The organism is Streptomyces sp. NPDC012466 (assembly GCF_042955215.1).
In the GTDB taxonomy this organism is placed as follows: domain Bacteria; phylum Actinomycetota; class Actinomycetes; order Streptomycetales; family Streptomycetaceae; genus Streptomyces.
This window is the reverse complement of record NZ_JBIBEQ010000006.1, coordinates 291,615-347,004: the sequence shown is the minus strand read 5'-3', so window position 1 is coordinate 347,004 and position 55,390 is coordinate 291,615. Positions and strand designations below refer to the sequence as shown.

General features: G+C 72.8%; 54 protein-coding genes (2 of these 54 only partly in view). 29 read left to right on the top strand and 25 right to left on the bottom strand.

The genetic code is table 11. The features are described from left to right. Positions 1 to 591, bottom strand: partial view of a sugar isomerase domain-containing protein gene (locus ACFY9E_RS23640; protein WP_390987277.1) — the 5' portion only. Its footprint begins 165 nt before the window's first position; 591 of the gene's 756 nt are visible here — the first part of the coding sequence; it begins with the start codon at positions 589 to 591; its stop codon lies beyond the left edge, outside the window. Between the two features lie 270 nt (positions 592 to 861). On the opposite strand from ACFY9E_RS23640, the gene ACFY9E_RS23635 reads away from it, so the two are divergent. After that, a complete protein-coding gene (locus ACFY9E_RS23635; RefSeq protein WP_283971932.1) occupies positions 862 to 1,554 on the top strand; it encodes a metal-dependent transcriptional regulator in 693 nt (230 codons plus the stop codon). Between the two features lie 593 nt (positions 1,555 to 2,147). Next, complete coding sequence (locus ACFY9E_RS23630; RefSeq protein WP_390987275.1) at positions 2,148 to 3,047, top strand: alpha/beta fold hydrolase; 900 nt, start codon at positions 2,148 to 2,150, stop codon at positions 3,045 to 3,047. Positions 3,048 to 3,068: 21 nt separating this feature from the next. On the opposite strand, the gene ACFY9E_RS23625 is transcribed toward ACFY9E_RS23630, so the two are convergent. The 3 genes from ACFY9E_RS23625 to ACFY9E_RS23615 form a co-directional block, all read right to left on the bottom strand. Then, positions 3,069 to 4,661, bottom strand: a complete 1,593-nt coding sequence (locus ACFY9E_RS23625) for a transporter (protein ID WP_390987273.1) — start codon at positions 4,659 to 4,661, stop codon at positions 3,069 to 3,071. Continuing rightward, a complete protein-coding gene (locus ACFY9E_RS23620; protein ID WP_352118090.1) occupies positions 4,658 to 5,449 on the bottom strand; it encodes an ABC transporter ATP-binding protein in 792 nt (263 codons plus the stop codon). The genes ACFY9E_RS23625 and ACFY9E_RS23620 overlap by 4 nt, the downstream gene beginning before the upstream one ends. Before the next feature lie 111 nt (positions 5,450 to 5,560). Further along, entirely contained in the window at positions 5,561 to 6,223 is a 663-nt protein-coding gene (locus tag ACFY9E_RS23615) for a bifunctional DNA primase/polymerase (RefSeq protein WP_283972018.1), read from the bottom strand. Positions 6,224 to 6,530: 307 nt separating this feature from the next. Here ACFY9E_RS23615 and ACFY9E_RS23610 point away from each other — a divergent pair, with 307 nt between their 5' ends. Continuing rightward, positions 6,531 to 7,916 (top strand): transcriptional regulator, encoded by a 1,386-nt coding sequence (locus ACFY9E_RS23610; RefSeq protein WP_390987271.1) that lies wholly within the window; start codon positions 6,531 to 6,533, stop codon positions 7,914 to 7,916. A gap of 201 nt (positions 7,917 to 8,117) precedes the next feature. Then, positions 8,118 to 9,908: a hypothetical protein gene (locus ACFY9E_RS23605; RefSeq protein ID WP_390987269.1), complete on the top strand. Its 1,791-nt coding sequence runs from the start codon at positions 8,118 to 8,120 to the stop codon at positions 9,906 to 9,908. Between the two features lie 43 nt (positions 9,909 to 9,951). Here the strand turns inward: ACFY9E_RS23605 and ACFY9E_RS23600 are convergent, their stop codons facing one another. Beyond that, complete coding sequence (locus ACFY9E_RS23600) at positions 9,952 to 11,262, bottom strand: ABC transporter substrate-binding protein (protein WP_390987268.1); 1,311 nt, start codon at positions 11,260 to 11,262, stop codon at positions 9,952 to 9,954. A 117-nt stretch (positions 11,263 to 11,379) separates the two neighbouring features. Between ACFY9E_RS23600 and ACFY9E_RS23595 the strand changes: the two genes are divergently transcribed. Both ACFY9E_RS23595 and purU read left to right on the top strand, forming a co-directional pair. Then, positions 11,380 to 11,880 carry a hypothetical protein gene (locus tag ACFY9E_RS23595; protein WP_390987267.1) on the top strand — a complete coding sequence of 167 codons (501 nt, stop codon included), beginning with the start codon at positions 11,380 to 11,382 and terminating at the stop codon, positions 11,878 to 11,880. 70 nt (positions 11,881 to 11,950) lie between these two features. After that, positions 11,951 to 12,832: a formyltetrahydrofolate deformylase gene (purU, locus tag ACFY9E_RS23590; protein ID WP_390987266.1), complete on the top strand. Its 882-nt coding sequence runs from the start codon at positions 11,951 to 11,953 to the stop codon at positions 12,830 to 12,832. Between the two features lie 96 nt (positions 12,833 to 12,928). Here purU and ACFY9E_RS23585 read toward each other — a convergent pair whose 3' ends face one another. Together ACFY9E_RS23585 and ACFY9E_RS23580 are read right to left on the bottom strand one after the other, a co-directional pair. Continuing rightward, the gene (locus tag ACFY9E_RS23585) at positions 12,929 to 14,380 is read right to left on the bottom strand and encodes a maleylpyruvate isomerase N-terminal domain-containing protein (RefSeq protein ID WP_390987265.1); all 1,452 of its coding nucleotides are present in this window, start codon (positions 14,378 to 14,380) and stop codon (positions 12,929 to 12,931) included. Further along, complete coding sequence (locus tag ACFY9E_RS23580; protein ID WP_390987263.1) at positions 14,377 to 14,958, bottom strand: sigma-70 family RNA polymerase sigma factor; 582 nt, start codon at positions 14,956 to 14,958, stop codon at positions 14,377 to 14,379. Before ACFY9E_RS23580 ends, ACFY9E_RS23585 begins: the two co-directional genes overlap by 4 nt. Positions 14,959 to 15,321: 363 nt before the next feature. On the opposite strand from ACFY9E_RS23580, the gene ACFY9E_RS23575 reads away from it, so the two are divergent. Beyond that, entirely contained in the window at positions 15,322 to 15,702 is a 381-nt protein-coding gene (locus tag ACFY9E_RS23575; protein WP_390987262.1) for an anti-sigma factor antagonist, read from the top strand. 168 nt (positions 15,703 to 15,870) lie between these two features. Continuing rightward, entirely contained in the window at positions 15,871 to 16,383 is a 513-nt protein-coding gene (locus ACFY9E_RS23570; RefSeq protein ID WP_390987261.1) for an EF-hand domain-containing protein, read from the top strand. Between the two features lie 29 nt (positions 16,384 to 16,412). Here the strand turns inward: ACFY9E_RS23570 and ACFY9E_RS23565 are convergent, their stop codons facing one another. Further along, positions 16,413 to 17,915, bottom strand: a complete 1,503-nt coding sequence (locus tag ACFY9E_RS23565; RefSeq protein ID WP_390987260.1) for an AMP-binding protein — start codon at positions 17,913 to 17,915, stop codon at positions 16,413 to 16,415. Between the two features lie 89 nt (positions 17,916 to 18,004). Here ACFY9E_RS23565 and ACFY9E_RS23560 point away from each other — a divergent pair, with 89 nt between their 5' ends. From ACFY9E_RS23560 to ACFY9E_RS23545, 4 genes are all read left to right on the top strand, one after another. Beyond that, on the top strand, positions 18,005 to 19,213 hold the full coding sequence (locus ACFY9E_RS23560) for an amidohydrolase family protein (RefSeq protein ID WP_390987259.1): 1,209 nt from the start codon (positions 18,005 to 18,007) through the stop codon (positions 19,211 to 19,213). After that, complete coding sequence (locus ACFY9E_RS23555) at positions 19,213 to 20,346, top strand: acyl-CoA dehydrogenase family protein (protein ID WP_390987258.1); 1,134 nt, start codon at positions 19,213 to 19,215, stop codon at positions 20,344 to 20,346. Before ACFY9E_RS23560 ends, ACFY9E_RS23555 begins: the two co-directional genes overlap by 1 nt. 6 nt (positions 20,347 to 20,352) lie before the next feature. After that, a complete protein-coding gene (locus ACFY9E_RS23550) occupies positions 20,353 to 21,252 on the top strand; it encodes an acyl-CoA dehydrogenase family protein (RefSeq protein WP_390987256.1) in 900 nt (299 codons plus the stop codon). A gap of 443 nt (positions 21,253 to 21,695) precedes the next feature. Further along, the gene (locus tag ACFY9E_RS23545) at positions 21,696 to 22,175 is read left to right on the top strand and encodes an ATP-binding protein (protein WP_390987620.1); all 480 of its coding nucleotides are present in this window, start codon (positions 21,696 to 21,698) and stop codon (positions 22,173 to 22,175) included. Between the two features lie 436 nt (positions 22,176 to 22,611). Here the strand turns inward: ACFY9E_RS23545 and ACFY9E_RS23540 are convergent, their stop codons facing one another. Next, positions 22,612 to 23,538 carry a cyclase family protein gene (locus tag ACFY9E_RS23540; protein ID WP_390987255.1) on the bottom strand — a complete coding sequence of 309 codons (927 nt, stop codon included), beginning with the start codon at positions 23,536 to 23,538 and terminating at the stop codon, positions 22,612 to 22,614. 104 nt (positions 23,539 to 23,642) lie between these two features. Here ACFY9E_RS23540 and ACFY9E_RS23535 point away from each other — a divergent pair, with 104 nt between their 5' ends. From ACFY9E_RS23535 to ACFY9E_RS23525, 3 genes are all read left to right on the top strand, one after another. Further along, positions 23,643 to 24,554: an SDR family NAD(P)-dependent oxidoreductase gene (locus ACFY9E_RS23535; protein ID WP_390987253.1), complete on the top strand. Its 912-nt coding sequence runs from the start codon at positions 23,643 to 23,645 to the stop codon at positions 24,552 to 24,554. A 114-nt stretch (positions 24,555 to 24,668) separates the two neighbouring features. After that, positions 24,669 to 25,817, top strand: a complete 1,149-nt coding sequence (locus ACFY9E_RS23530) for an acyl-CoA dehydrogenase family protein (RefSeq protein WP_390987619.1) — start codon at positions 24,669 to 24,671, stop codon at positions 25,815 to 25,817. Further along, positions 25,817 to 26,866, top strand: a complete 1,050-nt coding sequence (locus ACFY9E_RS23525) for an alcohol dehydrogenase catalytic domain-containing protein (RefSeq protein ID WP_390987252.1) — start codon at positions 25,817 to 25,819, stop codon at positions 26,864 to 26,866. Before ACFY9E_RS23530 ends, ACFY9E_RS23525 begins: the two co-directional genes overlap by 1 nt. Here the strand turns inward: ACFY9E_RS23525 and ACFY9E_RS23520 are convergent. Continuing rightward, positions 26,856 to 27,869, bottom strand: coding sequence for a helix-turn-helix domain-containing protein (locus tag ACFY9E_RS23520; protein ID WP_390987251.1), 1,014 nt, complete (start codon positions 27,867 to 27,869; stop codon positions 26,856 to 26,858). The two genes, ACFY9E_RS23525 and ACFY9E_RS23520, sit on opposite strands and share 11 nt — an antisense overlap. Positions 27,870 to 27,941: 72 nt before the next feature. On the opposite strand from ACFY9E_RS23520, the gene ACFY9E_RS23515 reads away from it, so the two are divergent. Continuing rightward, positions 27,942 to 29,243 carry an MFS transporter gene (locus ACFY9E_RS23515; RefSeq protein ID WP_390987249.1) on the top strand — a complete coding sequence of 434 codons (1,302 nt, stop codon included), beginning with the start codon at positions 27,942 to 27,944 and terminating at the stop codon, positions 29,241 to 29,243. 14 nt (positions 29,244 to 29,257) lie between these two features. Here the strand turns inward: ACFY9E_RS23515 and ACFY9E_RS23510 are convergent, their stop codons facing one another. Further along, complete coding sequence (locus ACFY9E_RS23510) at positions 29,258 to 29,734, bottom strand: hypothetical protein (RefSeq protein ID WP_390987248.1); 477 nt, start codon at positions 29,732 to 29,734, stop codon at positions 29,258 to 29,260. 170 nt (positions 29,735 to 29,904) lie between these two features. On the opposite strand from ACFY9E_RS23510, the gene ACFY9E_RS23505 reads away from it, so the two are divergent. Next, positions 29,905 to 31,026, top strand: coding sequence for a methyltransferase (locus tag ACFY9E_RS23505; RefSeq protein ID WP_390987247.1), 1,122 nt, complete (start codon positions 29,905 to 29,907; stop codon positions 31,024 to 31,026). 185 nt (positions 31,027 to 31,211) lie between these two features. Here the strand turns inward: ACFY9E_RS23505 and ACFY9E_RS23500 are convergent, their stop codons facing one another. The 4 genes from ACFY9E_RS23500 to ACFY9E_RS23485 form a co-directional block, all read right to left on the bottom strand. After that, positions 31,212 to 31,823, bottom strand: a complete 612-nt coding sequence (locus ACFY9E_RS23500) for a flavin reductase (RefSeq protein ID WP_390987245.1) — start codon at positions 31,821 to 31,823, stop codon at positions 31,212 to 31,214. A 41-nt stretch (positions 31,824 to 31,864) separates the two neighbouring features. Further along, the gene (locus tag ACFY9E_RS23495; protein WP_390987243.1) at positions 31,865 to 32,656 is read right to left on the bottom strand and encodes an enoyl-CoA hydratase-related protein; all 792 of its coding nucleotides are present in this window, start codon (positions 32,654 to 32,656) and stop codon (positions 31,865 to 31,867) included. Then, on the bottom strand, positions 32,656 to 34,881 hold the full coding sequence (locus ACFY9E_RS23490; protein ID WP_390987241.1) for an acetate--CoA ligase family protein: 2,226 nt from the start codon (positions 34,879 to 34,881) through the stop codon (positions 32,656 to 32,658). The genes ACFY9E_RS23495 and ACFY9E_RS23490 overlap by 1 nt, the downstream gene beginning before the upstream one ends. A gap of 138 nt (positions 34,882 to 35,019) precedes the next feature. Beyond that, a complete protein-coding gene (locus ACFY9E_RS23485) occupies positions 35,020 to 36,225 on the bottom strand; it encodes an NAD(P)-binding domain-containing protein (RefSeq protein ID WP_390987240.1) in 1,206 nt (401 codons plus the stop codon). A 227-nt stretch (positions 36,226 to 36,452) separates the two neighbouring features. Here ACFY9E_RS23485 and ACFY9E_RS23480 point away from each other — a divergent pair, with 227 nt between their 5' ends. The 6 genes from ACFY9E_RS23480 to ACFY9E_RS23455 all read left to right on the top strand — a co-directional run bounded on the left by ACFY9E_RS23480 (position 36,453) and on the right by ACFY9E_RS23455 (position 39,813). After that, the gene (locus tag ACFY9E_RS23480; RefSeq protein ID WP_390987239.1) at positions 36,453 to 36,902 is read left to right on the top strand and encodes a DoxX family protein; all 450 of its coding nucleotides are present in this window, start codon (positions 36,453 to 36,455) and stop codon (positions 36,900 to 36,902) included. Continuing rightward, positions 36,902 to 37,345, top strand: coding sequence for an OB-fold domain-containing protein (locus ACFY9E_RS23475; RefSeq protein ID WP_390987237.1), 444 nt, complete (start codon positions 36,902 to 36,904; stop codon positions 37,343 to 37,345). The genes ACFY9E_RS23480 and ACFY9E_RS23475 overlap by 1 nt, the downstream gene beginning before the upstream one ends. A gap of 157 nt (positions 37,346 to 37,502) precedes the next feature. Further along, on the top strand, positions 37,503 to 38,126 hold the full coding sequence (locus ACFY9E_RS23470) for a GNAT family N-acetyltransferase (protein WP_390987235.1): 624 nt from the start codon (positions 37,503 to 37,505) through the stop codon (positions 38,124 to 38,126). Positions 38,127 to 38,231: 105 nt separating this feature from the next. Then, positions 38,232 to 38,444, top strand: coding sequence for a DUF4287 domain-containing protein (locus tag ACFY9E_RS23465; RefSeq protein WP_390987233.1), 213 nt, complete (start codon positions 38,232 to 38,234; stop codon positions 38,442 to 38,444). 59 nt (positions 38,445 to 38,503) lie between these two features. After that, on the top strand, positions 38,504 to 39,391 hold the full coding sequence (locus ACFY9E_RS23460; protein ID WP_390987232.1) for a GNAT family N-acetyltransferase: 888 nt from the start codon (positions 38,504 to 38,506) through the stop codon (positions 39,389 to 39,391). Between the two features lie 20 nt (positions 39,392 to 39,411). After that, positions 39,412 to 39,813: a DUF5958 family protein gene (locus ACFY9E_RS23455; protein WP_390987230.1), complete on the top strand. Its 402-nt coding sequence runs from the start codon at positions 39,412 to 39,414 to the stop codon at positions 39,811 to 39,813. Here ACFY9E_RS23455 and ACFY9E_RS23450 read toward each other — a convergent pair. From ACFY9E_RS23450 to ACFY9E_RS23435, 4 genes are all read right to left on the bottom strand, one after another. Continuing rightward, positions 39,810 to 40,436: an NAD(P)-binding domain-containing protein gene (locus ACFY9E_RS23450; protein ID WP_390987228.1), complete on the bottom strand. Its 627-nt coding sequence runs from the start codon at positions 40,434 to 40,436 to the stop codon at positions 39,810 to 39,812. The genes ACFY9E_RS23455 and ACFY9E_RS23450 overlap by 4 nt on opposite strands. A gap of 123 nt (positions 40,437 to 40,559) precedes the next feature. Next, the gene (locus tag ACFY9E_RS23445) at positions 40,560 to 41,240 is read right to left on the bottom strand and encodes a pyridoxal 5'-phosphate synthase (protein WP_390987226.1); all 681 of its coding nucleotides are present in this window, start codon (positions 41,238 to 41,240) and stop codon (positions 40,560 to 40,562) included. Positions 41,241 to 41,295: 55 nt separating this feature from the next. Then, a complete protein-coding gene (locus ACFY9E_RS23440; RefSeq protein WP_390987224.1) occupies positions 41,296 to 41,721 on the bottom strand; it encodes a pyridoxamine 5'-phosphate oxidase family protein in 426 nt (141 codons plus the stop codon). 99 nt (positions 41,722 to 41,820) lie between these two features. Next, on the bottom strand, positions 41,821 to 42,990 hold the full coding sequence (locus ACFY9E_RS23435; protein WP_390987223.1) for an acetyl-CoA acetyltransferase: 1,170 nt from the start codon (positions 42,988 to 42,990) through the stop codon (positions 41,821 to 41,823). 104 nt (positions 42,991 to 43,094) lie between these two features. On the opposite strand from ACFY9E_RS23435, the gene ACFY9E_RS23430 reads away from it, so the two are divergent. Beyond that, positions 43,095 to 44,294 (top strand): acyl-CoA dehydrogenase family protein, encoded by a 1,200-nt coding sequence (locus ACFY9E_RS23430; RefSeq protein WP_390987221.1) that lies wholly within the window; start codon positions 43,095 to 43,097, stop codon positions 44,292 to 44,294. After that, positions 44,291 to 44,794, top strand: coding sequence for a nitroreductase/quinone reductase family protein (locus tag ACFY9E_RS23425; RefSeq protein ID WP_390987220.1), 504 nt, complete (start codon positions 44,291 to 44,293; stop codon positions 44,792 to 44,794). The genes ACFY9E_RS23430 and ACFY9E_RS23425 overlap by 4 nt, the downstream gene beginning before the upstream one ends. Positions 44,795 to 44,842: 48 nt before the next feature. Here ACFY9E_RS23425 and ACFY9E_RS23420 read toward each other — a convergent pair whose 3' ends face one another. Continuing rightward, the gene (locus ACFY9E_RS23420) at positions 44,843 to 45,490 is read right to left on the bottom strand and encodes a TetR family transcriptional regulator (protein WP_390987219.1); all 648 of its coding nucleotides are present in this window, start codon (positions 45,488 to 45,490) and stop codon (positions 44,843 to 44,845) included. Between the two features lie 122 nt (positions 45,491 to 45,612). Between ACFY9E_RS23420 and ACFY9E_RS23415 the strand changes: the two genes are divergently transcribed. From ACFY9E_RS23415 to ACFY9E_RS23405, 3 genes are all read left to right on the top strand, one after another. After that, positions 45,613 to 46,335 (top strand): VOC family protein, encoded by a 723-nt coding sequence (locus tag ACFY9E_RS23415; protein ID WP_390987218.1) that lies wholly within the window; start codon positions 45,613 to 45,615, stop codon positions 46,333 to 46,335. Positions 46,336 to 46,527: 192 nt separating this feature from the next. Then, positions 46,528 to 48,906, top strand: a complete 2,379-nt coding sequence (locus tag ACFY9E_RS23410) for a PQQ-binding-like beta-propeller repeat protein (protein WP_390987216.1) — start codon at positions 46,528 to 46,530, stop codon at positions 48,904 to 48,906. A gap of 166 nt (positions 48,907 to 49,072) precedes the next feature. Then, a complete protein-coding gene (locus ACFY9E_RS23405; protein ID WP_390987214.1) occupies positions 49,073 to 49,672 on the top strand; it encodes a hypothetical protein in 600 nt (199 codons plus the stop codon). Between the two features lie 22 nt (positions 49,673 to 49,694). Here ACFY9E_RS23405 and ACFY9E_RS23400 read toward each other — a convergent pair whose 3' ends face one another. From ACFY9E_RS23400 to ACFY9E_RS23385, 4 genes are read right to left on the bottom strand one after another with little or no spacing between them, the layout of a single operon-like run. Further along, entirely contained in the window at positions 49,695 to 50,645 is a 951-nt protein-coding gene (locus ACFY9E_RS23400) for an alpha/beta fold hydrolase (protein ID WP_390987618.1), read from the bottom strand. 49 nt (positions 50,646 to 50,694) lie between these two features. Beyond that, a complete protein-coding gene (locus ACFY9E_RS23395) occupies positions 50,695 to 51,471 on the bottom strand; it encodes an enoyl-CoA hydratase-related protein (RefSeq protein ID WP_390987213.1) in 777 nt (258 codons plus the stop codon). Beyond that, positions 51,468 to 51,881: an OB-fold domain-containing protein gene (locus ACFY9E_RS23390; protein WP_390987211.1), complete on the bottom strand. Its 414-nt coding sequence runs from the start codon at positions 51,879 to 51,881 to the stop codon at positions 51,468 to 51,470. Before ACFY9E_RS23390 ends, ACFY9E_RS23395 begins: the two co-directional genes overlap by 4 nt. Before the next feature lie 9 nt (positions 51,882 to 51,890). Continuing rightward, the gene (locus ACFY9E_RS23385; protein ID WP_390987210.1) at positions 51,891 to 53,051 is read right to left on the bottom strand and encodes a lipid-transfer protein; all 1,161 of its coding nucleotides are present in this window, start codon (positions 53,049 to 53,051) and stop codon (positions 51,891 to 51,893) included. A gap of 97 nt (positions 53,052 to 53,148) precedes the next feature. On the opposite strand from ACFY9E_RS23385, the gene ACFY9E_RS23380 reads away from it, so the two are divergent. Further along, a complete protein-coding gene (locus ACFY9E_RS23380; protein ID WP_390987208.1) occupies positions 53,149 to 54,756 on the top strand; it encodes a FadD3 family acyl-CoA ligase in 1,608 nt (535 codons plus the stop codon). Here ACFY9E_RS23380 and ACFY9E_RS23375 read toward each other — a convergent pair. Beyond that, on the bottom strand, positions 54,746 to 55,390 hold the 3' portion of the coding sequence (locus tag ACFY9E_RS23375; RefSeq protein ID WP_390987207.1) for an SMP-30/gluconolactonase/LRE family protein. It continues 282 nt past the right edge of the window; the window shows 645 of its 927 coding nt (coding positions 283-927); its start codon lies off the right edge, out of view — the gene reads right to left on this strand; its stop codon occupies positions 54,746 to 54,748. The two genes, ACFY9E_RS23380 and ACFY9E_RS23375, sit on opposite strands and share 11 nt — an antisense overlap.

Below are 55,390 nucleotides of genomic sequence, written 5' to 3'. Positions count from 1 at the left end.
GACCGTGGAGGCGGGGGCGAAGGGGGCCGGGATGTCGTCGTGGGTGAGTTCGGCGTCGCCCACCGCGATCTTGGAGTCGAGGACGAGGTCGCAGTGGTCCTTGAGATACGTCCCGGAGGCGTGCCGGGACTTCGTCTGCGAGGCGTAGGCCACCGATGTCACGCCGATGACCTTGATGCCCAGGGCGCGCGCGTTCATGGCCATCTCGACGGGCAGGGCGTTGCGCCCCGACAGGGAGATGATCAGCAGGGCGTCGCCCTCGCGGAGCGGGGAGCTGTCGAGGACGGCGCTCGCGAGGCCGTCGACGCGTTCCAGGGCGGAGCCGAGCGGCGCGGGCATGACGTCGACGCCGACGACCCCCGGCACGGCGAGCAGGTTCATCAGCGCGAGGCCCCCGGCGCGGTAGACGAGGTCCTGCGCGGCGAGGGAGGAGTGCCCCGCGCCGAAGGCGAAGAGCCGGCCCCCGCTCGCGACGGTGTCGGCGAGGAGTGTCCCGGCGGCGGCGATGCTGTCGGACTCCTCGTCCCGGATCTGCCGCAGCAGGCCGATCGCGGCGTCGAGGAACTGTCCGGCCGGCGCGCGGTCGCTCATTCGGGATCCCTTCGGGCTGGCCTCGGCGCTTGTGTCGCGCATCACGGTGCGGTCTGGACCAGTGCGGTGTCAATACGGCCGTGCGGTCCGCGCGCCGAGTGCCGGGCGGGCGCCGAAGGGGAAGTCCGTACCCTTGCGCACGGCCGCGTAATCCCCGGCTTTCCCTCCGGAGGCACGGTTGTCGGTGGTATCCGGCAGAATTGGTTGCAGGGCCAGCGCACACGCCGGTGAGCCGTCCAGCCTCCGGCAGATCTCATTCGAGGGGCACGTATGTCCGGACTGATCGACACCACGGAGATGTATCTCCGCACCATCCTCGAGCTGGAGGAAGAGGGTGTGGTCCCCATGCGCGCCCGTATCGCCGAGCGGCTGGACCAGAGCGGTCCCACCGTCAGCCAGACCGTGGCGCGGATGGAGCGCGACGGACTGGTGTCCGTCGCCAGCGACCGGCACCTGGAGCTGACCGACGAGGGCCGCCGGCTGGCCACGCGTGTGATGCGCAAGCACCGTCTCGCCGAGTGCCTGCTCGTCGACGTGATCGGTCTGGAGTGGGAGCAGGTCCACGCCGAGGCGTGCCGCTGGGAGCATGTGATGAGCGAGGCCGTGGAGCGCCGCGTCCTGGAGCTGCTGCGGCACCCGACGGAGTCGCCGTACGGCAACCCGATCCCGGGGCTGGAGGAGCTCGGCGAGAAGGACGGCGCCGACCCGTTCCTGGACGAGGGCATGGTGTCGCTGGCCAGCCTCGACCCGGGCGCCGAGGGCAAGACGGTCGTGGTGCGCCGGATCGGCGAGCCGATCCAGACGGACGCGCAGCTGATGTACACGCTGCGGCGGGCGGGCGTGCAGCCCGGCTCGGTGGTGAGTGTGACCGAGTCGCCGGGCGGTGTCCTGGTCGGCAGTGGTGGCGAGGCGGCCGAGCTGGAGTCGGACGTCGCCTCCCACGTGTTCGTCGCCAAGCCCTGAGCCGCCGCGCCGCCGACGAGCCGGGGCATCGTCAACTCCCGTCGCGTGCGGGGTTCTTGTGGCGTTGGCGTGATCCGGCCCGAATCGGGGATCCAGTCCGCCGAATGGCAGCGCTCGTGCGCTTCCCGTGCGACGCTGTCGCGTGAGGCATATGACCTGAGGGGCTCTGGGCCGCGGCTCGACAGCGATGTCGCCCGGCCGGGGAGGGGGCTGGAGGATGTGCCGTGGAGCGATGGAGGGCCCCGGCGCCGTGTGGCGCCGGGGCCTGTCCTCCCCTGTGCTGACCCGGAGCCCCGAGCTCTCAGGGTCATTCCCCGCGGACCGGTTTCCCCGAGCGGCCCGCCCCCCGCTGAAGATCTCCCCTCGGCAGCGGCGATCAATCCCCGAGGGTGGTCACTCGAACGAGGGGTGTTGCCCGCGAGAACCTCGTTCTCGAATGCGCATTCGATAGTCTGCGGGCGGCGCACGGCACGCTTGTGCGGACAGGTACGGCGGCAAGCAGGGCAGAAGGAACAGCAGGCGGAACACGGTTCACAGGACCGGCCGGCTCCGAGGGGGCCGCGGTCCGCGCGAAGCTTGGGGGGTGCCAGGACATGGCGCGACGCATCGACGTGACCGGGACGGGCGGCGTACGCCTGGCGGCCTGGGAGTTCGGCGACCCGCCCAAAACCGACCCGGCGCAGGAGGGGCAGGGGGCGCACGAGGGGCACACCGCGCCGGAGGGCTCGCCCGGCGTGCTGTTACTGCACGGCCTCATGGGCCGCGCCTCGCACTGGGCGTCCACCGCCCGCTGGCTCTCCGCGCGTTACCGCGCGATCGCCCTCGACCAGCGCGGCCACGGCCGCAGTGACAAACCACCGCAGGGCTCCTTCACCCGAGACGCCTACGTGGACGACGTCGAGGCCGCTCTCGAGCAGCTCGGCCTCGCCCCGGTCGTCCTCATCGGCCACGCCATGGGCGCGCTGACCGCCTGGCAGCTCGCCGCCAAACGCCCCGACCTGGTCCGCGGGCTGATCATCTGCGACATGCGGGCCTCCGCGCTCGGCGGTGCCTCCCAGCGCGAGTGGGGCCAGTGGTTCGAGTCCTGGCCGCTGCCCTTCGCCACGCTCGCCGACGTCCGCAAGTGGTTCGGCGAGGACGACCCCTGGGTGGAGCGGCCCAACCCGGCCCGTGGCGAGTTCTACGCCGAGGTGATGGCCGAGTCCCCGGACGGCTGGCGCCCGGTCTTCGAACCGGAGCAGATGCTCCGCTCCCGCGAGACGTGGGTGTACGACGCGCACTGGGAGGAGCTGGCCCAGGTCCGCTGCCCCACCCTGGTCGTGCGCGGCCTGGACGGCGAACTGGGCCGCGCCGAGGCCCAGGAGATGGTCCGCGTCCTGCCCCGCGGCCAGTACGCGGAGGTCGCCGACGCCGGTCACCTGGTGCACTACGACCAGCCGGAGGCCTGGCGCGCCGCCATCGAGCCGTTCCTGGACTCCCTGCGCGACCACTGACACCGGCCTCCGCGGGCCGCGTCACCCCTTGCTGACCGCCGCCAGGATCTCCGGCAGCCGCCGGGCCGTCCGCGGAGCGGCCAGCTTCAGCCCCGCCGCCGCGAGCGCCGCCCCGTACGCGGTGCCGGCCGGCAGCGGCAGCCACCTCCAGTCGTCGCCGTCGGCGCTCACGTTCAGCCAGATCGTGAGCGCGATGACCGGCGCGCACAGCAGGGCGGCCGCCATCATGCCGCCGAAGATGGAGATCCAGGCGAGCCCGGTCTGCCCGGGGGCGACGTTCTTGTACCCCTCCTGCGGGATGGAGTACGGGAAGCGGGCGGAGGTCCACGCCCCGGTCGCGAGCATCGCGCCGAGCAGCGCGAAGGACAGACCCAGCGCCTCGGGCAGCCGCCGCCAGTCGCCGAGCATGGCCGTCGTCAGGACCGTCACGAGCGTGGCGTACGGCAGGGTGATCACCAGCAGGGCGTAGGCCCGGGCGCGCAGCTCGACGTAGGCGTCACGCGTCGAGGAGATCGTCATCGCGACCATCCAGAACGCCGAGGTGTCCTGCCCGAACTGGTTGTACATCTGGATGCCGAGCATCCCGGCGGCGAAGCAAGCGAAGTACACCGACCCGGTGCCCTGCCAGGCGTTGAACACCGGCACGATCAGCCCGATGGCCAGCGACGTCACCCAGGCGGCCTTGGTCTTCGGGTCGCGCCACACGTACCGCAGGCTGCGCTCCATCACCGTGCCGGTACGGCCCGGGGGCAGCAGCCGGCCCAGCCCGGTCGAGGAGCGCTCCCGGGCGGCCGACTCGGCGCTCGGCAGGGTGGATCCGTCGGGCGAGGTCATCAGCCGGGTCAGGTGCCGTGACCAGAACGCGAGCAGCGCCACCAGCGCAGCCGCGGTCAGTGCCACTTGAGCCGCGGCGAGACCGTAGGACCCCTCGCTCACCGCGTGCACGGCCCCGATCGCCGACGCGGGCGGCACCCACCGGAGCACCTCGGCCGCCGGGTCGAGTTCGCCCAGTCCCGACGCCCCGAGCCGCTGCGCGCCGAAGTTGACGATCTGTGCCCCGATGGCGATGACGAGCCCGCTGAGCACCGCGAGGTCCCGCCCCTTGCGGCTGGTCAGCAGCCGTACGTTGGCGACGGCGACGGCCCGTGCGAAGGCCACGCACACCAGCAGCGCGAGGACGACGGCGACGGCGCCGACGGCGAACGCCACCCCGCCCCGCGCCACCGCGACCACGGAACCGACCAGCAGGCACAGCGTGAACAACGGCCCGATGCCCACCAGCGAGGCCGTGAGCAGCGCCCGTACCAGCGGCCGGGGCCGCAGCGGAAGCATCACCAGCCGGGTCGGGTCGAGGGTCTCGTCACCGCTGGGGAAGAACAGCGGCATCACCGCCCACCCGAGCCCCAGCACCGCCACCGCCAGCACGGTCACCGACTCGGCGTGCGCGTGGCCGCGCAGCGCGATCAGGCCGATCAGCTGGAGCGCGGCGAACAGCAGCGCGCAGACCGCCGAGGTGATGTAGGCGGCCTTGCGCCCGCCGGACTGCCGCAGTCCGTTGCGCAGCAGTGACAGCTTCAGCCGGACGAAGACGGGGGTGATCGCGGGCGTGCTCACCGCGACCCACCGCCCAGCCAGTCCAGGTCGGACCCGGCGTCCCGGCTCTGCGCGCCGACGAGCTCAAGGAACGCCCGCTGCAGCGAGGGCGCGTCCCCGCGCACCTCGGCGAGGGTGCCGGTGGCGCGGATCCGCCCGGCGGCCATCACCGCGACCCAGTCGCACAGCGACTCGACGAGCTCCATGACGTGGGAAGAGAACACGACCGTGGCGCCCGAGGCCGTGTACCGCTCCAGGACGCCCCGGATGGTCTGGGCGGAGACGGGGTCGACGCCCTCGAACGGCTCGTCGAGGAACAGCACTTCGGGATTGTGGAGGAGAGCGGCGGCGAGCCCGATCTTCTTGCGCATGCCGGTCGAGTAGTCGACGACCAGCTTGTGCTGGGCGCCGGCGAGATCGAGGACGTCGAGGAGCTGGGTGGCCCGCTTGTCGACCTCGGCGCCGGGCAGCCCGCGCAACCGCCCGCTGTACGCCAGCAGTTCGCGCCCGGAGAGCCGCTCGAACAGCCGCAGCCCTTCCGGCAGCACCCCGATCCGCGCCTTCACCTCGACGGGGTCCCGCCACACGTCGTGCCCGACCACCTCGACCGTCCCGTGGTCGGGCCTGAGCAGCCCCGTCACCATCGACAAGGTGGTGGTCTTCCCGGCCCCGTTCGGCCCGACGAGCCCGATGAACTTGCCCGCGGGCAGCTCCAGATCGATCCCGGCCACAGCGACCTGCTGCCCGAACCGCTTCCAGAGCCCCCGCACACGCACAGCGCTGGATCCCACCGCGTCTCCCTCCGTCACCCATCACCCTACGGTGGGGCAGCAGGCCTCTCAGGGGCGCGGGGAACTGCGCGAACAACCACAACCGGCCCGCAGCCGCCCTGAATCGGCAACCACGCGGACGATCAGGCGCTACCGATCCCGACCGCACGCGTAGGCCAACGGCGAGATCAACTCCTCCGCGTCCGGCAGCCACCGATTGGCCGGCGTCGGCCGGCAGGCCCACTGCACGGCGCCGCGCGATCCGAACCGCGTGGGCGGCGCGGCCACGTACGCCCCCTCACCCAGCACGGTCAGATCCAGCGACGACACCGACCACCCCAGCTTCCGCACCAGATCGGGCACCTTCGCCGCCGCCCCCGGCAGCACGAAGAACTCCATCCGCCGATCCGGCGTGAGGGTCACCGGCCCGAGCGTCAGCTCCATCCGCTCCATCCGCGCCAGCGCGAGGAACCCCGCCGTCTCCGCCACGGAGATCGCGTCGAACGTCCGCCCCGTCGGCAGCAGGATCGACGCGGTCGGCTGCTTCTGCCACATCCGCCGCGCGACCGTCGCACTGCCCGTCGCCTGCGTCGCCCAGTCCGGACGCGCCGGGTGCGACCCGGGCGCCGGGCACGCCGCGTCACCGCAGGAGCAGCGCTGACTCCCGTCGACGGCTTCCAGCCAGGTGCCGGGGAACACGTCCCAGTGGCGCTCCTCGGCGTAGCGAACAGCGGTCTCCAGCAGCGATTCCCCGCGCTGCTTCGGGATCTGAGCGGCTTCGGTGCCGGCGATCGTCTCTTCCACGATGAACACAACTCTGGTCGTCACCAGGGGTTACGCCCACCCGCGTGCGCGGGGAGGAGCATCGCCCCGGTATCCGGGGCGCATGGGTGCATGTGCGGGGGCGCGCAGGAGGAACCGTCGTCGGAGCTGGGTAACCACGAGTGGGGCCGGCAGCAGCCGTTACCCCGGCATTCCTCACATGCCTCGCATTTTCGCCTGGTCGGCGGGGCATTGATCTTCACGGCCGGATCCTTTCGCTGGGACGTGAGGGGGCTCGGCCGCGGAAGACACGTCAACTCGGTGCGTGGGCAGGCACCGCAGCCACAGGGGGTACGCCATGGCCGCAAGGCCGCTCGTCGCCAGGCAGCCGAACGAACGGCTCCAGGCGCTCATCCAGGAAGCCGGATGCTCCAACGCCGGCCTGGCCCGCCGGGTCAACATGTGCGGTGCCGAGCACGGCCTCGACCTGCGCTACGACAAGACGTCGGTGGCGCGCTGGCTGCGCGGGCAGCAACCACGGGGCCGGGCCCCGGCGATCATCGCCGAGGCCTTGGGCCGCAAACTCGGCCGTACGGTCACGATCGACGAGATCGGCATGGCCAACGGCAAGAACCTCGCCTCGGGCGTGGGCCTGCAGTTCTCGCCGACGGTACTGGGGGCCATCGAGCAGGTCTGCGAGCTGTGGCGCAGTGACGTGGGGCGGCGCGACTTCCTGTCCGGCTCCTCCGTCGCCGCGTCCGCGCTGGTCGAACCCAGCCGCGACTGGCTGATCTCCGCGCCCGACGCGCAGGTGTCGCGCTCGGCGGGGCCACGGGTGGGGCAGTCCGACGTCCAGGCGGTGCGGGCCATGACGCAGGCGCTGGTGGATCTCGACCACCAGTACGGCAGCGGGCATGTGCGGCCGGTCGTCGTGCACTACCTCAACAGCGTCGTCTCGGGGCTGCTGGCGGGCTCGTACCGGGAGGCGGTCGGGCGGGACCTGTTCGCCGCGGTGGCCCGGCTGACGGAGCTCGCCGGGTACATGGCCGTCGACACCGGGCAACCCGGCCTGGCCCAGCGCTACTACATCCAGGCGCTGCGGCTCGCGCAGGCGGCCGGGGACCGCGGCTACGGCGGTTACGTCCTCGCGGCCTCCATGAGCCATCTCGCCGCGCAGCTCGGAAACCCGCGGGAGATCGCGCAGTTGGCGCGGGCGGCGCAGGAGGGGGCGCGGGGGCGCGTGTCACCGCGTGCGGAGTCGATGTTCCACGCGGCGGAGGCGCGCGGGCACGCCCTCATGGGCGACGTGCGCGCCGCCCAGTCCTCGGCCGGGCGCGCGGTGAGCGCCCTGGAGGCGGCCGACCCGGCCGCCGGGGACGACCCGGTGTGGATCGCGCACTTCGACGAGGCGTACCTCGCCGACGAGTTGGCCCACTGCCACCGGGACCTCGGGCAGGCCGAGGCGGCGGCCCGGTGCGCGCAGGAGTCGCTGGCCGGGCATCCCGAGACGCGGGCACGCCGCCGGGCCATCGGTTATGTGCTGTTGGCCACGGCACAGGTGCAGCAGCGCGAGATCGAAGAGGCGTGCAGCACCGGCATGAAGGCCGTGGAACTGCTGGAGGGGCTGCGGTCCAACCGGGGCGCCGAGTACCTGGAGGACTTCCAGCAGCGGCTGGAGCCGTACCGGGACGAGGCGGTGGTCAGGGAGTTCGGGGCGCGGCTCGACCTCCAGGCCGCAGCGTGAACACAAGGTCTGCGGATGCGTGAACGTGCGGGAAACGGCCGCCTCGCGGGCAGGAGGTGACATGAACGGCGGGCCGTGATCCGGTGGTGTTACCGCGCTCACAGGGCAGGAGGTCGTGCCCTGTGCTGCGTGGCACGGGGCTCTGGGGACCCGGTAGCGTGACCCGACGATTCACAAGGTCCCCCATTAGTAGGAGTCCCGGTGACGCAGAGTGGACAGGGCGAGGAGCCCTCGGCGCGCCCCGCGCGCGAAGGCATCGTGCTGCCCTCCGACGGTGGCGAGCCCCTGCTGCCGGGCATGACGGGCGGACCGGACGACGCCCCCGGCCGCAGGCCCGCCCCGCCGTCGGCGGGCGGGCCGCAGGCCTCGGCCCCCGCGGAGGGCCAGAACTGGGGCGGGCCGTGGGGCCCGGACCAGCAGCAGAGCGCGCCCCCGCCCGACCAGACCTGGCAGTCCCAGCCCCAGCAGTGGGGCACGCCGGAACCGCCCGCCTGGGACGCCCAGGCCCCGGGCGCGCTCCCCCCGGAGGGCACCCGGCCCCCGAACCCGTACGCCGGCACCCCGGCGCACCCCGACCCGTACGGCCCGGCCCAGCCGTCCGCCGGCCACACCGGCTACGACCCGTACGGCACCTCCGGCGGAAGAGCCCCCCTGCCTCCGGAGGGCTCGGGTGCGCCCGGGTACGGCTCTGCGCACGGAGCCGGCGGGGGACAGCAGCCGCAGGGAGCCTCCCCTTACGGGTATCCGCAGGGGACCGGTCTGCCGCAGGGCGCCGACCCGTACGGGGGCGGCCTGCCGCCGGCCACCGACGGGTACGGGCAGCCTGCCGGGGGAGCGCCGCAGCCGCAGGCGGGAACCGGGTACGGGACCGGTGGGGGCGCGCCCCTGCCCTCGCCCGCGGACGACGGCGCGACCCAGTACATACCGCCCGTCGCGGGGGACGCCGCCGCGGCCACGCAGTATCTGCCGCCGGTCGCGCCGGCCGCCGACGAGGGGGCGACTCAGTACATACCCCCCGTGAGACCGGGCGCGCTGCCGCCCGAGACGCCGTCCGGGGAGGACCCGGAGGCGACGCGCTTCCTCGGGACCGGGCCCCGGGCCGGGTCGGGAGCCGGGCCGCTGCCCCCCGCCTCGAATCCGGACGCCGAGGCGACGCAGTACATCGCGCCGGTGCCGGGCGAGGACAAGCAGCCGCCCGCCGAGTTCGACAACCTCTTCCGCAGTGAGCGGGGCCCCGCGAGCCCGGCCGGGGGCACCCAGCAGATGCCCCGCATCGAGCAGCCCCGACCCCAGCCCTCGTACGGCGCTCCCGAGCCTTCCCACGCTCCGCCCGCCGGAGGCCGCTCACGCGGTGGCCGCAGCGGTTCGCGCGTCCCCGTGATCGCGGCCGTCGGCATCGGCATCGCCGTCCTCGGCGTCGGCGCGGGCGCGCTGCTCGCCGGTGGCTCGGGCGGTGGGGACGACGACGGCGGTGACAAGAAGACCGTGGCCGCCTCCGCTCCCGCGACGGAGGGCTCCGCCTCGCCGTCGGCCGACCCGGCCCGGGCCCAGGCCGTCGAGCTGGACAAGCTGCTCGCCGACAGCGGCAACAGCCGCAGCACCGTGATCAACGCGGTCGGCGACGTGAGGGGCTGCGACAACCTGGCCCAGGCCGCGAAGGACCTGCGTGACGCGGCCAAGCAGCGCAGCGGTCTGGTCACCCGGCTCTCCGGCATCGAGGTCGACCGGCTGCCCGACCACGCCGCGCTGACCACCGCCCTCACCAAGGCCTGGCAGGCCTCCGCCTCGGCCGACAACCACTACGCGGCCTGGGCCGACCAGACCGCGGGCAGGAAGGGCTGCAAGAAGGGCCAGGCCCGCACCACCGACCAGACCCTGGCCGGGAACCGGGCCAGCGGCGTCGCCAGCGCCCAGAAGGCCAAGGCGGCCGGCCTGTGGAACGGGATCGCGAAGAAGTACGGCCTGACCGAGCGTCAGCCGACCCAGCTGTGACGGAGACGGCCCGGTGGGGACGTGAACCGCGGAGCGGGGACGCTCAGTAGTTCACGTCCGCGTCCTGCAGCGTCTTCGTGGTGTCGACGAAGCCCGTGCGCGCCGACACCAGCCGCCCCTCCCGCACCACCTGTACGGTCACGTTCGCGTTGACCAGGCGCGGGAAGCCCACGGCGGCGAGCTTGTCCTGGAACTGCCACTGGAGCGTCGGCGTCAGCCCGCCCGTGCCGACCTTCAGGCCGTCGTCCAGGGCCTCCGTGACCGTGTCGGCGGTCACCTCGCCGTCGCCGAGCGACTCGGCGATCTGCCGGAACACCGTGTAGGCGATCCACGTGGTCTGCACGCCGGCGTCCGCGGGGTCGATGCGGTTGTCGCCGAAGGCCTCCTCCCGGATCACCCGCTTCATCTCGTCCCAGCGCGGATCGCTCGCCACCGGGTACCAGCCGGTGATGTACGAGCCCTCGTAGGGCCCCGAGGCTCCGCCGGTCGCGTCGATCACCGTCTGGTCGACGCTGCCGAGCACGGTGGCCGTCCGCACCTCCGGGTAGTCCTCGCGGGCCCGCCGGAAGGAGTCCATGAAGGTGCCGTTGCGGTCCCCGAGCGCGGGCACCACGCATCCCTGGCCGGTTCCTCCGGTCGTCGTCGTGCGCAGGGCCCGCTCGGCCTGGTCGTCGTACGCGGTGGCGTCCTCCGCCGCCCGCTGGTCGTTCGAGGCCCGGTGCCCGCCCGCCTTCAGGCCGGAGTCGAGCAGCGGGGGCAGCTGGTCGCCCGCGATGGTGTCGGGACGGATCAGCGCGACGGGCCCGCAGTCGGCGAGCGCGCCGCCGAGGCCGGCGAGCAGCGCGGGCTGGCCGCCGTTGACGGGGTAGGACAGGGGGCTGGTGAACTCGGCGTTGGTGATGCCGTAGCCGCCGATGTAGGGGATGCCGGCGCCCTCGAGCGACGGGAAGAAGGAGTCCGCGTACTGACTGTAGGATCCGACGACCGCGACCACGTTCTCCTTGGCGGCCCGCCGGGCGCACTTCGCGGCGGCCACGCTGTCGTTGTGGTCGTTGCAGGTCAGCACGTTGAGCTTGCGGCCGTTGATCCCGCCGTTGGTGTTGATCCAGCGGGCGTAGGCATGGGCGAAGGCGGGCATGCCGGGCTTGTTGGTGGCCTTGGTGTTCTGCGGGGCCCAGGTCATGACGGTGATGGTGTCGCCCCCGGCACCCCCCGTGGTGCCGGGGACCACACCGCATCCGGCGAGGAGCGACGCGCACGCGACCGCCGTGCCCGCGGAGAGGATGCCGTTCCTGGCGTGACGGGTGAGGAGGCCGGGGAGGAATGTGCTGCGGGTGCGTCGCCTGCCGGTCATGGTTCCGCACGATTCCGTCACACGGCTAACCCATGAGTGATCTCCGGTCAACAATGGGTGACGCACCGGTGAATTGCGGGGGCCGGTGTGACCGATGTGGAGGGGAACGTACGATCGATGACCGTGCAAGCTTCGGAGAACTCTTCCCGACGTGGCCGTCGCTCATCCACCATGGGCGGCATGCCTGTCAACGACATGCCGTGGTGGCGCTGGCGCAGCAACGTGCGCTCGGCGCTGCACATGCTCTCCGATCCCGTCTTCCAGCGGGACGTCTGGCTGGCCGGTGTGGACGGCTACGGCGACGTGACCGACGCGGTGTACCGGCTGGTCGAGGACACCTGGCTGGACCACTGGTCCGCCGAGAAGTACGTCGGCACGATCTTCCGCGACTCCCAGGAGGCGGCCCTCGTCGACAGCGCGGTGCTGCGGGTGCTGCGGATCATGCACCAGGTCGGGCCGGACGCGCCGGTCGCCGCGTATCTCGAACACGAGGCGTGGCCGGAGGCGGTCCGGGCGGCCCGGGACGCGCACGTGCGGCTCGCGGCGAGCGACGGCGAGGAGCCGGACGCGCCGCCGCGCAGCCTGGAAGTACTGCGGATCATGACCAGGTCCGCCTAGCGGCCGTCGCGGCGGTCCGCCCTGCGGGACGATTGCCGGTGGTGTCGTTCCTTGTGGGAACCTGTCCTGCATGAACGAGCAGTCCACCAGCGCCGAGGTCCCGGCCGACCAGTACGTCCTCACCCTGTCCTGCCCTGACCGGAAGGGCATCGTGCACGCCGTGTCGAGCTATCTGTTCATGACCGGGTGCAACATCGAGGACAGCCAGCAGTTCGGTGACCACGACACGGGGCTGTTCTTCATGCGGGTCCACTTCTCGGCGGAGGCGCCGGTGACCGTGGAGAAGCTGCGGGCCAGCTTCGCCGCGATCGGCGACTCGTTCCAGATGGACTGGCAGATCAACCGGGCCGACCAGAAGATGCGCATCCTGCTGATGGTCAGCAAGTTCGGGCACTGCCTGAACGACCTGCTGTTCCGGGCGCGGACCGGGGCGCTGCCGGTGGAGATCGCCGGAGTGGTGTCGAACCACACGGACTTCGCCGAGCTGGTGGGCTCGTACAACATCCCCTTCCACCACATTCCGGTGACGAAGGACACGAAGGCCGAGGCCGAGGCGCAGCTGCTGGGGATCGTGCGCGACGAGGGCGTCGAGCTGGTCGTGCTGGCCCGCTACATGCAGGTCCTCTCGGACGACCTGTGCAAGGCGCTGTCCGGGCGGATCATCAACATCCACCACTCCTTCCTGCCGAGCTTCAAGGGCGCGAAGCCGTATCACCAGGCTCACGCCCGGGGCGTGAAGCTGATCGGCGCGACGGCTCACTACGTGACGGCCGACCTCGACGAGGGGCCGATCATCGAGCAGGAGGTCGAGCGGGTCGGGCACGACGTGACACCGGAAGGACTCGTCGCCATCGGGCGCGACGTGGAGTGCCAGGCGCTGGCCCGGGGTGTGAAGTGGCACGCCGAGCGGAGGATTCTGCTCAACGGGCGGCGGACCGTGGTGTTCGCCTGACGGTTCCGGTGGTCCCGTCCGTGCGGCGGGTGCGGATGGTTCGTGGCTCGTCGCGCGGTTTCCCGCGCCCCTGAGGACGTGCCACCGGGCCGGGTTCTACATCCGGCTCAGTGACGCCGCCGCGAACAGGACGTCCCTGATCGCCTCCTTGTCTCCCACCTGGCCCGCCGCTGCCTCCCGCGGAGGTACGTGACCGGCCGCCAGGCGGCAGAACTCGACGCCGTCCAGGGCCACATGGGCCACTTCGTGCTCGGCGGAGCCCTTCGCCGCGGGGGAGTCGAGGGGGATCAGCCACTCGCCGCCGCCCGAGCCCTCGATCTCCAGGCGGAGGCTGCGGCCCGGTTCGCCCGCCGCGACCAGATGACGGTGAGGGGCGGGGGAGGCCAGGCCGGCCCGGCGGCGGTGGGCCAGGGCCGTCGGCAGCATCCGGGCCGCCAGGTCGATCATGCGGTGCAGATGGCGCGGCGAGGGCGGGTCGTAGGGGTAGTCGACCGCGTCGGCGATGTCCTCCGCGTGCACCCAGCACTCGAAGGCGCGGTCGAGCATCGCGTCGTGCAGGGGCAGCTCGAAGTCGCCGTACGACACCGCCATCCTCCCGTCACCGCCGCCCGTGAAGGACACCGTGCGGACGAGGTTGTGGCTCTGCTCCCGCCAGGGCGCGCGCAGGAAGCGGGTGGGCGGGAAGTGCGAGGCGCGCCAGAACGCCTCGGTGCGGGCCGCCGGCGTCGGGTGCCGGGAGGGGACGTCGCCCAGCGGGTCGTCCAGGCCGAGCGCGACCGCCACCAGGCCGTCGACGCTGAGCAGATGCGCGATGACCCCGGCGACGGTGGTGCGGCGGCTCGTCGACTCGTCGGAGCGGAACCAGCGCAGCCGTACCGGCGCGTGCCACTCGGCATCGCCGAAGTCCTGGAGCAGCGCGTCCAGGCGCGCGGTCTCGGCGTCGTAGGCGGCCGCCCAGTCCGGTACCGGGATGCGCGGCGGGCGCCGCTCCAGGCAGGTCTGCAGGACACGGGTGCGCAGGCCCGGGTCCAGGTCGAGGCTCTCGGGGCGTTGCAGCAGCCCGACCGCCTCGCGCAGCCGCCGGGCCTCGTCGGCGCAGAAGCCGCAGTCGCCGAGGTGCTCCTCGACGGCCGTGGCCTCCTCGGCCGAGCACGCGGCCAGTGCCCAGGCGCCGAGCAGGGCCTTCAGCACGGCGTGCTCGAAGACGGGCGGGGCGGGCGGCGGTGCGAGGTCGCCGAGGTCCGCCGGCTCGGGCAGCGGCAGTCCGCTGTCCTCGACGGAGACCCGGGGCATGGGTATGCGCGGCGGGTGTCCGGGGCCCGGGGCGTCACCGCGCCCGGGTGTGTCCGGTCCTTCCGGTCCGCCGGGCACGCCGTCGGATCCGCCGGAGCCGGTCGAGCCGGTCGCTCGGGAGGGGCCGCCGAGACCCTGACCGCCTTCGCCGCTTTCATCGCGAATACCGCTCTCGTCCCGCCTGTTGTCCTTCTCCTCGCGGCCGTCCTCGCCCTCGTCGCCGTCGTACGCCTCGTACCGGTCCGGCCCGTTCACACCGCACCCCCGTGTCCGGGCGGCGCGCCCGGTGCCTCGGCGTCGTGGGCGGTGGAGAGCAGTTGCAGGCCCAGGCGCAGGCGGCGGCGGGCCTCGTCCTCGGTGATGCCGAGGTCGGTGGCGGTCTGGCGGTAGTCGCGGCGCTGGAAGTAGGCCCGTTCCAGGGCCGAGCGCAGCGGGACCGGCATGGACTGGACGATGTAGTCGGCGCGGGCGGCGACCGAGGCGCGGCGCACCCGGTGCTCCAGTTCCTCCGTGGTGCCGGAGCCTTCGCCGGCGAGGGCGGCGGTTTCCGTGGCGCGCAGCCGCTGCACCGCCAGCCGGTGGGTCAGTGTGGCGACCCAGGTGCGCAGCGGGCCCTGCCTGGGGTCGTAGGAGTCGGGATGCTCCCAGACGTGGATGAAGACCTCGCGGGTGATGCCGTCGGCGGCGCGCTCGTCGCCGAGCACGCGGTGGGCGAGGCCGTGCACGAGGGAGGCGAACCGGTCGTAGAGCTCCCCGAGGGCGGCCGCTTCCCCGCGGGCGAGCCGCTGCTGCATCTTGCGGTCCCAGCGAGGCGGTACGTCCTTTTTCGCCATGCGGCCCCCTCACCCCCTGCTCGTGTTCCCCCGCGCGTGTCCTGTCCAGCCTGTGCCCGGCGTCTCCTCGAATGTAGTCGGCACGTCCGGTGGCGCACGCCCCTTTGTGGCAATGTGCGCCCCCTGACCGGCCGTAGGTGGTAGAGGGCCACCGGCGCTCGCACCGGCTGCCTTTGGGCTCGCGCCTACCCCCGAACCCTCCGATCAGACCTGACTGAAGAGGATCGAACAGGATCGAAGTCGACTAAAACAAGCCTCTTCCGCGGGGGATCCGTTTTTCGGGTCGCGTTTCAGGGAACGGCCGCTGGGCAGCCGCGCTGCAAGGAAGCGTAGGGACTGCTTCCGTTTTGGCGATCGAGGGGCGTGGTGGTGACCTTCAATGTGACCGGTGGCGAGCAGGGCGAATGGGCTGTGCTCCACGTGTCGGGCGAGCTGGATCTGGTGACCTCGCCGGTGCTGCGTCAGCGGGTGCACGACGTGGTGGCCGAGGGGCACCACTGCCTCGTCCTGGATCTGTCCGAGGTGTTCTTCTGCGACTCCAGCGGCGTCGGCGTGCTCATCGCGGCCCGCCGCCTCATCCGCTCCTGCCAGGGCCGGCTGCGCCTGGTGCTGCCCGCCCGGGGGGCGGCCGACGGATCGCACGTGAACCGCGTCCTCGGAGCGCTGGGCGTCCGCAGGCTGTTCGACGTGTACGGCGATGTGGACGCGGCCCTCGGCGACGAGGGCGAACCCCTGTCCGCGTGACGGGACGATGACGCGCGGTAGGCCGAGTGTCGCCGTTTCGACACGCCGATGTCCCGGAATTCCCCCGGTCTTGGCGGAAGTGACGTTTTCCCACGCCCGAACGGCTCCCTCCGTCGTACGCTCCGACCGAGACACACCCCATCCGACGTAAGGCGGCCCGAAAGAGACATGGTCAGCAGCGAGTACGAGCGCAAGATCGCCGCCCGGTTCGCCACCTTCGACCAGGACGGCAACGGCTACATCGACCGCGAGGACTTCTACGGAGCGGTCAAGGCGCTGCTCACGGAGTTCGCCGTGGCGGCCCGGTCCGACAAGGGGCAGGCCCTGTACGGCGGTGCCGAGGCCTTCTGGCAGGGCATGGCCGGGATGGCCGACCGTGACGGCGACCAGCGCATCACGCGCGAGGAGTTCGTCAACGGCGCGGTCAAGCGCCTGCGCGACAACCCCGACCGGTTCGCCGAGATCGCCCGCCCCTTCCTGCACGCGGCCCTGGACGTCGCCGACACCGACGGTGACGGTGCCGCGACGGTCGAGGAGGCCGCACGCGTCCTGAAGTGTCTCGGCGTCCCCGAGGACGCCGCCCGGCCGGCCGCCGCCGCGCTCGACGGGGACGGTGACGGCAAGGTCGGCGAGGCCGAGGTCGTCCCGGCCTTCGCCCGCTACTTCACCGTGCCCGAATAGCCTGACCGGGGGCGTGTGCCCGCGCGGCCTCACGTGCCCGCATAGCGCTCGCGGAGCTTGTACTTGAGCACCTTCCGCAGGGTCTCGCCCCGCGGAAGGGCGTCCACCACCTCGAGCCGCTCGGGCAGCTTGTGCACCGCCAGTCCCTCGGTGCGCAGGAACGCGGTGAGGCCCGCGAGCGTCAAGGGAGCGGCTCCCGGCGGCTGTTCCACCACCGCGCACACCAGTTCCCCGCGTTCGGCGTCGGGCAGGCCGATCACGGCCGCGTCGCCGATCGCCGGATGCCGGTGCAGCAGGTCCTCGATCTCCTGGGCCGAGATGTTCTCGCCCTTGCGGATGATCACGTCCTTCAGGCGGCCGGTGAGCACCAGGTGCCCGGTCTCCGTGAGGTGCCCGAGGTCGCCGGTGCGCAGGAACCCGTCCTCGTCGAAGGCCTCCGCCGTCTGCTCCGGGTCCAGATACCCGCGGCACACGGCGTCCCCGCGCAGCCGCACCTCCCCGTCCACGATCCGGATCTCCATCCCCTCCGGCGGCCGTCCCTCGGTCCCCGCCAGCAACCCGGGGCCGTCGTCCGGCGCCCCCATGGTGATCATCGGCACCTCGGTCATGCCGTACCCGTGGGTGAGCTGCACGCCCATCTCCCGCACCACGGCGTGGTACAGCTCCGGCGGCTTGGGCGCCCCGCCGCCCGCCAGCAGCCGAAGGGTGGGCACCACGGGCGTCCCCGGCTGCTTGCGCTGCTCGGCCAGGAACATCGAGTAGAACGCCGTCGACCCGCCCGCCATCGTCACCCCGTGCGCGCGGTACGCAGCCAGCGCCTCCGGCAGCGCGAACTGCTCGAACAGCACCGCCGGGAAGCCGTACAGCAACAGCATCACCGTGTAGTCGGGCCCGCCGATGTGGGCGTACGGGAAGGCGATCGAACCCACGTCGTCCGCCGTGGGCCGCAGCGCGTGGGCCAGGCAGGAGCCGCCCGCGAGCAGCGAACGGTCCGTGTGCAGCACGCCCTTGGGGGCACAGGTCGTGCCGGACGTCCAGTAGATCCAGCGGACGGCGGTGCCGTCGGAGGGCGGGGGAGGCAGGACGGACGGATCGCCGTCGGGCAGGTCGTCGTAGGCCTCGAAGACGCCCTTCGCGCCCAGCCGGCGGGCCATCTCCCCGTGGTCGAAGCCGCGCCAGAGGCCCGGCACCGCGAAGAACTCCGCCTCGCACGCGCGCAGCGCGAAGCCGACCTCCCGGTCCCGGTAGAAGGGGATCACCGGGGTCTGCACGGCACCGAGACGGGCCAGGGCGAAGGACAGCACGGCCGTCTCGATGCGGGTGGGCAGCTGCCAGGCGACCACCGTGCCGGGGCGCACACCCATGCCGTACAGCCCGGCCGCGACCCGCTCGGCACGCGCACGCAGGGCCTCGAAGGTGAGCGTGCGGCCGTCCTGGAGGAAGAGCGGCCGGCCGGGGGTGAGGGCGGCGCGGCGGGTGACCAGCTCCCACAGGGTGCCGGACGAACTCAGGGCGTGCGGGGTCTCGTTCACGGGTGCCCCCTGCTCCTTGGCTGACGGACCGTCAGGTGGGATGCTAACTGACGCTGCATCAGATACGTACCGTCCGGCGGAGGGGACCCATGGCGACCGAACTGCCCCGCATCATCAGCGTCGACGACCACGTGATCGAACCCGCCCACCTCTTCGACACCTGGCTGCCGGCCAGATACCGCGAGCGCGGGCCCAGGGCGCTGACCGCCGGGATCGGTGAACTCGCCTACATCGGCGGCAAGTACCGCATCACCATGGACCCGGACGGCCCGCCCACCGACTGGTGGGTCTACGAGGACCTGAAGTTCCCGTACAAGCGCAACATCGCCGCCGTCGGCTTCGACCGGGACGAGATGACCCTGGAGGGCATCACCCGCGCGGAGATGCGGCCCGGCTGCTGGGACCCGAAGGAACGCCTGAAGGACATGGACCTCAACCACGTCGAGGCGAGCCTCTGCTTCCCCAGCTTCCCCCGGTTCTGCGGGCAGACCTTCGCCGAGGCGCACGACAAGGAGGTCGCCCTCGCCTGCGTGCGCGCCTACAACGACTGGATGGTCGAGGAGTGGTGCGGCGACAGCGGCGGGCGGCTCATCCCGCTGTGCCTGATCCCGCTGTGGGACGTCGGCCTGGCGGTCGCGGAGATCCGCCGCAACGCCGCGCGCGGGGTGAGGGCGGTGACCTTCTCCGAGATCCCCACCCACCTCGGGCTCCCGTCCATCCACTCCGGCTACTGGGACCCGTTCTTCGCCGTCTGCGAGGAGACCGGGACGGTCGTCAACATGCACATCGGATCGTCCTCGCAGATGCCGGCCGCCTCCCCGGACGCCCCGCCCGCCGTCCAGGCCTCGCTCAGCTTCAACAACGCGATGGCCTCGATGATGGACTTCCTCTTCAGCGGGGTCCTGGTGCGGTTCCCACGCCTCAAACTCGCCTACTCCGAGGGCCAGATGGGCTGGATCCCCTACGCCCTGGAACGCGCCGACGACGTCTGGGAGGAGCACCGCGCCTGGGGCGGCGTGCGCGACACCGTCCCCGAGCCGCCGTCCACGTACTACTACCGGCAGATGTTCTGCTGCTTCTTCCGCGACAAGCACGGGGTCGCCTCGATCGACGTCGTCGGCCGGGACAACGCCACCTTCGAGACCGACTACCCGCACGTCGACTCGACCTTCCCGCACACCAAGGAGGTCGCCCTCGACCATGTGAAGGGCCTCGACGACGAGACGGTGTACAAGCTGATGCGGGGCAACGCCATCCGGATGCTGGACCTGGACCTGGACCTGGACCTCGACCGCTGATGGACCTGTCGTACACGCCCGAGGAGGAGGACTTCCGGACCCGGCTGCGGGACTGGCTCGCGAAGACGCTCCCGGGGCTCCCGCCCAGACCGTCCCCCGGCGACTGGCCGGGACGGCGGGCGTACGACCTCGGCTGGCAGCGCACGCTCCACGACGCCGGTTACGCCGACGTCCACTGGGGCGCCTCCCCGACCCTGCGGCTGATCTTCCTGGAGGAGACCGAGAAGGCCGGCGCGCCCTATGTGGGCGCCAACTTCGTGGGTCTCCTGCACGCCGGCCCGACCATCGCCGCGGAGGGCACGCCGCAGCAGCGGGAGCGCTGGCTGCCACCGATCCTGCGCGGCGAGGAGGTCTGGTGCCAGGGCTTCAGCGAACCGGAGGCGGGCTCCGACCTCGCGGCCCTGCGCACCCGAGCGCGGCGCGACGGCGACGCCTACGTGGTGACCGGCTCCAAGATCTGGACCTCCCACGCGGAAGTGGCCGACTGGTGCGAACTGTTGGTCCGCACCGACCCCGAGGCGCCCAGGCACCGGGGCATCACCTGGCTCGCCCTGCCCATGGACGCGCCCGGCATCACCGTACGGCCGCTGCGCACGCTCGCCGGGTCGGCGGAGTTCGCCGAGGTGTTCCTCGACGAGGTGCGGGTGCCGGTCGCGAACCGGGTCGGCGACGAGAACGACGGCTGGCGCGTGACCATGGTGACGCTCTCCTTCGAGCGGGGCACGGCCTTCGCCGGCGAGGTCGTCGCCTGCCGGCGGGTGCTGGGCGAACTGGCCGTCGAGGCCCGTACGAACGGCCGCTGGGACGACCCGGTCCTCAGGCGCCGGCTGGGCAGGCTCAACGCCGAGTTCCGGGCGCTGTGGCGGCTCACACAGTGGAACGTGAGCGCGGCTCAGGCGTCGGACGGGGTGCCGGGCGCAGGCGGCTCGGTCTTCAAGCTCCGCTACTCGCACGCCCGCCAGGAGCTGTACGACGCCGCCGCCGAGGTGCTGGGCCCCGACTGCCTCGACCTGGACCGGCCGTGGACCCCCGACCGGCTGTCCGCCCTGTCGTACACCATCGCGGCCGGCACCTCGCAGGTCCAGCACAGCATCATCGCCGAGCGCATCCTCGGCCTGCCGAAGGGACGGTGAGACGCCGTGCGGTTCCGTCTCACGGACGACCAGCGTGCTCTGCGGGACGGGGTGCGCGGGGTGCTCGCACGGCGCTTCGACGGGGAGGCGCTGCGGGCCGCGGTGGAGGGTGCCGGTGACGGGGCCGCCGGGACGCCGCGCCTCGACCGGGTGGTGTGGCGGACCCTTGGTGACCTCGGGTTCTTCGCGCTGCGGGTGCCGGAGGCGGACGGTGGGGTCGGACTCGGTCTGCCGGAGGCGGTGTTGGTGTTCGAGGAGGCGGGGCGGGCGCTGCTGCCCGGGCCGCTCGTCGCCACCCACCTCGCGGCCGGTGCCGTACCGGGCGCGGCCACCGGGGAGACGGTGGTGGCGGCCGTGGACGGCGGGCTGGTGGAGTGGCTGGCGCAGGCGGACGTCGTCCGCGGCGACACCACCGGGGCCGTGCCGCTGCGCTCGCTCGACCCGCTCACCCCCCTGCACCGCCTGCCCGCGCGGCGGTTCGTCCCCGACCCCGTCGCGGTTCTGCTCACCGCCGCCGAGCAACTCGGCACGGCCGGCCGCGTCTGCGAACTGGCGGCGCAACACGCCCGGGCCCGCGAACAGTTCGGCCGTCCGATCGGGGCCTTCCAGGCGGTGGCGCACCTGTGCGCGGCGATCTTGGTCCGGGCGGAGACGGCCCGCGCCGCGGTGTACGCGGCCGCCGTCACCGCCGACCCGGCCGACATCGCCGCGGCCCGGCTCCTCGCCGACGAGGCCGCCGTGCGCGGCGCCCGGGACTGTCTCCAGGTGCACGGCGGCATGGGCTTCACCTGGGAGTCCGAGGTCCATCTGCATCTGAAACGCGCATGGGTTCGAACCCAGCGTGCGGGCGGCGTCACGGAGAGTGAGGAGTTGCTCGCGGCCGCTCTGGCTCCCGGATCGGCCTGACGGGCCCTCTGGCTGCGACATCACCGTGTGCGCTCCCGGAGATGTCATGGATCGTGGCATACCGGAATCACGGAGCGTTGATATCGGCTTGTGTCCTCAGCGTGACTCGTGACGGCCTGGAGTCGATTGCCCGCTCCGGTACCTTGTGTCAGATGCGAGTGGCTCCGAGCGCAGTGCGACCCAGTGGCGCGGCCTGTTCGACTGCCCGCGGCGAGCGTCGCACAGTATGCCGCACGGGTACTCCTTCGCGCTGGAATATGCCCGAAGCGCTTGTTGGCGTGACTGTACGTCAACCATGCTGTCCCACAAGGGATTCACGTTCTGTGATCCTTGTCCCGGCCGTTGTTCTGGCCATGCAGAAAATGGCTACGATCGTGGCCTTCGTGAGGCGCGAGCCTAAGTGTCCGCCGGTTCGGATGGTGTGAGCGGTGCAGGTGCTTCAAGTGCAGCTGGAGATCCGGCCCGACCCCGCAGAAGTGGGGCGAGCCCGGCGGTGGGCCCGCTCCCGCCTGGCCGGGTCCGGCATACAGGCCGACGAACCCCTCGCCGAGACGCTGATCCTGCTCGTCTCCGAGCTCGTCACCAACGCCGTGGTGCACACCGGCCGAGCCGCCGTCCTGCGGCTGTCCCTGCCGCCCGTGGTGACGGAGGAGACCACGGTCCGCCTGGAGGTGGCGGACCGCAGCGGCCGGGCCCCCGTGCCCCGGTGCGCCGGTGACGACGCGACCGGCGGCCGGGGCCTGGCTCTCGTCGACGGCCTCGCCGACCGCTGGGGCTGGAGTGTCGAGGCCACCGGCAAGCGCATCTGGTGCGAACTGGACCGGTGCGCGAAGTCCCGTGACCTGTCGGCGTCGTGCGGAGCCGGCGCGGTGGCGTACGGCGGCGGGGCGTCATTCGAGGGGCTGGCGTACGAGGCGGTCTAGGGCCTCCGCCGGCCGCTGTCCGTGCCCGCCGGGTGCGTGGTGTGCGGCGGCACATGCCGTGGGGTTGTGCTGCGGGGGCGGGGCACGGAGGCAGGGGGACGGGCCGATTTCGGCAGGGCATGCGGTGATGCGCCGGGATGTGCTTCCGTGCGCGCCCACGCCAAAAGCGGCATAAGGGACATCTCGCCGAACGGGTGTTGACGCGTCGTGACCACTTGCTCACGCTGGTGGGCAGCGATTCGCCGTGAGGGGACGACGAGGGCTTCGGTGGACGGCAGCCCTCGTCGAGTGCGAGTCGTTGTTCGGCGTCGGCTTCCTTCGGGGCCAGGGAGTCGGGGCGGGAGCGCCGGAGTCGGGTGGCGGCCCGCGCTGCCGTGCTCGGGGCGAGCAGTGCGGCGCCGCCACCCAGTGGGGTGGCGGCCCGGCCGTGCGGGGCCTACAGGACGGCCACGGGTGCCACCGGGGAACCGGTCGCCCCGGTGAACGGTTCGGGGGTCGCCGTCAGCAGGAACGCGTACCGGCCATCTTCTCCACAGGCTGTGGACAACTTTTCGAGATTCCAGTTCTGGCCCTGTGGCATGCCCATCTCCACGAGGTCGAGGGCGTGCACCGGCAGCCAGAGGTTCTCCACCTCGGGCGGGAACACCTCGAAGGTGAGGGTGTCGTTGGCGACGGCGGCGACGTCCCGCGCGTGGAACCACTCCGGCGTGCGGATCGACAGCCCCGGCGACGGATACGCGTAGCCGTGCCGGTCCCCGGCCAGGCAGCTCCGGATCTGCCCGGTGCGCACCAGCACGATGTCGCCGGCCCGCACCCGCGTTCCGGCCAGCTCCTCGGCGGCGTCCAGGTCCTCGGGGGTGACCGCGTACCCGCCGTCGAGCCGGTCCGTGCCGCGAGCCCGGGCGACGTCCAGCAGCACCCCGCGGGAGACGACGTGCCGGACCGTGCCGATGCCGCTGAACTCGGCGCCGCCGTGCGGGGTGACGGTCTGGGCGGGACGGCCGTTGTAGAGCCGGCCCGAGTGCGAGACGTGGGGCAGGGCGTCCCAGTGGGTGGCCGCCTGAAGTCCCATGGTCACCACGTCGTCGCTGCACGCGACCGTTCCCGGCCCGAAGATCTCCTGGTTGATCTGCACCATCGCGTGCAGGGGGTCGACGCGGCCGGGGATCATGCCCGTCTGCACGCCGTCCCGCTGGAGCGGCAGTGCGAGCGGGATGCGGTGGCCGGTGCGGACGGTCGCCGCGGCTTCCCTGACCACCTCGTCGGTGATCAGGTTCAGCGTGCCGATCTCGTCGTCGGCCCCCCAACGGCCCCAGTTGTTCACGCGCTTGGCGATGTCGTGGAACACGTCCGGTAGCGACATGAGTCCTCCCCGGGGCTTGTCCTCGCGTATCTGACGGGTCGTAGAATTCGGGAATCGAGTATCTAACGGTCCGTCAGAAACCGTGGGACGGGAAGGGGCCGGGCGTGGGGAACTTCTTGGCAGGCAAGGTGGTCGCCGTCACGGGTGCCGGACGGGGCATCGGCCGGGCGGTCGCCCTCGCGGCGGCGGCCGAGGGGGCGAAGGTCGTCGTCAACGACTACGGCGTCTCGGTGGACGGCGCCTCACCGGCGAGCGAGATCGCCGAAACCGTGGTCAAGGAGATCGAGGCGGCGGGCGGTGAGGCCGTGGCCGTCGCCGACGACATCTCCACGATGGCGGGCGGGCAGCGCGTCGTGGACGTGGCGCTGGCGTCGTACGGGCGGCTGGACGGTGTCGTCTGCGTGGCCGGGATCCTGCGCGAACGGATGCTGTTCAACATGACCGAGGAGGAGTGGGACCCCGTCGTCGCGACCCATCTGAAGGGCACGTTCACGGTGTTCCGGGCGGCCTCCGCGGTGATGCGGAAACAGCGTTCCGGCACGCTCATCGGCTTCACCAGCGGCAACCACCAGGGGTCGGTGGCGCAGGCCAACTACAGCGCCGCCAAGGGCGGGATCATCTCGCTGGTGCGCAGCGCCGCGCTCGGGATGCACAAGTACGGGGTGACCGCCAACGCGGTGGCGCCGGTCGCGCGGACCCGGATGTCGGCCGGGGTGCCGATGGAACTGGCCGAGATCGGGGAGCCGGAGGATGTCGCCCCGCTGGTGGTGTACCTGCTGTCCGACGCCGCCGCCCGGCAGGGGGTGACCGGGCAGGTGTACACGGTGGCCGGGGCGAAGATCGCGGTGTGGGCACAGCCGAGGGAACTGCGCGCCGCGTATGCCTCCGGCGGGTGGACCGTGGAACGGATCGCGGAGTTCCTGCCCGGGTCGGTGGGGGTGGATCCGATGCCGATGCTGGAACGGGTGGCGGCGATGGAGAGGGCCGCCCGGGAAGGGGAACGGCCCCACGCGTGAGGGGCCGGGGGCGCGTGTCGTGTGGCGGCCGCGGGCCGGTGGGGGTCGTTCGCGCAGTGCCCCGCGCCCCTCAAGGACATGTCTCCACCGCACATCGATATCGAGGCGGCGATCGTGGATTTCGGACTCACGCGAGACGACGAGGACTTCCGGGCCGAGGCTCGTGCCTGGCTCGGCGCGCACGCCGACGGCACGCGTGACCGCCGCACCTGGGAGCGCACCCTCGGCGCGGCCGGATGGATCGGGCTCGGGTGGGACGGCGACGGCTACGGCAATCGCAGAGCCACCCTCACCCAGCAGGTCGTCTGGGCCGAGGAGTACGCGCGGTCGGCCGCGCCCCCGCGCTCCGGGCACATCGGGGAGAACCTGCTCGCCCCCACCCTCATCGCGCACGGCACCGAGGAGCAGAAGTCCCGGTTCCTGCCGCCGATCGCCGCCGGTGAGGAGCTGTGGTGCCAGGGGTACAGCGAACCGGGAGCCGGATCGGACCTGGCGGGTATCCGTACCGCGGCCGTGCGCGGGCCGGACGGTGGTGCGTACCGCGTCACCGGGCAGAAGATCTGGACGTCACTCGCGCACGAGGCGGACTGGTGTTTCGTACTGGCCAGGACCGAACCCGGCTCGGCGCGCCACCACGGGCTGTCCTTCCTGCTCGTCCCCATGGACCAGCCGGGCCGGATCGAGGTCCGCCCCATCCGGCAGATGACCGGCACCAGCGACTTCAACGAGGTCTTCTTCGACGGCGCGCACGCGCAACACGTCGTCGGCGGCGAGGGCGACGGCTGGCGCGTCGCCATGAGCCTGCTCGGCTTCGAGCGGGGCGTGTCCACGCTGGCCCAGCAGATCGGGTTCGCCGAGGAACTGGCCGGCGTGGTGCGGGTGGCCGTCGAGTCGGGCGCGGTGCGCGACCCCGTCGTACGGGAGCGGCTCGTGCGGCAGTGGGCCGAGCTGCGGACGATGCGCTGGAACGCCCTGCGCACCCTGGGCGGTTCGGGGGACGCGGGTGCCCCGAGCGTGGCCAAGCTGCTGTGGGCCGGCTGGCACCAGCGGCTCGGGGAGCTGGCGGTGCAGGTGCGGGGCGCCGCCGCGAGCGTCGGTCCGGCCGACTGGTCGGCGCGGTCGCCGTACGAACTGGACGCGGCACAGCACCTGTTCCTGTTCTCCCGGGCCGACACGATCTACGGCGGCTCGGACCAGATCCAGCGCACGATCATCGCCGAGCGCGTGCTCGGCCTGCCCAGGGAGCCCAAGGGGGCCGTGTGATGCGAGGCGTGATCTTCGACGGGAAGCGGGTCCGGGTCGTGACGGACCTGGAGGTGCGCGAGCCGGGACCGGGCGAGGTGCGGGTCGCGATCGCGGCGGCCGGGCTGTGCCACAGCGATCTGTCGGTGACGGACGGGACCATTCCGTTCCCCGTTCCCGTGGTGCTGGGCCATGAGGGGGCCGGGGTCGTGGAGGCGGTCGGCGGGGGCGTCACCCACGTCGCGCCCGGTGACCACGTGGCGCTGTCCACCCTGGCGAACTGCGGCACGTGCGCGGAGTGCGACCGGGGCCGGCCGACCATGTGCCGTCAGACCATCGGACGCCCGGGCCGGCCGTTCGGCCACCGCGGCTCTCCGGTGCACCAGTTCGCGTCCAACTCGGCGTTCGCCGAGCGCACGGTCGTCAAGGCCGTACAGGCGGTCCGCATCCCCGACGACGTTCCGCTGACGTCGGCGGCGCTCATCGGGTGCGGGGTGCTGACGGGGGTGGGCGCCGTACTGAACCGGGCGCGGGTGGACCGCGGCGACAGCGTCCTGGTCATCGGGACGGGCGGCATCGGACTGAACGTGCTCCAGGGGGCCCGGCTCGCGGGCGCCGGGCGGATCGTGGCCGTCGACGCGAACCCGGCGAAGGAGGAGATGGCACGACGGTTCGGCGCGACCGACTTCCTCACCTCGGCCGAGGGCGTGCGCGACCTCCTGCCCACGGGCGCGGACCACGCCTTCGAGTGCGTCGGCCGTGTGGAGCTGATCCGGCAGGCGATCGACTCCCTGGACCGGCACGGCCAGGCCATCCTGCTCGGGGTCCCGCCCGCCACGGCCGAGGCGTCCTTCCGCGTCTCCTCGATGTACCTCGACAAGTCCATCCTGGGCTGCCGCTACGGCTCCTCCCGCCCGCAGCGGGACATCGCCCTGTACGCCGGCCTGTACCGCCGGGGGCGCCTGCTGCTCGACGAACTGGTCACCAGGACCTACCCCGTCGAGGACTTCGAGAAGGCGGCGGCGGACGCGGAGGCGGGGCGGATGGCGCGGGCGGTTCTCACCTTCTGAGGGCGGCGGCCGTGTCGTTCTCCGCCCGGAACGTCCGCCGGTAGGCGGTGGGTGTGACGCCCAGGGCCGTCTGGAGGTGCTGGCGCATCGACTGGGCCGTCCCGAAGCCCGCGTCCCGGGCGACCTGGTCGACGGAGCGGTCGGTGGACTCCAGGAGGTGGCGGGCCCGTTCCACACGCTGCTGGGTGAGCCACTGGCCGGGGCTGACGCCGGTCTCCTCGCGGAAGCGGCGGGTGAAGGTGCGGACCGACATGGACTCCTGGGCGGCCATGTCGCGCAGCTGGATCGGCTCGTGGAGGCGGCCCAGGGCCCAGGCGCGGGCGGTGGTGGTGGACGCCTGCTGCGGATCGGGCACGGGCCGCGCGATGTACTGCGCCTGCCCGCCGTCGCGGTGCGGCGGTACGACCGTGCGGCGGGCCACGTCGTTGGCGATCGCCGCGCCGTGGTCGCGGCGCACCATGTGCAGGCACAGGTCGATGCCGGCCGCGACGCCCGCGGAGGTCAGGACGTCGCCGTCGTCGATGAACAGGACGCCCGGGTCGACCTCGATCTGCGGGAAGAGCCGCTGGAACCGGTCGGCGTCCGCCCAGTGCGTGGTGGCGGGACGGCCGTCGAGGAGACCGGCGGCGGCGAGGACGTAGACGCCGGTGCAGATCGAGGCGAGCCGGGTGCCGGGGCGGATGTGGGCGAGGGCGGCGGCCAGCTCGCCCGTCAGCTCGCCCTGTTCGAAGACCGGGCCGAGCTCGTACGACGCCGGGACGATCACGGTGTCGGCGGTGGCCAGGGCCTCGGGGCCGTGCTCGACCTGGATGGCGAAGTCGGCGTCGGTCTGCACCGGGCCGGGCGGGCGGATCGAGCACGTGACGACGTCGTACAGCAGGCGCCCCCGGGCGTCCGTCGGGCGGCCGAAGATGCGGTGCGGGATGCCCAGCTCGAAGGGGAGCAGGCCGTCGAGGGCGAGGACGACGACGCGGTGCGGGCGGAACCCCGGCTCACGGCTCATGGCCCGATCCTAACGAATGCTGTCCTTCCGGCCACTCGATGCGGGTGTGCCGCAGGCCGGAGGCTCTATGTCGTGACCCAGACAACCGATGCGGCGGCCGTCCAGCAGCCGCCGAAGCCGACTCGCGGGCGCGTGCACCGCGCCTGGTTCGTCGCCGCCGTCACCTTCGTGACGATCATCGGCGCCGCCGCCTTCCGTTCCGTGCCGGGCCTGCTCATCGATCCCCTGCACGACGAGTTCGACTGGTCGCGCGGCACGATCGGCGCCGCCGTCTCGGTGAATCTCGCGCTGTACGGCCTGACGGCCCCGTTCGCGGCGGCCCTGATGGACCGCTTCGGCATCCGCCGGGTCGTCGCGGTCGCCCTGACCGTGATCGCGGCCGGCTCCTGGCTCACCGTGTGGATGACCGCGGCCTGGCAGCTGATGCTGTGCTGGGGCCTGCTGGTCGGTCTCGGCTCCGGCTCCATGGCGCTGGCCTTCGCGGCGACCGTCACCAACCGCTGGTTCACCGAGCGGCGCGGTCTGGTCAGCGGCATCCTCACCGCCGCCTCGGCCTCCGGCCAGCTGATCTTCCTGCCCCTGCTGTCCTGGATCATCGACCGGTACGACTGGCGCCCGGCGGCCGTGACGGTCGCCCTCGCCGCCCTCGCGGTCGTGCCGTTCGTCTGGCTCCTGCTGCACGACCACCCGGCGGACCTGGGCCAGAAGCCGTACGGCGCCACCGAGTTCGTCCCGAAGCCCCCGCCCGTCCCCGGCGCTGCCCGCCGGGCCGTGACCGTCCTGTTCTCCGCCGTGCGCACCGGCCCGTTCTGGCTGCTCGCCGGCACCTTCGCGATCTGCGGCGCCTCCACCAACGGTCTGATCCAGACCCACTTCATCCCCGCGGCGCACGACGCGCACATGCCCGTCCAGGCCGCCGCCTCCCTGCTCGCGGTCATCGGCGTCTTCGACGTCGTCGGCACGATCGCCTCCGGCTGGTTCACGGACCGCTTCGAGCCGCGCCGCCTGCTGGCGGTCTACTACGCGCTGCGGGGCGTCTCCCTGATGTTCCTCCCGCTCCTGCTCGGCCCGACGGTCCACCCCCCGATGATCTTCTTCATCGTCTTCTACGGACTCGACTGGGTCGCCACCGTCCCGCCGACCCTCGCCCTGTGCCGCGAGCAGTACGGCGAGGACAGCGCGATCGTCTTCGGCTGGGTCCTCGCCTCGCACCAGATCGGTGCCGCCGCCGTCGCCTTCCTGGGCGGCGTCGCCCGCGACACCTTCGGCACGTACGACGTGATGTGGTACGCGTCGGGGGCGCTGTGCGCGGCGGCGGCGTTGATGGCGCTGGTGATCCGGCGCAGGGCGGACGGCGCCGTGGCGGTGGCCTGAACCGGGGCACCGCGTCACCGGGTTCCTCGCCCGCCCGGCCGGGCGAGGCCGGTCCGGGCGGTGTGGCGGATCCTCTTCGTCCGGCCGCTCTCGGAGAGCACCCCGAGGGCCTCGGCGCCCGATCCGGCCGCGATCTTGAGCTGGAGCCAGGAGGACGACGCGAGCAGGTCGTCCCGACGCCAGGGCAGCCGGAGCGCGACGGCCCGGAACAGGGACCACTCCTGGAGGCGGCGGACCAGGAAAGGATGCCGGGTCACCACCCGGGCCATGGCCTGCTCCCACTCCTCCCAGGCGGGTCCGGCACACAGCTGTGCGGCCCGGCGGTCGAGATGCCGCAGCACGGCGCCCTGGGCCATGGTCCGGTCCGGGTCGGTGAGGACGCCGCCGACCAGCCCGATCTCGTCCGCGCCGGTGACCTGTTCCAGCTCGGCCAGGTAGGCGGCGAACCGGGCGTGCTCGGGCGGTTCCTGCGGTCTGCCTTCGGTGCTCATGCTGCTCTGCCTTCCCGGCCCGCCGGAACGCTCCGGTGGGCCGGACTATTCTGAACCCGGCCACTGCACTGCTTCGAAAGGTCTGTTGATGACACTCGGCATGGTCCTCGGTGACGCGGTCCTCATGGCGTCGCGCGTTCGCTCACGATCGACCTTCCGAGGAGTCCGCCGTGTCCACGATCCACTGGGTCGAGGCTCAACCCCGTTCCGCCCGCTGGCACTCTGAGTCCGGGCTGCCCCTGCCCCGCCGGGTCGTCGTCGCCGACGACCGGATGCGGGCCTCCACCGCCCACCGGCTGGCCTGTGAGGGCACCGCGCTGTTGTGGCGCGGGGATTTCCACAACGCCCGTCAGCTGCTGCGCGCCATGGACCGCCGTGTCGGCCGCAGCGCGCCCGGGACGCCGGGTCCCGCGGCCGAGGCGTTTCAGGCACACCGCCGGTTCCGCGCCCACCGCGCGCGGGTGCTCGGCAAGGTGCTCGTCCTGCTGGAGGAGGATCACACCCTGGCGCTGCGCCGCGCGCCGGACGTGCGCCGGGCGTGCGACGAGGCCTACGGGCTCCCGTCCGGCGAGCCTGTCGCGGTCGCCCTCACAGAACTGCTGGGTGTGATCGGCGCCCGGGAGTGGCGGGAGAAGGGAGTGCACGTACCGGCGCTGGGTGCCGGGATCCACCCGCACTACGGGGTGTTCGCGCCGACCAGGAGTGAGTACGCCGACCTCGTCGCGCGGGCGCCCCTGCCGTGCGGCGGAGCCGTGCGTACGGCGTTCGACCTGGGCACGGGCACGGGTGTCCTCGCCGCCGTGCTGGCCCGGCGCGGGGCCGGGCAGGTGGTGGCCACGGATGTCAGTGCCCGGGCGCGGGAGTGCGCCAGGGCGAACGCGAGGAGGCTGGGGCTCTCGGCGGTGGTTCGTGTCACCGGGCCCGGCCTGTACCCCGAGGGACGTGCCGGCCTCGTCGTCTGCAATCCGCCCTGGCTGCCCGCCCGGCCCGCCTCCGACCTGGACCTCGGGGTCTACGACTCGGACGGTGCCATGCTCCGTGGTTTCCTGAGCGGGCTCGCGGACCGGCTGGAACCCGGCGGTGAGGGCTGGCTCGTCCTGTCCGACCTCGCCGAACGGCTCGGGCTGCGCGGCCGGGGTGAGGTGGCTGCCATGGCCGAGGCAGCGGGGCTGCGCGTCGCCGACCGGCTGGAGACCCGCCCGCGCCATCCCCGCGCACGGGACGCGGACGATCCGTTCCATGCCGCGCGGGCCGCCGAAGTCACCTCGCTGTGGCGGCTGGTGGTCGCCTGAGACGGGAGCCCCGCCGCTCCTGGGAGCCGGCGGCAGCCGGCCGGCGGTGGTGCCGTGTACACCCCGTTCCCGGCGCTCGGCCCCACTGATCTTCGCGTCCGGTCCTGGCAACATGAAGTCCGTGGACACCGCGTTCCGCGCGTGACCGCGCCACCGGCGCGGCAGCGCACCGGTCCCGTCCGGTGTCAGTCCGCCAGCCGTGCGAAGCGCCCCCTGTGGAACAGCAGCGGGCCCTCGGTGCCCTCCGCGCCGAGGGCGGTCACCCGGCCGACCACGATGAGGTGGTCGCCGCCGGTGTGGACGGCGTGGATCGCGCAGTCGATCCACGCCACGGCGCCCGCCAGGCGCGGTGCACCCGACACCGGCGCCGCGTCGTACGCCACCCCCGCGAACTTGTCGGCGCCGCTCACCGCGAACGCCCGGCACAACTCGCCCTGCCCGGCGCCCAGGACGTTGACGCAGAACACCCCGGCGCGGGCGATCCGCGGCCAGGTCGCCGACGTACGGCCGACCATGAAGGCGACCAGGGGCGGGTCGAGGGAGAGCGAGGTGAAGGACTGGCAGGCGAATCCGGCGGGAGGTCCGCCGGGGGAGGCGGGTGGTGCGGTGACCACGGCCACGCCCGTCGCGAAGTTCCCCAGTACCCGCCGGAACTCCCGGGGGTCGAGCGGAGCCCGCTCGTCGGCGCCGACACACCGCAGGTCGGGCCGCGGCAGGGCGTCGACGGGCGCCGGGGCGGTTGTGCGGACCGACCTGAGGTAGCGGACGGCGGCTTCCGCCATCCCTGCTTGTCCCATCACCCCGGCATTGAAACTGACGTAGCGTCAGATAGGAAGGGTCAGTGACCCCCGTACCGCGGGCTCCGCCGCTCCACGAAGCTCCGCACGCCCTCCTGCGCGTCCGCCGTCGTCATGTTGATCTCCTGTGCGGCGGCCTCGGCGGCGAAGGCGGTGGTGCGGTCGGTGTCGAGGGAGGCGTTCACGAGCTGCTTGGTCAGCGCGAGGGCACGGGTCGGGCCGGAGGCGAGCCGCCCGGCCCACGCTCGTGCCGTCTCCTCCAGCTCCTGGTCCCCGACGACCCGATTGACGAGCCCGAGGCGTTCGGCGTCCGGGGCGGTGAGCGTGTCCCCGAAGAACATCAGTTCCTTGGCGCGCTGCGGGCCGATGAGGCGGGGCAGGAGGTACGCGCCGCCGGCGTCGGGGACGAGGCCGCGCCGGACGAACACCTCGATGAAGCGGGCCGATTCGGCCGCCAGGACCAGATCGCAGGCGAACGCGAGGTGCGCTCCGAGGCCGGCCGCCGTGCCGTTCACCGCCGCGATCACCGGCTTCTCGCAGTCGAGCACGGCGGCTATCAGACGCTGGGCGCCGGTGCGGAGGGTGCGCGCGACATCGCCCGCGACGCGTTCGCCGGTCGGGCCCGTGCCCCGCAGGTCGGCCCCGGAGCAGAAGCCGCGGCCCGTCCCGGTGATCACGACCGCGCGTACCTCCGCCGTGGCGGACGCCTCCGACAGCAGCCGGATGATCTCCTCGCGCTGTCCGGCCGTGAGGGCGTTGAGGCTCTCGGGCCGGTTGAGCGTGAGGGTGAGGACGTGGTCGCCGGTCGTGTGCAGAACAGCGGCCTCCGTCATCAGCGGCACACCGCCAGTGCGTCCAGTGCCACGGCACCCTGCCCCCGGGGCAGGACCAGCAGCGGGTTGATGTCCAGTTCGGCGAGCTGGTCGCCGAGTTCCAGTGCCATGCGCTGGACCCGCAGGACCACCTCCACCAGCGCGTCCAGATCCGCCGCCGGCCGCCCCCGGACCCCGTCGAGCAGGGCCCGTCCGCGCAACCCGGCGAGCATGTCCCGCACCTGCTCCTCCCCGAAGGGCGGCACTCCCACGGCGGTGTCGCGCAGCACCTCGACGAGCACGCCGCCCAGCCCGACGGTCACGGTCGGGCCGAACAGGTCGTCGTGCGTGACACCGACGACCATCTCGACGCCCTGCTCCACCATCTGGCAGACCAGCACGCCGTCCAGGGAGACGTCCTCGTAGCGGGCGATGTCCGTCAGCTCCCGGTAGGCGTCACGGACCTGGCTGGCCGAGGTCAGCCCGATCTTCACCAGGCCCAGCTCGCTCTTGTGGGCGATCCGGGCGCCGGAGGCCTTCATCACCACCGGGTAGCCCACGAGCCCGGCCGCGCGGACGGCCGCCGCCGCGCTGGTCACCAGCTGTTCGCGCGGTACCCGGATGCCGTACGCCCGCAGCAGCTGCTTCGCCGCGTGCTCGCTGAGCTGCCGGCCGGGCTGCATCAGGGCCTGAGCCTTGCGGTAGGACGGCGAAGGGGTGCGCGGGGCCTCGTCGAAGGGGGAGCGGTAGGCGGCCGTGAAGCGGTGGTGGGCGAGGTGGGCCCGGACGGCGGTGAGGCAGTTGCCGACCGTGCGGAAGGTGGCCACGCGGGACGAGCCGAGCAGCACCTCGCGGTAGGCCGGTTCGGTGCCGACCGGCGAACCCCACACCACGCAGACGAGCTTGTCGGTCTGCTCGGCCGCGTCCACCAGGTCACGGACGAGCCGGTCGCTGAGCGGCGGGAACGGCCCGGTGACGGGGCAGATCAGCACGCCCACCCCGGGATCGGCGAGGATCGCGTCGATGATCTTCCGCCCGCGATGGTCGCCGACCGGGTGGCCGCCGTTGTCGACCGGGTTGGCGACGCTCAGGTACTCCGGTATCCACTGGTGCAGCTCGGCCTGCTTGGCCTCGGACAGGACCGGCAGGCTCAGGCCCGCCCCGGCCGCCAGGTCGGCGACGTGCGCGCCCGTGCCGCCCGAGATCGAGTAGACGACGACGCCGTCCGCGCGTGGCGGGCGGGCCCGGGCCAGCAGGGCGGCCGTGTCCTGGAGTTCGTCGAGCCCGTCGACCCGGATCACGCCGTACTGCCGCAGCGCCGCGTCCACCACCGCGTCCGCGCCGGTCAGCTTGCCGGTGTGGGAGGCGGCCGTGCGGGCGCCGGTCTCGGTGCGCCCCACCTTGACGGCGACGACCGGCACACCGCGCCGGGCGGCCCGGTCGGCGGCGAGCAGGAAGGAACGGCCGTCCTTGAGGCCTTCCAGGTAGCAGGCGATGACGCCGACCTCGGGCTGCTCGGCGAAGTAGGAGAGGAAGTCGGCGCTCTCCAGGTCGGCCTCGTTGCCGGTGGGCGCCCAGTGGGAGAGGCGGATGCCGAGTTCCTGAAGGGCGAAGAGGGGGCGGCCCTGGTGGCCGGACTGGGTGATCAACGCGATCGCCGGCCCCTCCAGATCGTCGCGGAACCGCTCGAAGGCGTTGAGGTTGGTGTTGGGCCCCAGCAGCCGCAGGCCGGACCGCTCGACGGCGGCGGTCAGCCGCCGCTGGGCGGCCTCGCCCTCCGGACCCGTCTCCGCGAACCCGGACGCGAAGACGACCGCGAACCGCGCCTTGGCCTCGGCCAGTTCCTCGATCACCGGAAGGGGGTCGCCGACCAGCACCACCGCCACATCGACCTGCTCGGGCAGGCCGGCCACGGAAGGGGAGCAGGGGATGCCGAAGACGGACGGCCGGGTGGGGTGCACCGGGTACAGCCGGGCGCCGACGCGCTCCGCCCAGTCGGCCAGGCGGCGGGTGATGCCGGTGTGGGGGCGCCCCTCGGTGTCCGAGGCGCCGATCACGGCGACGGAGTGGGGGCGGAAGAAGCGGTCCAGGTCGGGTGCGTCGGTGTGCAGCGGCCGTCCGCTGACGTCGAGGTCGTCCGGCTGGGCCGGCCTGCCGTGCACGACGGGCCCGGACCGTTCGCCACAGGCGATGGCCCGAGCGCGTCGGGAGTCGGTGGTGAGGGTGCCGTGAGTCGATCCAAGCATCGTTTCCGCCCGCTCCTGTGAGACAGCCGCCAACTGACGCATTGTCAGATTACTGAACTGATGCGACGTCAGGAACGGTGCGGGCAAGTGAAGTTGTGCGCACGGCTCATCGAGCGTCTCGCCCGAGGGGCGAGGTCCTCAGGACGGCAGCCGGGACGCGCCCCCCGAGTCGTTCCTCGCGACGGCCTTCGCGATCTTCACCGCGTCGAGTGCCATCTCGCGGAGATTGCCGCTGATCGGGTTGGTGAAGCCGGTGAAGTACAGGCCGGGGGCGTTCCCCGGGGTGCGGGCGCCGTGGGTGACGGGCCTGCCGCGGTCGTCGAGCACGTCGAGGTGGCCGACCAGGTCCTCCAGGGCGCGGACGTACCCGGTGGCGGCGATCACGGCGTCCGGGGAGATCCGGGTGCCGTCGGCCAGGGCGATCTTGCCGCCGTCCTCGAAGCCGTCCACGGCGGCCACGATCTCCACCTTGCCCTTGCGCACGGCGTCGATCAGGCCGACGTCCTGCACCGGGATCGCCCCCTGCCGCACCCGCGAGTACAGCCCGGTGTCGGGACGCGGCAGTCCATGGGCCGACAGGTCGGGCACGGCCACCCTGGCCTGCACCCGGGAGATGCGGTCGACCAGGCCGACCGGCAGCCGGCGGACCAGGACACCGCTGTACTGGGCGGCCCAGCCGGCGGTCGACCGACGCACGATGTGGGGGACGGTGCGCACGGCGAGCCGGACCCGGGCGGCGCCGCTCTCCACCAGGTCGACGGCGATCTCCGCACCGGTGTTGCCGACGCCGACGACGAGGACGTCCCGGCCGGCGTAGGGCTTGCCGTTGCGGTACTCACCGGCGTGCAGGAACTCGCCGGTGAAGGCGGACCGGCCGGGCCAGTCCGGCAGGCGCGGGGTGTGGTTGTAGCCGGTGGCGACGACCACCGCCGCGCCGGTCAGTTCCCGGCCGCCGGTGGCGCGCAGCAGCCAGCCCGTGCCGTCGGGGGCGCGTTCGATCCGGGACACCTCGACGCCGGTGACGATCTCGAGGCGGTGGTGCTCGGCGTACTTCTCCAGGTACCGCACCACGTCGTCCCGGGACACCCACCGCCCGAACCGGCGGGGCATGGGCAGGCCGGGCAGGGCCGAGAGGCGGCGGGTGGTGTGCAGGTGCAGCCGGTCGTAGTGGCGGCGCCAGGACGCCCCGACGCGGTCGGACTTCTCCAGGACGACGGCCCGTATGCCCCGGGCGCGCAGCGCGTACGCCGCGGAGAGCCCTCCGGGGCCGCCGCCGATGACGTAGACGGGGCGGTCGGGTGGGGGCTGCGCGGAGGCGTGTGTGGGGGATGTGGAGTCGGCCATGAGCGGGAGCGTAATCACGGGACCGGTTGATGGGTCTCGGTCAAGACCGGAATTGGTTTCGGATTGATCACGGCTGTAGGGGGAGAGGGAGGGCTCCGTGGCGCAGGAGACCCGGTTGTGGCGGGCCGGTGAGCATGTCCGTCCAGGCGGATCTCCGGGGGACGCACACGGCTGCGTCCCCTCCGGAGGTCTTGCGCATCGAAAGAACTGACGTACCGTCAGATTGCATGGACGCGATCTGGCTCACCGGAGCACAATGGCTGGCCGTGCTGCGGATCGGCCTCGGGCTGTGGTGGCTGGAGAGCTGGCGGCACAAGGACCGCACGGCCTGGTTCGAACGGGGCACCGGCATCGCGTGGGCGGCCGGCATCGCCGCCGAGCACCGCTGGCGCGCCGTCCGTTCGGGCTTCGAGGCGGCCGTCGCACCGCACCCGCGCGCGATGGCGTACGTCGTCGTCTACGCGGAACTGGCCCTCGGCCTGGGCCTGATCACCGGCTTCCTCACCCCGGTCGCCCTGGTCGGCGGATTCCTCCTCAACGCCCTCTACTTCACGCTCATGGTCCACGACGTCGCCGAACAGGGGCAGAACTCGATGATGGCGCTGATGTCGGTGGTCGGGCTGTTCGGCATGTCCTGGCAGACGTGGTCGCTGGACAGCGCCCTGGGCCTGTTCTGATGGCCGCCCGCTTCGACCTGCCCGAGCCCGACGCCTTCACCCAGGCGTACTGGGACGCGGCCGCCGAGGGCAGGCTGCTGATCCGCCGCTGCGGGGCCTGCCGCCGGGCCCACCACTACCCGCGCGAGTTCTGTCCCCACTGCTGGAGCGAGGACGTGAGGTGGGAGACGGCGAGCGGCCGCGCCACGCTCTACACGTGGTCCGTCGTCCACCGCAACGACCTGCCGCCGTTCCCGGAACGCGTTCCGTACGTCGCCGCCGTGGTCGAACTCGCCGAGGGTCCGCGGATGATGACGGAGATCGTCGGGTCAGGGGGCGACCCGGCCGGTGAGGATCTCGAGCTGTCGGGCGGGGCGGAGCTGGAGGTGGCGTTCCGGGAGGGCGTCCCGGTGTTCCGGACGGTCTCCCGGCCCGAGCCGCCGCCGTCGGCCGGGCCGCGCTGACGGAGCGGCCCGGGCGGTGCCGGGGATCTCGTCCCGAAACCAGCCCCCGAACGACTCCGCCGTCACGCCCCGATCGTCCGGGAAGCCGGGCCGGGGCGGCCGTATTCACTCCGTCCCGGCGGCCCCGAATCCCGCACCACGGGTTTGAATGGGACCCATGGCCCCCATACGCGACCGGTCCCTGACCGGCTCCCACCCGGATCTCCACGGCCACGGCCTGCGTCTGCGCCCCTGGGACGCGGGATCCGGTGCCGACGTCGACACCTGGCTGCGCGGCATGCGGGACCCGGATTTCCGGCGCTGGAACACACCGTTGCGGCTGGTCACGGACCGGGCGAGCGCGCGGGAGTCGCTGCTCGCACGGGCGCAGAGCGCCTTGGAGGGGACGTCGGTGTCGTTCCGGGTCGCGGACGCGCGCACCGACACGGCACTGGGGCACATCGGCGTCAACGAGATCAAGTACCACCTGAAGGTCGCCCGGGTCGGCTACTGGGTCCTGCCCGAGGCCCGCGGCCGGGGCGTCGCCACCCGGGCCCTCCTGCTCACCGCCCACTGGGCGCTGACGGAACTCGGACTGCACCGGCTGGAGTTGGATCACGCGGTCGGTCACGACGCGTCGTGCCGGATCGCCGAGCGGTGCGGGTTCTCCTACGAGGGCACCCTGCGCGGCGCGATCTTCCAGGAAGGCCGTCACGACGCGTTCCGGGACGCCCATCTGCACGCACGCCTGGCCACGGATGCGGAGCCGGCGGGGCCGGACGGGCAGAACGCGACCCTGTGACGCGCGTCACCGCGAAGGGGCGATCAGTCCGTGCGGCCCGGCCGGTCATACACGGCGACCGCAGCATCCCCGCGGCACCGCAGAGCAGAGAAGGGACCGGCCGAGATGACCGCACCCGTGAAGGGCCCCGCCAGCTACTTCCCGTCCATCGAGAAGAAGTACGGACGGCCGATCGCCGACTGGCAGGAGCTCATCCGCAGCTCGCCACTGACCCGGCACATGGAGCTCGTCAACTGGCTCAAGACCGAGCACGGCCTGGGACACGGCCACGCCAACGCGCTGGTGGCGCACACGCTTGCCGAGGACAGCGGCACCTGAGCGGAGCCGCCCGCGAAAAATGGGGAGTGCCCGGGAGGCCGCCGACGGCACCATGAACCATGGACACAGGCACAGACACCGCGACCGACACCGAAACCGGTAGCTGGCACCTCACCCATGACCTCGACGGCTTCCTGACCCGCGCGGGCGCCTTCCTCCGTTCCCGGCCGGTGCTGCACACCGTGCCGCTGACGGTCACGGAGACGCTGCGCACGCGCGGCCGGTGCGTGTACGGCGACGGAGCGCCGGAGTTCGGCCTCCTGGAACGGGACGGGGCGGTCCGGGCGACCTTCTTCCGCACCCCGCCGCACTGGCTGAACCTCACGGCCCTCACCCCGGGGGACGCGGACACCCTCGCCGCGCGACTGGCCGCCCTCGGGCGCCGCCCGCCCGGCGTGAACGCGCCGTGCGACACCGCCGCCGCCTTCGCCGAGGCCTGGCAGCGGCACACGGGCGTGACAGCGACCCTCCGCCAGCGCCAGCGGCTCTACCGGCTCGGCACCCTGACCGTGCCCGGACCCGTACCGCCCGGCGGCCCCCGGGTCGCGGTCGAAGCGGACCGCGAGCGACTCGTCCGCTGGCACGACGAGTTCAGCGAGTCCGTCGGCCTGGGCACCGCCCGCGACTCCGCCGAGTGGGCGGACGCCCGCATCGACAGCGGCGGCATCACCTTCTGGGAGACCCCCGACGGCACCCCCGTCGCCATGGCCGGCACCGGTCCCCAGGTCGCCGGCCAGATCCGGGTCGCGCCCGTCTACACCCCGTCCCACCTGCGCGGCCGCGGGTACGCGGGCGCAGCCACGACCGAGGTCAGCCGCGCCGCCCTGGCCGCCGGAGCGGACGAGGTCCTCCTCTTCACCGACCTGGCCAACCCGACCAGCAACAGCCTCTACCAACGCATCGGCTACCGCCCGGTGGCGGACTTCGAGGTGTACGACTTCACGTAGGAGCGCGATGGGGGCGACAGATGGACGAGCGCGCTGTGATGCTCAACGAGCTCGCCCAAGGCCTGCGCCCGCCGGCCCGGGGGCTCGAATGGTTCGAGGGCCTGGCCGAGGACGAACAGGGTGCCGTGCTGAGGATGCTCGGCGGTTTCTGCGTCCAGGCCCGTGCCACAGGTGAAGACGCCTCGGAGGGCATCCGGCGGTCCGGGCTCCGGCCGTCCCACACCCCGTCGGTGCTGATCCAGGCAGGGCGCATCGACGAACAGCTGGGAAAGGTCGCCGCCTTGCGGCCGCCGCATGAACGGGTCAAGGCGTTCCGTCTGCTGATCCAGGTTCTGGGGCTGGCGGACGCGCGGCGGCGAAAGCGGCGCTGCGCCGGCGGGTGCGCCCACGAATGGCATCAACTGGGACGAGGCACCCCCTAGGCCGAGGCCCGGGGGACCACCCGGATGTTGAACGTGTGGGAGCCCAGGCCGTTCGCGATGCCCATGAAGAGCAGGGCGAAGTGTTCCTGGCCGCGGGCCGTGCTGATGCCGCCGATGTCCAGGTGCGACGAGGGCGGCCAGCCGAGGTCGGTGAGCAGGCGGCCGGTGGTCTCTTTGGCCTGGGGGTCGTCGCCGGAGAGGAAGACGGTGGTCGGGCCGGCCAGGAGGTCCGGGGCGGTCATCGCGGTCGAGTCCATGGTGCACAGCGTCTTGACGACGGGGGTCCGCGGGAAAGCCGCCTGGATCTGTTCGGCCAGACTGCTGTTGGGGTGTGAGAGCTCGGTGTAGTCGTCGGAGAGTCCGACCCCGACGTCGATCAGCGGTGTGCCGGCCAGGGCGGGTGCCCCGATGGAGTGGAGCAGCTCCAGGGAGACGTTCCCCGGGGTCGCGTTGACCAGCACCTCCGCATGGGCCGCTGTCTCGTTCAGACCTGCCACGGGCAGGCCCAGGTCCGTTCGGTCCTCGGGCTGCCGTGAGCCGAGGAGTACGTCGTGTCCCGCCGCGCTCCAGCCGTGGGCCAGAGCGCGGGCGACGTTGCCGGTGCCGAGAAGTCCGATACGCATGGTGTGACGCTAACCGGGCTCGCGCTCCCGCGGATCGGGCCGTGGGCCCGGACGACCGGTACCGAAGGCCTAGTTCCCAGGTCGTCGGTCAGGCGTCGGACGGCACCCGTGCGCCACGCTCCCTCACGGCCAGAGCAGTTCCCGCGTCCACCCCTCCGCGGCCGTCTCCTCCCCGTCCCGCCGGTAGCGGAGGCGGACATGCCGACGTCGCTCGTCGCCCTGGAAGAACTCGACCTCCTCGGCCCGCAGCCGGTACAGCGTCCAGGACGGCACCGGCGCCTCAGGTTCCCGTGACGCCCGTTCCCACGCCGATTCCGAGGCCCGGGCCAGTTCGTCCAAGGAGGCGAGCACCTCGCTCTGGCGTCCGGTCAGCGCGGCTGCCAGCGCCCCCGTCGAGCGGGCGTGCAGATCGCCCTGGGCCTCCACGGACGGGGCCGCCGACACCGGGCCGCGTACCCGCACCTGGCGGCCCAGCACCGGCCAGTAGAAGCCGAGCGCGGCGTACGGCCGGCCGGCGAGGTGGCGGCCCTTGCGGCTGCCGGCGTGGGACGCGAAGGCCCAGCCGTCGGCGTCCGCGCCGTGCAGCATCACGATCCGCACGTCGGGCAGGCCCGACTCGTCCGAGGTCGCCAGCGACATGGTGTGCGGCTCGGTCTGGCCGGCCGCCACCGCCGCCGCGAACCACTCGGCGAACAGGGGCAGGGGCGCGGCCGGGGCGGTGGACGGGGCGAAGGAGGGCAGGTCCGTGACCTCCGGGTCCCAGACCCGCAGTGACCTCAGCAGCTCGTGAAGATCGGTTGCCATGCCTCGATTCTCACCGGTCCCGGCACGTCCCGGCACCTCCCGGAGCGCTCGTCGGTCACACCTGCCCCAGGTCCGACGACACCCACCGCTCCGGCCGCATGCGCAGCACCAGCTGCTCACCGTGGTTCGTCCAGGCGGCGTCCACATAGCCGTCGACCTTCTCGGCCGGGAGGTAGCGCGCCGAGATCTCCCGGAGCTGTTCGAGGGTGGCGGGGGAGGTGTCGACGACCGGTCCCTCGACCGACACGTACCGGATGGTGGGTTCCAGCCGGTCCACCATCAGCGAGAACCGGCCCGCCGCCTTGATCAGCTCGTTCTTGCGGGAGTCCCGGCCGGTCATGATCCAGATGTCGCCGCCGGGCTCGTACTGGTACCAGATCGGCACCGTCAGGGGCGCGCGGCCCGCTCCCGCGTCGACGGCGAGCGCCGCGATGTGCGGCTCGGACAGGAACTGTTCACGCTCTTCGCGGGTCAGGGCCATTCCGGTCTCCTTCGACAGGGCGGTCGGCATGCGGAGTGGTACAACGCCCTCGCGGCGACCGGCTGTTCCCCGGAGCGGCCCACCGGCGGTGGGGCCCTCTCACCCCGCCCCCAGCACCACCGTCCCCGACGAGCAGAACCAGCCCCCCGTCCCCGACGCCACCGCCAGCCCGGGCAGTCCGCCGTCCCCTCGCCGCACCTGCCTCTGCCCGCACTCCCCGCGTAGCTGCCGCACCGCCTCCACCAGCAGGAACAGCCCGCGCATCCCGGGATGCTGGGCCGACAGCCCGCCGCCGTCGGTGTTCACCGGCAGCGCACCGCCCTCGACCCGCAGCCGCCCCTTCTCCACGAACGCCCCGCCCTCGCCCTTCCCGCAGAAGCCGAGGTCCTCCAGTGTCACCAGGGTCATGTAGGTGAACGCGTCGTAGATCTCGGCGAAGTCGATCTCCGACGGCCGCACCCCCGCCCGTTCGAACGCCAGCCGCCCGCTCACCGCCGCCGGCGAGACCGTGAAGTCGGGCCACTCGGACAGGGCCGCGTGCGAGACGGCCTCTCCCGTCCCCAGCACCCACACCGGCGAGGTGCGGCAGTCCCGTACGTACTCCTCCGCCGCCAGCAGCACCGCGGCCCCGCCGTCGGAGCGGACGCAGCAGTGCAGTTTGGTGAAGGGGTCCGCGATCACGGGTCCGGCCTGGACCTCGTCGACGGTGACCGGGGTGCGGAACATCGCCTCCGGGTTGAGGGCCGCGTTGGCCCGGGCCTGCACCGCCACCTCCGCCATCTGCTCGATCGCCGTGCCGTACTCGATCATGTGGCGGCGGGCCGCCATGGCGTACTTGGCGATCAGGGTGTGGCCGTAGGGGACTTCGAACTGCGAGGGGCCTCGCGTGCCGAAGGACAGCGTCCCGGTGCGGCGGCCCGCGTGCACGTCCGCGCGGGCCGTCGAGCCGTAGACGAGCAGCACCGCGCGGGCGTGCCCGGCCGCGATCGCGTCCGCCGCGTGGCCCGCCATGACCTCCCAGGTGGAGCCGCCCACGGCGGTGGAGTCGACCCAGGTGGGACGCAGGCCCAGATACTCGGCGACCTCGATCGGGGCGAGGGTGCCCAGGCCCGCCGAGGCGAAGCCGTCGACCAGTGACCGGTCCAGGCCCGCGTCGGCCAGGGCGCGGCGGGCCGCCTGGGCGTGCAGGGCGTACGGGGTCGCGTCGTCCAGGCGGCCGCAGTCCGACAGGGCCACGCCGACGACGGCCGTTCTCCTCCGGGCCACCATGAATCTGACGGTACATCAGATAGGCGCGGACGCGGCAGGGCTCTGGGCTTCCCTGTTCCACCGCCCTAATATGACGCACCGTCAGATGCGGAGAGAGGGGCCCCATGGACGCCCGCTTCACCGACGAACAGGACGAGATCCGCCGCACCCTGCGCGAACTGCTGGCCAAGCGGTGCGGTCCCGAGGAGCTGCGGGCCGCCGTCGACACCCCGGCCGGCCATGACCGGGCCCTGTGGACCACCCTCGCCGAACGACTCGGCCTGCCCGCCCTGGCCCTCCCCGAGGCCTACGGCGGTGTCGGCTGCCCGGTGGCCGACCTGGCCCTGGCCTGTGAGGAGACGGGCCGGGCCCTCGCCCCCACGCCCCTGCTCGCCACCGCCGTGCTCACCGCCCCGCTGCTGCTGGCCCTCGGCACCGGCGCCCAGCGCGCCGAACTGCTGCCGCCCATCGCCTCCGGCCGCCTCACCGCCGCCCTCGCCGTACCGGGGCCGGCCCTCGCCACCGCCCTCGCGCTCACCGGCCACGACCGGCGCGGTCAGTGGGCGGGCGGCGGACGGGCCGGGGGAGTGCAGGCCCGGAGGGCGGAGGGCGGCTGGCGGCTGTACGGGCAGGTCGAGCAGGTCCTCGACGGGCACAGCGCCCACCTGCTGGTGGTCGCCGCGCACGCCGGGGGATTCGCCCGGTCCCGGGTGCTGCCCTTCCTCGTCCGCGGTGACGCCGCCGGTCTGACGCGTGTACGGCAGACCACGCTGGACGCGACCCGTCCCCAGGGGCGCATCCAACTGCGCGATACCCCGGCCGAGTTGCTGGGCGGTGAAGCCGTGGACGTCCTCGCCGCCCTCGCCCGGCTCGGTGACGCCGCCGCGGCCTGTCTCGCGGCCGAGGCCGTGGGGGCCGCCGGCCGGGTGCTGGAGCGGACCGTCCAACACGTGGCGAGGCGCGAGCAGTTCGGGCGGCCGGTCGGCTCCTTCCAGGCGGTCAAGCACCGGCTGGCCGACGCGTACGTCCAGGTGCAGGCGGCCCGCTCGGCGGCGTACTACGCGGCCTGGGCCGCCGTCGACGCCACCGCCCCCGCCCGCGAGGAGGCGGCCGGCGGCCTCGCTCTCGCCCAGGCGCTCGAAGCCCTGCGCCGCGCCGCCGCCGAGGGCATCCAGTTGCACGGCGGCATCGGATTCACCTGGGAACACGAGGCTCACCTGTACTTCAAGCGTGCCGCGGGCGACGAGCTGCTGTTCGGGCCGGTGCACCGGCTGCGGGCACACGCCGCCGAGGCGGCACACGTCTTCGAGGAGGCCGGCACATGAGGGGTGCGCGCGTGGTGCAGAAAGTGTCGTCGACCAGGGGCTTCGCCCGCGTGGCGCCGCACGTGGTGCCCGCCCTCGACCGGGTCGTCCACCGGCTCACCCGGGGAAAGGTGCTGCTCAGCGCCCAACTGCTCCCCGGTGTGGTGCTGACCTCGACCGGGGCGAGGAGCGGGCTCGCCCGGCGCACGCCGCTGGCCTGTATGCCGGAGGACGGCGGGCGCGCCTGGATCCTCGTCGGGTCCAACTTCGGGCGGCCGGGGCACCCCGCCTGGAGTCACAACCTGCTCGCTCATCCCGACGCCGAGATCAGCTGGAAGGGGCAGGACGTCCCGGTCACGGCCCTGCTGCTGGCGGGGGAGGAGCGGGCGGCGGCGTGGCGGGCGCTGCTGGCGTTCTGGCCGCCGTACGCGACCTACCAGGCGCGGGTGGAGCGGGAGATCCGGGTGTTCCGGCTCGTACGGAGGGCCGGGAGCGCGACAGGCGGCGGTCCACCCGGGTGACCGCCGCCTGCCAGACAGGACTTGTGGATAAGAGGTCGTCGCGCCGCGCTACTTCGTCGGCTTCCGGCCGGTGACACCGAGGTACACCAACAGGGCGACGTTCGGCTTCAGTTCGGCCTGTTTCACGCCCCAGGAGGAGAAGCCCTTCTGGTGGGAGGCGACGGCCGCGAGCATCGCGACGAGCGAGCCGGCGACGGCCGCCGGGTTCACGTCCTTGTCGACCCTGCCCTTGGACTGGAGCTCGGCGACGGCGTCCGCGAGGGAGTTGTTCACCGAGTTGAGGATCTTCATACGGAGTTTGTAGAACCGTTTGTCGCCCTCGGCGGCACCGAGATCGACGACCCGGAGGATCGCGTCGTTCTTGCGCCAGAACTCAAGGAAACCGTCGACGAGTTCCTGAGCCGTCTGCCAGCCGGCCTTGCCGGCCCAGGAGCGGCCCTCCAGGAGCTCCGTCAACGCGGCGCCCTCGGTCGCCATTTGCTCGGCGATCTCCAGGACGGCGCCCTCGACGTCCGGGAAGTACTGGTAGAAGGTCGCGGGCGAAGTGCCCGCCTTCCGGGCGACATCGATGACTTTGACGTCCCGGTACGGGGAGGAGCTGAGCATCTCGCTGAGGCAGTCGAGCAGCTTCTGCCGGGTCGCCTGCCCACGCCGGCCGGCCACGCGGCCGTCGACGGTACGCACTTGTCCTGTCATGCCGTCAGCTTACCGAGGCGCGATCGTGGCGCGATTCGGCCGACTGCAAATGGGGTGTGAGGGAGTGCCGAGGCTGGTGTGCCTGGTCTGCGGGGTGCGGCAGACGCGGTTACGTTGTCGGCATGGCCGAAAACAGGGCATCGGTGTACGGAGAGGGCGTCCCCTGCTGGGTGGACGCGCAGCTTCCCGACGTCGAGGCGGGCAAGCGGTTCTACGGTGAACTTTTCGGGTGGTCCTTCGAGGACTGGTTCGACTCCTTCGCGCAGGCGCTGAAGGACGGCGAGCCCGTGGCGGCTCTGGTCCGCAAGGTGGACGGCCGGCTGCCCACCGTCTGGACGGTGTACTTCGCGACCCCGGACGCACCGGCCCTGGCCCGGCGCATCCGGGACGCGGGCGGACAGGTCGTCTCGGCGCCGGTGCCGGCCGGCGAACTGGGCGTCACCGCGCTCGTCACCGACCCGGAGGGCGCCGTCTTCGCTCTGTGGCAGCCGGAGGAGCACCCCGGCTTCGGCAAGCGGCACGAGCCGGGCACCTTCGCCTGGGCCGAGCTGTACGCCCGGGACACCGAGGCCGCCAACGCCTTCTACGGCGATCTCTTCCAGGAGGCCCTCTTCGGGCCGGACGCCGCGCCGGATTTCGGCCGTGCCTCCGTCTCCGACGTGTTCCCCGCCGAGATGCCGCCCCACTTCCTGGTGCACTTCGCGGTCGAGGACGTCGCGGCCGCGCTGGAGGACGTGAAGCGGCTCGGCGGCCGGGTCCAGGCCCCGCCCTTCGAGACCTCGTACGGCGAGGTGGCCGTCGTCACGGACAATCAGGGGGCGTCCTTCGCGCTGCTGCACCGCTGAGCAGGCATTGTTTGGTCATCGTTTGATCACTTTCATGCCGAGACATCCCAATTGTCACCGGGTTCGCCACCACGGCTCCGGCCAGGAAGAATCAGGGTGCGTGCCGCCATGGCGGTGCGGTGGTGAGACGCTGCACGGGGTCGCGTGGAACATGTGGCTTGGCGCGGCTCGTACGGGGAGGTGGCAGGCAGAGTGGTGGATCAGCTGACGCAGCACGATCCGCGGCGGATCGGGCCGTTCGAGGTGCTGGGACGGCTGGGTGCCGGCGGCATGGGGCTGGTCTATCTCGCGCGTTCGGCGTCCGGCAGGCGCGTGGCGATCAAGACCGTCCGGACGGAGCTGGCCGAGGACCAGCTGTTCCGGGTCCGCTTCACCCGTGAGGTGGAGGCGGCCCGCGCCGTCTCCGGCTTCTACACGGCCGCGGTCGTGGACGCCGACCCGCGCGCCGCCGTGCCGTGGCTGGCCACCGCGTACGTCCCCGCGCCCTCCCTCGAGGAGATAGTGAACGACTGCGGCCCGATGCCGGCCCAGGCGGTGCGCTGGCTGGCGGCGGGCGTTGCCGAGGCGCTCCAGTCCATCCACGGTGCGGGCCTGGTGCACCGGGACCTCAAGCCGTCGAACGTCCTCGTCGTCGAGGACGGGCCCCGGGTGATCGACTTCGGTATCGCGTCCGGCGTTTCGAACACCCGTCTGACGATGACGAACGTCGCGGTCGGCACCCCCGCCTACATGTCCCCCGAGCAGGCCAAGGACTCCCGCAGCGTCACCGGCGCCAGCGACGTCTTCTCCCTGGGCTCGATGCTGGTCTTCGCCGCCACCGGGCACCCGCCCTTCCACGGCGCCAACCCGGTCGAGACGGTCTTCATGCTGCTGCGCGAGGGCCCGGACCTCGAAGGGCTCCCGGACGAACTGCGGCCGCTCATCGAGTCCTGTATGCAGATGGACCCGACGGCCCGCCCCAACCCGGCCGACCTCCAGGCCCAGCTGGCCCCCCACCTCTTCGGCTCCGGCTCCGACGACAGCGGCACGGCCTCCGCGTGGCTGCCCGAGCGGGCCGTGGGCCTGATCGAGTCCCGCCGCAACGGCCGCCCGGCCGGCAAGCCCGCCCAGGGCGCCGGACGCAGTGGCGGCGGACGCCCCGCCCCCGGCCCCGCGCCCATCCCGCCCCCGCCCTCGCACGACCCCGTCGTCCCGGCGCCCGTCCCCGCGCCGGCCGGCGGCCCCGATACCGGCCCCGTCCGGCTGGCCGGCGCCAAGGTGCCCATCGGCCCCGGCCCGCGGGTCGCCGACGTGCGTGCCGCCGCCGTCCAGGCGCCCCGTCCGGAGGCCGCCCTCGCCGCCTCCTGGTCCAAGCCCCGCCCGGGCGTCAACGGCACGGACCCCGCCGTGGGCCCCGCCGTCGCCGCGCCCCCGGCCCCGGCCGCACCGCCGGAGCAGGCCGGTGGCTGGCGGCCCTGGCGCTTCCGCATGTCCAACGACGTCTGGGGCACGCCGTCGGTCGCCGACGACCTGGTCTACGTCACCTCCTTCGAGGTGCACGCCCTGGACGTCGCCACCGGCCGCCGCCGCTTCAAGACCCGGGACGTCGCCTGGTCCATGGCGGTCGCGGACGGCCGTATCCACGCCTCCGACGGGCCCACCCTGTTCGCCCTGGACGCCCGTGAGGGCGGCGACCTGTGGCGCCTGCAGACGGACGCCTGGGTCTACTCGCTCCAGGCCGGCCGCGGCACCGTCGTCACCGGCACCCGCGGCGGCGGCGTCCAGGGCTGGGAGGCCTCCGGCGGCCAGAAGCTCTGGGAGATCACCGGCTGCCAGTCCGACTTCGAGTCCCCCGAGGCGGGACCCGTCCTGCACGACGGCACGGTCTACGTGTGGCAGGACGCCCGGCTGCGCGCCCTGGACGCCCGCACCGGCGAGGAGCGCTGGTCGTACCCGATCGGCGACGCGGCCTCCTGCGGCGGCGTCCCGGTCCGGCTCACGCAGGCCACCGACGGCTACGTCTACGTCTGCGCCGGCACCCGCGTCCTGGCCCTCGACGTGGCCGCCGGGCACGTGAAGTGGCACTTCGAGGCCCCGGCCGTGTTCCTGTGCCCGCCCACCTTCGTCCCCGGCCCGGCCGTCACCGGCGGCGGCATCTACCTAGCCGACTACCTCGGCACGGTCTACGCCCTCGACGCCACCGACGGCCGCGACCGCTGGCGCATCGCCACCGAGGCCCGCTCCTGCGTCGACTCCGTCCTGGTGGCCGCCGGCCATGTCCACGTGGGCAGCGGCAAGGGGCTCTACACCCTCGACGCGGTCACCGGCACACCCAAGTGGCGCTTCCAGGCGGGCGGCGACATCGTGGGCACCCCCTCGGTCGCCGAGGGCCGTATCCACTTCGGCTCCACCGACCACCTGCTCTACACCCTGAAGGCCGATGACGGCCGGCTGCGCTGGAAGCTCGCCACCGGCGGCGAGATCACCGGCTCCCCGGTCGTCCGGGACGGGGTGGTGTACGCGTGCAGCAAGGACCGCTGCGTCTACGCCCTGGACGCGGAGAAGGGCACGGGCACCGCACGCACCGCCTGACCGGCCCGGGACGGCCGTCGTACCGGTGCGGAAGGGGCTCCGGGCGGCGGCTGTCGCTCGTCGGGGAGCGGCCCGTTCACCGCTTCCGCCCACGGCGCCACGCCGGGTACCCACCGGTCGCCCCGCGGTGACATGGCCGTGACAGGCGCTCACTAGGCTCTCCGCCATGCAGACACGGGGGCGAAGGCTCAGGTACACGGCGGTGCTGGTCCTGGTCGTGCTGGCACTGACCGGCTTCTCGTCCGGCCGGGGCCGCGGCGGCGGTCACGGTCACGGCGGCGGAGGGGGCGGGTGCAGCAGTTCCAGCCAGGACCACGACAGTTCGAGGTCGTCGACGTCGAGCGGCGGCTCGTACGGTTCCAGCGGTTCGAGCGGAGGCTCCTACGGCTCCGACGACGATGACCACGGAAGCAGCAGTGGCGGCAGCTCGTACACGCGCAGGCCGAACTACCGCTCCACGCCGACCTCCTCCTCCGGCAGCGGCAAGGCCCTGAAGGACGGCACGGCGAAGCTCGTGAGCTGCGCGACCCCGGCGGCCCCCTACGCCACCGTCGAGGTCCGTAACCCCAACGGCCGCAAGGCCGGCTTCTCCGTCTCGGTCACCTTCGAGGACGCCCAGGGCATCACCGTCGTCAGCCGGTACGGGGACGTCACCGTGCCCGCGAACGGCACGGCCACCGTCGACGTCCAGGTGGGCGGCGGCTCGAGCCTGGTGGACTCGGTCGACCACTGCGACGTCGACCGCCAGGCCCTCGTGGACGACTGACGGGACCCGCCACTGCGGGGCGTCAGTCCCGCAGTTCCGTCAGGAAGCCGATCAGCGCCTCGTTCACCTCAGCGGGCCGCTCCTGCTGCGTCCAGTGGCCGCAGCCCGGCAGCACGAGCGGCTTGCGGCGCAGGTTCGGCATCAACTCAGGCAACTGCTCGATCAGTTCCGGCGTGCCAGGGAAGGCGGGCACGAGGTCTCGGTCGCCGTACACGTACAGCGCGGGCGGGGTGACGACCGCGCCCTGCCAGGGGGCGGTCAGCTCCCAGTTGCGGTCCAGGTTGCGGTACCAGTTGAGCGCGCCCGTGAAGCCCGGCTCGAAGCTCTCGGTGAGCAGGTCGAGGTCCTCCTCGGTGAGCCACTCGGGCAGCACCTCGGGGTTCGGCGCGTCCGTGAGCCAGCCGCGCTCCAGGTCGACCAGGGCCTGCTCGGGGCGCCCGGCGTCCGGCGCGTCACCGGAGGCGGAGTACAGCAGTTTGCGCAGGGTCGTGCGGGTGTCGGCGCCGAACTCGGCCTCCGCGGCCCCGGGCCGGTGGAAGTAGTTCCAGTAGAAGCGGCCCTGGAACCGCTCCTGCATGGTCTCCAGCGGGGGCCGGCTTCCGCGGAAGGGCGGCGGCACGCTCAGCCCGGCCACCCCGCGCACCACGTCCGGCCGCAGCAGCGCGGTGTGCCAGGCCACCGGCGCGCCCCAGTCGTGCCCGACGACGAACGCCCGCTCCTCGCCCAGCGCGTGGATCAGTCCCACCACGTCCCCCACCAGGTGGAGGATGCTGTACGCGTTCACGTCCTCGGGGCGGTCGCTGCCCCCGTACCCGCGCTGGTCGGGCGCGACCACCCGGAAACCTGCCTCGGCCAGCGGCCCGAACTGGTGCCGCCAGGAGTGCCAGGACTCCGGGAATCCGTGCAGCAGCACCACGAGCGGGCCCTCGCCCTGCTCCGCGATGTGCAGCTGTATGCCATTGACGTCGATCATCCGATGCTCAACCACGCCCCGAGCATACGCATGTATGAGGAAACGATTTTTACTCGCGCAACCGGTACTGCCGCGACCGTCCCGAGAACAGCCGGGCCTGCCGCGCTCCCGCCGCGTTCCCGAGTGCGATGAGGTGCGGTGCCTGCGCGATCCCCTGCGAGCGCCCCGCCTCACTGGCGGCCCACAGGGCCCGCACCGTCCCCTGCACGGCCTCGGTGGGATACCCGGCGAGGACGGCGGCACACCCGGCCGCCGCACTCAAGGCCTCGCCCTCCGCCACGAGTTCCGACACCAGCCCGATCTCGTACGCCCGCCGGGCCGAGATCCGCTCCGCCGTCCCCATCAACGCCATCCGCGCGACCTCCCCGTAGGGCATGCGCTGCGCCATCAGGACGGACTCGTAGGCGCTGACCATGCCGTAGGTGGTGTGCGGGTCGAAGAAGGAGGCGGTGGTGTCCGCGACGACGAACTCGGCCTCGCCGAGCAGATAGAAGGCCCCTCCGCAGGCCATGCCGCGCACGGCGGCCACGACCGGTTTCCACAGGTCGTTCGCCTTCGGTCCGATGCCGAGCAGCGGGTCGTCCTGCGCGTAGGGCGAGTTCGGCTGCGGCACGACGGCGTCCCGGTCGATGCCGGTGCAGAAGGCACGCTCACCGGCCCCGGTGAGGACGATCGCCCGCACGGAGTCGTCGAACCGCAGCTCGCCCCAGGTGGAGGCGAGTTCGTCGGCCATGGCGAGGTCGACGGCGTTGAGCCGCTCGGGCCGGTTGAGCGTCACGACGGCGACCCCGCTGTCCGCGTCGGTCCGCACGAGGACGCTGTTCATGACCGCTCCGGAACCCACTGGGGAAGGCCGTCGTGGAAGACGGCCCGCACCCGGGCGCCGATGCGAAGGTTCTCGGGCGGGAAGGAGCCGAGCGGCTGCCCGGCCCCGGTGACCAGGTTGCCCACCAGCCGGATCCGGGGCGCCTCGTCCAGCTCGACGACGACCACGTTGTACGGCGCGTGCGCGGCGTAGTCGGGCAGCAGCGGCGGATGGGCCACGACGTACGACCAGACCCGGCCCCGGCCGGACACCGGCCGCCACTCGGCGTCGAAGGACTGGCAGTGCGGGCAGCAGGGCCGGGGCGGGAAGCGGAGTTCTCCGCACGCGGCGCAGGCCTGGACGCGCAGTTCGCCCTGGGCGGCGTACTCCCAGAACGGGGCGCCGTCGGGGTCGGGGACGGGACGCAGCATGGTCGCTCCTCAACTCCTCAGCAGCAGGGCGGAGGTCGGGACCCCTTCGCCCGCCGTGACCAGACAGGCGGAGGCGCCCGGTACCTGGGCGGTGCTGGTCCCCCGCAGCTGCTTCACCCCTTCGTTGATGAGGTTGAAGCCGTGGACGTAGGCCTCGGACAGCCCGCCCCCGCCGGTGTTCACCGGCAGCAGCCCGCCGATCTCCAGCGCCCCGCCCTCGGTGAACGCCCCGCCCTCACCGCGCCCGCAGAAGCCGTAGCCCTCCAGGGAGAGCAGGACCAGCGGCGTGAAGGCGTCGTAGATCTGGGCGATGTCGACGTCCTCCGGGGCCAGGTCGGAGTGTTTCCACAGGTGCCGGGCGGCGCTCCAGGCGGGGCCGGTGAGGGGATCGTCGTTCCAGTAGTTGACCATGCCGTGGTGCTGGGCGGGCAGCGACTGGGCGGCGGAGTGGACGTAGACGGGCCGGCGCCGGCAGTCGCGGGCCCGCTCGGCGGAGACCACGACACACGCCAGCGCCCCGTCGGTCTCCAGGCAGTTGTCGAAGAGGCAGAGCGGCTCGCTGATCCAGCGGGAGGTCATGTACATCTCGCGGGTGAGGGGCCGGTCGTACATGATCGCGGCGGGGTTCTGGTTGGCCCGGTTGCGGCAGGCGAGGGCGACGTTGAACAGGTGGTCGCGGGTGGCGCCGTACTCGTGCAGGTAGCGGCGGGTGAGCATCGCGATCTCGTCGGCGGGCCGCAGCAGCCCGAACGGCCGGGTCCACTGGGCCGGGGTCGGGAGCTGGACGGTCGTGTTGGTCCAGGGCCGCGGCCCGCTGCCCCGCTTGCGGGACCGCCAGGCCACCCCGACACTCGCCTGCCCGGCTGCGATGGCGGCGGCGAGATGGGCGACGGTGGCGCACGAACCCCCGCCGCCGAAGCCGACCTTGCTGAAGAAGGTGAGGTCGCCGAAGCCGCAGGCCTTGGCCAGCTCCACCTCGTCCGTCTCCTCCATGGTGTAGGAGGCCAGGGCGTCGACCTCGCCGGGCGCGATCCCGGCGTCGTCCAGAGCGGCCAGGACGGCGCGGCAGGCGAGGGTGCGTTCGTCCTCCGGGAGCCGTTTGGCGAAGGGTGTCTGACCTATGCCGACGAGAGCGGTGGCGTCCTTGAGGCCTCCCGATCCTGCTGCCATGCTGCGCGCACCTCCGGGCCCGAACGGTCGCTGACAGACCGTCAGATTACAGATAATCTGACGGGTAGTCAGCTCCTATGGCGTGGGGAGGCGTGCGGTGCGGGCGGATACGGCATGGGGAAGCGTTCCGGGCCTGGTCAGGGCGGCGGCCGAGAGGTACGCGGACGTCGAGGCGGTCGTCGAGGGCCGCACCCGCGTCACCTACGCGGAACTGGGGGCGCGCGTGGAGCGCGCGGCGGCGGCCTGCCTGGCGAACGGGATCGAGCCGGGCGACCGGGTCGGCATCTGGGCCCCGAACTCGCTCGACTGGATCGTCGCCGCCCTGGGCGCCGTCTCGGCGGGCGCGGTGCTGGTGCCGCTGAACACCCGCTTCAAGGGTGCCGAGGCGGCGGACGTGCTGCGGCGCGGCGGAGTCCGGCTGCTGTTCGTCACCGGCACGTTCCTCGGCACCTCGTACGTGGCGTCCCTGCGCCGGGCGGCGGGGGACGGCCCGGGTACCGGACCGCTGCCCGGCCTGCCGGCCCTGGAGCACGCGGTGGTCTTCTCGGACGACGCCCCGGCGGGCTTCCTGACCTGGAAGGACTTCCTGGCGAGCGGGGAGGGGACGGGGTCGGCGGCCGTGCGGGAAAGGGCCGCGGCCGTGCGGGGGACCTGGCCCTCGGACATCGTCTTCACCTCCGGCACCACGGGCCGCCCCAAGGGCGCGGTCATCACCCACGAGCAGACGCTGCGGGCGTACGACATCTGGGGCGACCTTGCGGGCCTCACCCGCGGCGACCGCTACCTGATCGTCAACCCCTTCTTCCACACCTTCGGTTACAAGGCCGGGGTGATCGCCTGCCTCATACGGGGCGCGACGATGATCCCCCAGCCGGTGTCCGGCGTGGACACCGTCCTGGCCAACATCGCCGCGGAACGGATCTCCGTCCTCCCCGGTCCCCCGGCCCTCCTCCAGTCCCTGCTCGACCACCCCGCACGGGACGCCCACGACCTCTCGACCCTCCGCCTGGTGGTGACGGGAGCGGCGGTGGTGCCGCTGCGGCTGGTGGAACGGCTGCGCACCGAACTCGGCATCGGCACCGTCCTCACGGCGTACGGCCTCTCCGAGGCGAGCGGGGTCGTCACGATGTGCCGGCGCGGCGACGACCCGACGGTGATCGCGTCCACGTCCGGCCGGGCCATCCCCGGCACGCGGGTACGGGTCGTGGACCCCGAGGGCCGGTCCCTGGAACCGGGGGTGCCGGGCGAGGTCCTGGTCCGCGGCTTCACCGTCATGACCGGCTACCACGAGGACGAGCGGGCCACCGCCGAGGTGCTGTCACCGGACGGCTGGCTGCGCACCGGCGACGTCGGAGTCCTGGACGCGGCGGGCAACCTGCGCATCACCGACCGCCTGAAGGACATGTTCATCGTCGGCGGCTTCAACGCCTACCCCGCCGAGATAGAGCAGCTCCTGGGCCTCCACCCGGACGTGGCGGACGTGGCGGTGATCGGCGTGCCGGACGCCCGGCTCGGGGAGGTCGGCCGGGCCTACGTCGTGCGGCGCCCCGGCGCCCTGCTGACCGCCGACGACCTGATCGCCTGGTCCCGCAGGGAGATGGCGAACTACAAGGTGCCGAGAACGGTGGAGTTCGTCGCGCGGCTGCCGCGCAACGCGAGCGGGAAGGTCCTGAAGGGCGCGCTGCGGGACGCGGTCACCGGCTGAGCGGCAGGGCCGGGGTGCCGGTGACCGACATCATCAGGGAGTAGAGGGTGGTGTCGGCGGCGATGAACAGGCGATTGCGCCGGGCACCGCCGAACCGGACGTTGGCGACGGTCCCGGGCACCAGGATGCGGCCCAGGAGCGTGCCGTCGGGGTCGTAGCAGTGCACGCCCCCGTCCATCGCGGCCGCCCAGAGCCGCCCCTCGTCGTCGAACCGGATGTTGTCGAAGGTGCCCTGCGCGCACGCGGCGAAGACGTCACCGTCCGAGAGGGCCGACCCGTCCTCGGGGACGTCGAAGACGCGGATGTGGTTGGCGACGCTGTCGGACACGTACAGCTGCCGCTCGTCCGGCGAGAAGACGAGCCCGTTCGGCCCCTGGAACCCGTCGGCGACCAGCCGCACCTCTCCGCTCGCGGGGTCGACGCGGTAGACGTTACGGGCGCCGATCTCGCTCTCGGCGCGATGCCCCTCGTAGTCGGTGGCGATCCCGAACTCGGGGTCCGAGAACCACACCGACCCGTCCGACCTCACGACGGCGTCGTTCGGGCTGTTGAGCCGCTTGCCCCGGAACCGCTCGGCGAGCACGGTGACCGACCCGTCGTGCTCGGTCCGGGTCACCCTGCGATTGCCCTGCTC

Coding starts and splice junctions, on each gene's coding strand:
- ACFY9E_RS23635 (WP_283971932.1), top strand. CDS start 862: ATGTCCGGACTGATCGACACCACGGAGATGTATCTCCGCACCATCCTC.
- ACFY9E_RS23630 (WP_390987275.1), top strand. CDS start 2,148: ATGGCGCGACGCATCGACGTGACCGGGACGGGCGGCGTACGCCTGGCG.
- ACFY9E_RS23610 (WP_390987271.1), top strand. CDS start 6,531: ATGGCCGCAAGGCCGCTCGTCGCCAGGCAGCCGAACGAACGGCTCCAG.
- ACFY9E_RS23600 (WP_390987268.1), bottom strand. CDS start 11,262: ATGACCGGCAGGCGACGCACCCGCAGCACATTCCTCCCCGGCCTCCTC.
- ACFY9E_RS23595 (WP_390987267.1), top strand. CDS start 11,380: ATGACCGTGCAAGCTTCGGAGAACTCTTCCCGACGTGGCCGTCGCTCA.
- purU (WP_390987266.1), top strand. CDS start 11,951: ATGAACGAGCAGTCCACCAGCGCCGAGGTCCCGGCCGACCAGTACGTC.
- ACFY9E_RS23580 (WP_390987263.1), bottom strand. CDS start 14,958: ATGGCGAAAAAGGACGTACCGCCTCGCTGGGACCGCAAGATGCAGCAG.
- ACFY9E_RS23570 (WP_390987261.1), top strand. CDS start 15,871: ATGGTCAGCAGCGAGTACGAGCGCAAGATCGCCGCCCGGTTCGCCACC.
- ACFY9E_RS23560 (WP_390987259.1), top strand. CDS start 18,005: ATGGCGACCGAACTGCCCCGCATCATCAGCGTCGACGACCACGTGATC.
- ACFY9E_RS23555 (WP_390987258.1), top strand. CDS start 19,213: ATGGACCTGTCGTACACGCCCGAGGAGGAGGACTTCCGGACCCGGCTG.
- ACFY9E_RS23540 (WP_390987255.1), bottom strand. CDS start 23,538: ATGTCGCTACCGGACGTGTTCCACGACATCGCCAAGCGCGTGAACAAC.
- ACFY9E_RS23525 (WP_390987252.1), top strand. CDS start 25,817: ATGCGAGGCGTGATCTTCGACGGGAAGCGGGTCCGGGTCGTGACGGAC.
- ACFY9E_RS23520 (WP_390987251.1), bottom strand. CDS start 27,869: ATGAGCCGTGAGCCGGGGTTCCGCCCGCACCGCGTCGTCGTCCTCGCC.
- ACFY9E_RS23510 (WP_390987248.1), bottom strand. CDS start 29,734: ATGAGCACCGAAGGCAGACCGCAGGAACCGCCCGAGCACGCCCGGTTC.
- ACFY9E_RS23500 (WP_390987245.1), bottom strand. CDS start 31,823: ATGGGACAAGCAGGGATGGCGGAAGCCGCCGTCCGCTACCTCAGGTCG.
- ACFY9E_RS23495 (WP_390987243.1), bottom strand. CDS start 32,656: ATGACGGAGGCCGCTGTTCTGCACACGACCGGCGACCACGTCCTCACC.
- ACFY9E_RS23490 (WP_390987241.1), bottom strand. CDS start 34,881: ATGCTTGGATCGACTCACGGCACCCTCACCACCGACTCCCGACGCGCT.
- ACFY9E_RS23485 (WP_390987240.1), bottom strand. CDS start 36,225: ATGGCCGACTCCACATCCCCCACACACGCCTCCGCGCAGCCCCCACCC.
- ACFY9E_RS23480 (WP_390987239.1), top strand. CDS start 36,453: ATGGACGCGATCTGGCTCACCGGAGCACAATGGCTGGCCGTGCTGCGG.
- ACFY9E_RS23475 (WP_390987237.1), top strand. CDS start 36,902: ATGGCCGCCCGCTTCGACCTGCCCGAGCCCGACGCCTTCACCCAGGCG.
- ACFY9E_RS23470 (WP_390987235.1), top strand. CDS start 37,503: ATGGCCCCCATACGCGACCGGTCCCTGACCGGCTCCCACCCGGATCTC.
- ACFY9E_RS23465 (WP_390987233.1), top strand. CDS start 38,232: ATGACCGCACCCGTGAAGGGCCCCGCCAGCTACTTCCCGTCCATCGAG.
- ACFY9E_RS23460 (WP_390987232.1), top strand. CDS start 38,504: ATGGACACAGGCACAGACACCGCGACCGACACCGAAACCGGTAGCTGG.
- ACFY9E_RS23455 (WP_390987230.1), top strand. CDS start 39,412: ATGGACGAGCGCGCTGTGATGCTCAACGAGCTCGCCCAAGGCCTGCGC.
- ACFY9E_RS23450 (WP_390987228.1), bottom strand. CDS start 40,436: ATGCGTATCGGACTTCTCGGCACCGGCAACGTCGCCCGCGCTCTGGCC.
- ACFY9E_RS23445 (WP_390987226.1), bottom strand. CDS start 41,240: ATGGCAACCGATCTTCACGAGCTGCTGAGGTCACTGCGGGTCTGGGAC.
- ACFY9E_RS23440 (WP_390987224.1), bottom strand. CDS start 41,721: ATGGCCCTGACCCGCGAAGAGCGTGAACAGTTCCTGTCCGAGCCGCAC.
- ACFY9E_RS23435 (WP_390987223.1), bottom strand. CDS start 42,990: ATGGTGGCCCGGAGGAGAACGGCCGTCGTCGGCGTGGCCCTGTCGGAC.
- ACFY9E_RS23430 (WP_390987221.1), top strand. CDS start 43,095: ATGGACGCCCGCTTCACCGACGAACAGGACGAGATCCGCCGCACCCTG.
- ACFY9E_RS23425 (WP_390987220.1), top strand. CDS start 44,291: ATGAGGGGTGCGCGCGTGGTGCAGAAAGTGTCGTCGACCAGGGGCTTC.
- ACFY9E_RS23420 (WP_390987219.1), bottom strand. CDS start 45,490: ATGACAGGACAAGTGCGTACCGTCGACGGCCGCGTGGCCGGCCGGCGT.
- ACFY9E_RS23415 (WP_390987218.1), top strand. CDS start 45,613: ATGGCCGAAAACAGGGCATCGGTGTACGGAGAGGGCGTCCCCTGCTGG.
- ACFY9E_RS23405 (WP_390987214.1), top strand. CDS start 49,073: ATGCAGACACGGGGGCGAAGGCTCAGGTACACGGCGGTGCTGGTCCTG.
- ACFY9E_RS23400 (WP_390987618.1), bottom strand. CDS start 50,645: ATGATCGACGTCAATGGCATACAGCTGCACATCGCGGAGCAGGGCGAG.
- ACFY9E_RS23395 (WP_390987213.1), bottom strand. CDS start 51,471: ATGAACAGCGTCCTCGTGCGGACCGACGCGGACAGCGGGGTCGCCGTC.
- ACFY9E_RS23390 (WP_390987211.1), bottom strand. CDS start 51,881: ATGCTGCGTCCCGTCCCCGACCCCGACGGCGCCCCGTTCTGGGAGTAC.
- ACFY9E_RS23385 (WP_390987210.1), bottom strand. CDS start 53,051: ATGGCAGCAGGATCGGGAGGCCTCAAGGACGCCACCGCTCTCGTCGGC.